This window comes from Paenibacillus sp. GCM10027628 (genome assembly GCF_042676385.1).
GTDB lineage: Bacteria > Bacillota > Bacilli > Paenibacillales > NBRC-103111 > Paenibacillus_E.
In genome coordinates this window covers 1-57,671 of the sequence record NZ_JBHTHA010000043.1, presented here as the reverse complement: position 1 = coordinate 57,671, position 57,671 = coordinate 1, and the positions used below count along the sequence as shown (strand labels likewise).

Annotated in this window: 59 protein-coding genes, 2 pseudogenes, 1 riboswitch and 1 other annotated feature (1 of these 63 running past the window's edge); of the genes and pseudogenes, 12 read left to right on the top strand and 49 right to left on the bottom strand. The window is 45.5% G+C overall.

The genetic code is table 11. The features are described 5' to 3' along the window. On the bottom strand, positions 1-881 hold the 5' portion of the coding sequence (locus ACFQZT_RS27095) for an EAL domain-containing protein (RefSeq protein ID WP_379305105.1). Its footprint begins 355 nt before the window's first position; only the first 881 of its 1,236 coding nucleotides appear in the window; its start codon is at positions 879-881; its stop codon lies off the left edge, out of view. 300 nt (positions 882-1,181) lie between these two features. Between ACFQZT_RS27095 and ACFQZT_RS27090 the strand changes: the two genes are divergently transcribed. Continuing rightward, positions 1,182-1,889: a response regulator transcription factor gene (locus tag ACFQZT_RS27090; RefSeq protein ID WP_379305103.1), complete on the top strand. Its 708-nt coding sequence runs from the start codon at positions 1,182-1,184 to the stop codon at positions 1,887-1,889. 110 nt (positions 1,890-1,999) lie between these two features. Beyond that, on the top strand, positions 2,000-4,141 hold the full coding sequence (locus tag ACFQZT_RS27085; protein ID WP_379305101.1) for an ATP-binding cassette domain-containing protein: 2,142 nt from the start codon (positions 2,000-2,002) through the stop codon (positions 4,139-4,141). On the opposite strand, the gene ACFQZT_RS27080 is transcribed toward ACFQZT_RS27085, so the two are convergent. Then, entirely contained in the window at positions 4,105-4,713 is a 609-nt protein-coding gene (locus ACFQZT_RS27080) for an SET domain-containing protein (protein WP_379305099.1), read from the bottom strand. The two genes, ACFQZT_RS27085 and ACFQZT_RS27080, sit on opposite strands and share 37 nt — an antisense overlap. Positions 4,714-5,142: 429 nt before the next feature. Further along, positions 5,143-5,278, top strand: a riboswitch (cyclic di-AMP (ydaO/yuaA leader). 8 nt (positions 5,279-5,286) lie between these two features. Between ACFQZT_RS27080 and ACFQZT_RS27075 the strand changes: the two genes are divergently transcribed. Further along, complete coding sequence (locus tag ACFQZT_RS27075) at positions 5,287-5,928, top strand: CAP domain-containing protein (RefSeq protein WP_379305097.1); 642 nt, start codon at positions 5,287-5,289, stop codon at positions 5,926-5,928. A gap of 77 nt (positions 5,929-6,005) precedes the next feature. Here the strand turns inward: ACFQZT_RS27075 and ACFQZT_RS27070 are convergent, their stop codons facing one another. Then, positions 6,006-7,112, bottom strand: a complete 1,107-nt coding sequence (locus ACFQZT_RS27070; RefSeq protein ID WP_379305095.1) for an alpha/beta hydrolase — start codon at positions 7,110-7,112, stop codon at positions 6,006-6,008. A 162-nt stretch (positions 7,113-7,274) separates the two neighbouring features. On the opposite strand from ACFQZT_RS27070, the gene ACFQZT_RS27065 reads away from it, so the two are divergent. Beyond that, positions 7,275-8,048 carry an IclR family transcriptional regulator gene (locus tag ACFQZT_RS27065; RefSeq protein WP_379305093.1) on the top strand — a complete coding sequence of 258 codons (774 nt, stop codon included), beginning with the start codon at positions 7,275-7,277 and terminating at the stop codon, positions 8,046-8,048. Positions 8,049-8,118: 70 nt separating this feature from the next. On the opposite strand, the gene ACFQZT_RS27060 is transcribed toward ACFQZT_RS27065, so the two are convergent. The 6 genes from ACFQZT_RS27060 to ACFQZT_RS27035 all read right to left on the bottom strand — a co-directional run bounded on the left by ACFQZT_RS27060 (position 8,119) and on the right by ACFQZT_RS27035 (position 16,221). After that, positions 8,119-11,016: a bifunctional diguanylate cyclase/phosphodiesterase gene (locus tag ACFQZT_RS27060; protein ID WP_379305091.1), complete on the bottom strand. Its 2,898-nt coding sequence runs from the start codon at positions 11,014-11,016 to the stop codon at positions 8,119-8,121. 154 nt (positions 11,017-11,170) lie between these two features. Continuing rightward, positions 11,171-12,313: a M20 family metallopeptidase gene (locus ACFQZT_RS27055; protein ID WP_379305089.1), complete on the bottom strand. Its 1,143-nt coding sequence runs from the start codon at positions 12,311-12,313 to the stop codon at positions 11,171-11,173. Positions 12,314-12,329: 16 nt separating this feature from the next. Beyond that, a complete protein-coding gene (locus ACFQZT_RS27050) occupies positions 12,330-13,133 on the bottom strand; it encodes an ABC transporter permease (RefSeq protein ID WP_379305087.1) in 804 nt (267 codons plus the stop codon). Then, positions 13,130-13,987 (bottom strand): ABC transporter permease, encoded by an 858-nt coding sequence (locus ACFQZT_RS27045; protein WP_379305085.1) that lies wholly within the window; start codon positions 13,985-13,987, stop codon positions 13,130-13,132. The genes ACFQZT_RS27050 and ACFQZT_RS27045 overlap by 4 nt, the downstream gene beginning before the upstream one ends. Beyond that, positions 13,984-15,087 carry an ABC transporter ATP-binding protein gene (locus tag ACFQZT_RS27040; RefSeq protein ID WP_379305083.1) on the bottom strand — a complete coding sequence of 368 codons (1,104 nt, stop codon included), beginning with the start codon at positions 15,085-15,087 and terminating at the stop codon, positions 13,984-13,986. The genes ACFQZT_RS27045 and ACFQZT_RS27040 overlap by 4 nt, the downstream gene beginning before the upstream one ends. A 9-nt stretch (positions 15,088-15,096) precedes the next feature. Further along, positions 15,097-16,221: an ABC transporter substrate-binding protein gene (locus tag ACFQZT_RS27035; protein ID WP_379305081.1), complete on the bottom strand. Its 1,125-nt coding sequence runs from the start codon at positions 16,219-16,221 to the stop codon at positions 15,097-15,099. Positions 16,222-16,508: 287 nt separating this feature from the next. Here ACFQZT_RS27035 and ACFQZT_RS27030 point away from each other — a divergent pair, with 287 nt between their 5' ends. Then, a complete protein-coding gene (locus ACFQZT_RS27030) occupies positions 16,509-17,270 on the top strand; it encodes an IclR family transcriptional regulator (RefSeq protein ID WP_379305079.1) in 762 nt (253 codons plus the stop codon). A 159-nt stretch (positions 17,271-17,429) separates the two neighbouring features. Next, positions 17,430-19,175, top strand: coding sequence for a methyl-accepting chemotaxis protein (locus ACFQZT_RS27025; RefSeq protein WP_379305077.1), 1,746 nt, complete (start codon positions 17,430-17,432; stop codon positions 19,173-19,175). Between the two features lie 77 nt (positions 19,176-19,252). On the opposite strand, the gene ACFQZT_RS27020 is transcribed toward ACFQZT_RS27025, so the two are convergent. The 4 genes from ACFQZT_RS27020 to ACFQZT_RS27005 all read right to left on the bottom strand — a co-directional run bounded on the left by ACFQZT_RS27020 (position 19,253) and on the right by ACFQZT_RS27005 (position 23,208). Next, positions 19,253-19,777, bottom strand: coding sequence for a DinB family protein (locus ACFQZT_RS27020; protein WP_379305076.1), 525 nt, complete (start codon positions 19,775-19,777; stop codon positions 19,253-19,255). 188 nt (positions 19,778-19,965) lie between these two features. Next, complete coding sequence (gene asd / locus ACFQZT_RS27015) at positions 19,966-21,051, bottom strand: aspartate-semialdehyde dehydrogenase (RefSeq protein WP_379305074.1); 1,086 nt, start codon at positions 21,049-21,051, stop codon at positions 19,966-19,968. A 152-nt stretch (positions 21,052-21,203) separates the two neighbouring features. Continuing rightward, positions 21,204-21,468 (bottom strand) — a binding site (T-box leader). A gap of 70 nt (positions 21,469-21,538) precedes the next feature. Then, on the bottom strand, positions 21,539-22,159 hold the full coding sequence (locus tag ACFQZT_RS27010) for an S-layer homology domain-containing protein (protein ID WP_379305072.1): 621 nt from the start codon (positions 22,157-22,159) through the stop codon (positions 21,539-21,541). Between the two features lie 125 nt (positions 22,160-22,284). After that, positions 22,285-23,208, bottom strand: a complete 924-nt coding sequence (locus ACFQZT_RS27005; protein WP_379305070.1) for an alpha/beta fold hydrolase — start codon at positions 23,206-23,208, stop codon at positions 22,285-22,287. Positions 23,209-23,402: 194 nt separating this feature from the next. On the opposite strand from ACFQZT_RS27005, the gene ACFQZT_RS27000 reads away from it, so the two are divergent. Then, on the top strand, positions 23,403-23,984 hold the full coding sequence (locus tag ACFQZT_RS27000; RefSeq protein ID WP_379305068.1) for a TetR/AcrR family transcriptional regulator: 582 nt from the start codon (positions 23,403-23,405) through the stop codon (positions 23,982-23,984). Between the two features lie 102 nt (positions 23,985-24,086). After that, the gene (locus ACFQZT_RS26995; protein WP_379305066.1) at positions 24,087-24,557 is read left to right on the top strand and encodes a DinB family protein; all 471 of its coding nucleotides are present in this window, start codon (positions 24,087-24,089) and stop codon (positions 24,555-24,557) included. Positions 24,558-24,591: 34 nt separating this feature from the next. Here ACFQZT_RS26995 and ACFQZT_RS26990 read toward each other — a convergent pair whose 3' ends face one another. From ACFQZT_RS26990 to ACFQZT_RS26925, 15 genes and pseudogenes are all read right to left on the bottom strand, one after another. Further along, positions 24,592-25,794 carry an MFS transporter gene (locus ACFQZT_RS26990; RefSeq protein ID WP_379305064.1) on the bottom strand — a complete coding sequence of 401 codons (1,203 nt, stop codon included), beginning with the start codon at positions 25,792-25,794 and terminating at the stop codon, positions 24,592-24,594. Between the two features lie 75 nt (positions 25,795-25,869). Continuing rightward, a complete protein-coding gene (locus tag ACFQZT_RS26985; RefSeq protein ID WP_379305062.1) occupies positions 25,870-26,454 on the bottom strand; it encodes a TetR/AcrR family transcriptional regulator in 585 nt (194 codons plus the stop codon). Positions 26,455-26,608: 154 nt separating this feature from the next. Continuing rightward, positions 26,609-27,499, bottom strand: coding sequence for a class I SAM-dependent methyltransferase (locus tag ACFQZT_RS26980; protein ID WP_379305060.1), 891 nt, complete (start codon positions 27,497-27,499; stop codon positions 26,609-26,611). A gap of 2 nt (positions 27,500-27,501) precedes the next feature. Then, entirely contained in the window at positions 27,502-28,422 is a 921-nt protein-coding gene (locus ACFQZT_RS26975; protein ID WP_379305124.1) for an NAD(P)/FAD-dependent oxidoreductase, read from the bottom strand. 57 nt (positions 28,423-28,479) lie between these two features. Then, positions 28,480-28,965, bottom strand: coding sequence for an RrF2 family transcriptional regulator (locus ACFQZT_RS26970; RefSeq protein ID WP_379305058.1), 486 nt, complete (start codon positions 28,963-28,965; stop codon positions 28,480-28,482). A 97-nt stretch (positions 28,966-29,062) separates the two neighbouring features. Continuing rightward, positions 29,063-30,262 (bottom strand): Ger(x)C family spore germination protein, encoded by a 1,200-nt coding sequence (locus ACFQZT_RS26965; protein WP_379305056.1) that lies wholly within the window; start codon positions 30,260-30,262, stop codon positions 29,063-29,065. A 13-nt stretch (positions 30,263-30,275) separates the two neighbouring features. Continuing rightward, positions 30,276-31,808, bottom strand: coding sequence for a spore germination protein (locus ACFQZT_RS26960; RefSeq protein WP_379305054.1), 1,533 nt, complete (start codon positions 31,806-31,808; stop codon positions 30,276-30,278). A 14-nt stretch (positions 31,809-31,822) separates the two neighbouring features. Then, positions 31,823-32,938 (bottom strand): GerAB/ArcD/ProY family transporter, encoded by a 1,116-nt coding sequence (locus ACFQZT_RS26955; protein ID WP_379305052.1) that lies wholly within the window; start codon positions 32,936-32,938, stop codon positions 31,823-31,825. Positions 32,939-33,330: 392 nt separating this feature from the next. Next, complete coding sequence (gene hpaB / locus ACFQZT_RS26950) at positions 33,331-34,779, bottom strand: 4-hydroxyphenylacetate 3-monooxygenase, oxygenase component (protein ID WP_379305050.1); 1,449 nt, start codon at positions 34,777-34,779, stop codon at positions 33,331-33,333. A 243-nt stretch (positions 34,780-35,022) separates the two neighbouring features. Then, positions 35,023-35,613, bottom strand: coding sequence for a TetR/AcrR family transcriptional regulator (locus ACFQZT_RS26945; protein ID WP_379305048.1), 591 nt, complete (start codon positions 35,611-35,613; stop codon positions 35,023-35,025). 59 nt (positions 35,614-35,672) lie between these two features. Then, positions 35,673-36,725 carry an alpha/beta fold hydrolase gene (locus ACFQZT_RS26940; protein ID WP_379305046.1) on the bottom strand — a complete coding sequence of 351 codons (1,053 nt, stop codon included), beginning with the start codon at positions 36,723-36,725 and terminating at the stop codon, positions 35,673-35,675. A 231-nt stretch (positions 36,726-36,956) separates the two neighbouring features. After that, a complete protein-coding gene (locus ACFQZT_RS26935) occupies positions 36,957-37,664 on the bottom strand; it encodes a helix-turn-helix transcriptional regulator (RefSeq protein WP_460872447.1) in 708 nt (235 codons plus the stop codon). Between the two features lie 69 nt (positions 37,665-37,733). Next, positions 37,734-37,904, bottom strand: a pseudogene (locus tag ACFQZT_RS34035) (helix-turn-helix transcriptional regulator); the annotation flags it as partial. A 248-nt stretch (positions 37,905-38,152) separates the two neighbouring features. After that, positions 38,153-39,166 (bottom strand): zinc-dependent alcohol dehydrogenase family protein, encoded by a 1,014-nt coding sequence (locus tag ACFQZT_RS26930; protein ID WP_379305042.1) that lies wholly within the window; start codon positions 39,164-39,166, stop codon positions 38,153-38,155. Further along, the gene (locus ACFQZT_RS26925) at positions 39,166-39,555 is read right to left on the bottom strand and encodes a nuclear transport factor 2 family protein (RefSeq protein WP_379305040.1); all 390 of its coding nucleotides are present in this window, start codon (positions 39,553-39,555) and stop codon (positions 39,166-39,168) included. The genes ACFQZT_RS26930 and ACFQZT_RS26925 overlap by 1 nt, the downstream gene beginning before the upstream one ends. 944 nt (positions 39,556-40,499) lie before the next feature. Here ACFQZT_RS26925 and ACFQZT_RS26920 point away from each other — a divergent pair. Further along, positions 40,500-40,862 carry a hypothetical protein gene (locus ACFQZT_RS26920; protein WP_379305038.1) on the top strand — a complete coding sequence of 121 codons (363 nt, stop codon included), beginning with the start codon at positions 40,500-40,502 and terminating at the stop codon, positions 40,860-40,862. 34 nt (positions 40,863-40,896) lie between these two features. Beyond that, entirely contained in the window at positions 40,897-41,259 is a 363-nt protein-coding gene (locus ACFQZT_RS26915; protein ID WP_379305036.1) for a hypothetical protein, read from the top strand. Between the two features lie 249 nt (positions 41,260-41,508). Here the strand turns inward: ACFQZT_RS26915 and ACFQZT_RS26910 are convergent, their stop codons facing one another. The 14 genes and pseudogenes from ACFQZT_RS26910 to ACFQZT_RS26845 form a co-directional block, all read right to left on the bottom strand. Beyond that, positions 41,509-42,045 (bottom strand): hypothetical protein, encoded by a 537-nt coding sequence (locus tag ACFQZT_RS26910; RefSeq protein ID WP_379305034.1) that lies wholly within the window; start codon positions 42,043-42,045, stop codon positions 41,509-41,511. Then, positions 42,000-42,413: an alpha/beta fold hydrolase gene (locus ACFQZT_RS26905; RefSeq protein ID WP_379305032.1), complete on the bottom strand. Its 414-nt coding sequence runs from the start codon at positions 42,411-42,413 to the stop codon at positions 42,000-42,002. Before ACFQZT_RS26905 ends, ACFQZT_RS26910 begins: the two co-directional genes overlap by 46 nt. A 26-nt stretch (positions 42,414-42,439) precedes the next feature. Further along, positions 42,440-42,733 carry a hypothetical protein gene (locus ACFQZT_RS26900; RefSeq protein WP_379305030.1) on the bottom strand — a complete coding sequence of 98 codons (294 nt, stop codon included), beginning with the start codon at positions 42,731-42,733 and terminating at the stop codon, positions 42,440-42,442. Positions 42,734-43,148: 415 nt separating this feature from the next. Next, entirely contained in the window at positions 43,149-43,601 is a 453-nt protein-coding gene (locus tag ACFQZT_RS26895) for a hypothetical protein (protein ID WP_379305028.1), read from the bottom strand. A gap of 235 nt (positions 43,602-43,836) precedes the next feature. Continuing rightward, positions 43,837-44,280, bottom strand: coding sequence for a cell wall hydrolase (locus tag ACFQZT_RS26890; RefSeq protein ID WP_379305026.1), 444 nt, complete (start codon positions 44,278-44,280; stop codon positions 43,837-43,839). A 215-nt stretch (positions 44,281-44,495) separates the two neighbouring features. After that, positions 44,496-45,536, bottom strand: coding sequence for an NADH:flavin oxidoreductase (locus ACFQZT_RS26885; protein WP_379305024.1), 1,041 nt, complete (start codon positions 45,534-45,536; stop codon positions 44,496-44,498). A 277-nt stretch (positions 45,537-45,813) separates the two neighbouring features. Next, complete coding sequence (locus tag ACFQZT_RS26880; RefSeq protein WP_379305122.1) at positions 45,814-46,275, bottom strand: phage tail protein; 462 nt, start codon at positions 46,273-46,275, stop codon at positions 45,814-45,816. Positions 46,276-46,281: 6 nt separating this feature from the next. After that, positions 46,282-46,389 (bottom strand): annotated as a pseudogene (locus ACFQZT_RS26875) (transcriptional regulator); the annotation flags it as partial. 80 nt (positions 46,390-46,469) lie between these two features. Next, complete coding sequence (sigJ, locus tag ACFQZT_RS26870; RefSeq protein ID WP_379305022.1) at positions 46,470-47,333, bottom strand: RNA polymerase sigma factor SigJ; 864 nt, start codon at positions 47,331-47,333, stop codon at positions 46,470-46,472. Between the two features lie 267 nt (positions 47,334-47,600). After that, positions 47,601-47,768: a thioredoxin domain-containing protein gene (locus tag ACFQZT_RS26865; RefSeq protein WP_379305020.1), complete on the bottom strand. Its 168-nt coding sequence runs from the start codon at positions 47,766-47,768 to the stop codon at positions 47,601-47,603. Next, positions 47,746-48,411, bottom strand: coding sequence for an NAD(P)H-dependent oxidoreductase (locus tag ACFQZT_RS26860; RefSeq protein ID WP_379305018.1), 666 nt, complete (start codon positions 48,409-48,411; stop codon positions 47,746-47,748). Before ACFQZT_RS26860 ends, ACFQZT_RS26865 begins: the two co-directional genes overlap by 23 nt. Positions 48,412-48,906: 495 nt before the next feature. Then, positions 48,907-49,278, bottom strand: coding sequence for a hypothetical protein (locus ACFQZT_RS26855; RefSeq protein ID WP_379305016.1), 372 nt, complete (start codon positions 49,276-49,278; stop codon positions 48,907-48,909). 491 nt (positions 49,279-49,769) lie between these two features. Continuing rightward, a complete protein-coding gene (locus ACFQZT_RS26850; RefSeq protein WP_379305014.1) occupies positions 49,770-50,081 on the bottom strand; it encodes an HU family DNA-binding protein in 312 nt (103 codons plus the stop codon). 112 nt (positions 50,082-50,193) lie between these two features. After that, positions 50,194-50,397: a cold-shock protein gene (locus ACFQZT_RS26845; protein WP_379305012.1), complete on the bottom strand. Its 204-nt coding sequence runs from the start codon at positions 50,395-50,397 to the stop codon at positions 50,194-50,196. Positions 50,398-50,625: 228 nt separating this feature from the next. Between ACFQZT_RS26845 and ACFQZT_RS26840 the strand changes: the two genes are divergently transcribed. Next, on the top strand, positions 50,626-51,030 hold the full coding sequence (locus ACFQZT_RS26840) for a hypothetical protein (RefSeq protein ID WP_379305010.1): 405 nt from the start codon (positions 50,626-50,628) through the stop codon (positions 51,028-51,030). A 27-nt stretch (positions 51,031-51,057) separates the two neighbouring features. Here the strand turns inward: ACFQZT_RS26840 and ACFQZT_RS26835 are convergent, their stop codons facing one another. After that, positions 51,058-52,236: an MFS transporter gene (locus ACFQZT_RS26835; protein ID WP_379305008.1), complete on the bottom strand. Its 1,179-nt coding sequence runs from the start codon at positions 52,234-52,236 to the stop codon at positions 51,058-51,060. Between the two features lie 124 nt (positions 52,237-52,360). Then, on the bottom strand, positions 52,361-52,828 hold the full coding sequence (locus ACFQZT_RS26830) for a DinB family protein (protein ID WP_379305006.1): 468 nt from the start codon (positions 52,826-52,828) through the stop codon (positions 52,361-52,363). Positions 52,829-53,027: 199 nt separating this feature from the next. On the opposite strand from ACFQZT_RS26830, the gene ACFQZT_RS26825 reads away from it, so the two are divergent. Next, positions 53,028-53,939, top strand: coding sequence for a LysR family transcriptional regulator (locus ACFQZT_RS26825; RefSeq protein WP_379305004.1), 912 nt, complete (start codon positions 53,028-53,030; stop codon positions 53,937-53,939). A 106-nt stretch (positions 53,940-54,045) separates the two neighbouring features. On the opposite strand, the gene ACFQZT_RS26820 is transcribed toward ACFQZT_RS26825, so the two are convergent. The 5 genes from ACFQZT_RS26820 to ACFQZT_RS26800 form a co-directional block, all read right to left on the bottom strand. Beyond that, the gene (locus tag ACFQZT_RS26820) at positions 54,046-54,363 is read right to left on the bottom strand and encodes a hypothetical protein (protein WP_379305002.1); all 318 of its coding nucleotides are present in this window, start codon (positions 54,361-54,363) and stop codon (positions 54,046-54,048) included. 638 nt (positions 54,364-55,001) lie between these two features. Beyond that, positions 55,002-55,436 (bottom strand): SMI1/KNR4 family protein, encoded by a 435-nt coding sequence (locus ACFQZT_RS26815; RefSeq protein WP_379305000.1) that lies wholly within the window; start codon positions 55,434-55,436, stop codon positions 55,002-55,004. Positions 55,437-55,681: 245 nt separating this feature from the next. Next, positions 55,682-56,116 (bottom strand): hypothetical protein, encoded by a 435-nt coding sequence (locus ACFQZT_RS26810; protein ID WP_379304998.1) that lies wholly within the window; start codon positions 56,114-56,116, stop codon positions 55,682-55,684. Between the two features lie 127 nt (positions 56,117-56,243). Then, complete coding sequence (locus ACFQZT_RS26805) at positions 56,244-56,675, bottom strand: GNAT family N-acetyltransferase (RefSeq protein WP_379304996.1); 432 nt, start codon at positions 56,673-56,675, stop codon at positions 56,244-56,246. Positions 56,676-56,750: 75 nt separating this feature from the next. Continuing rightward, positions 56,751-57,107, bottom strand: a complete 357-nt coding sequence (locus tag ACFQZT_RS26800) for a VOC family protein (RefSeq protein WP_379304994.1) — start codon at positions 57,105-57,107, stop codon at positions 56,751-56,753. Positions 57,108-57,671 lie beyond the last annotated feature (564 nt).

The window sequence follows — 57,671 nt, the reverse complement described above, 5'->3', positions numbered from 1 at the left end:
GCACCCGATGCGGCTTTGACATCCATACTCATGCTCTCGGTAATTTCCAGTTCCAAGTATTGGGGCGGCAGTCCCGTTTCCTCCAGAATTTTTTGAACCCTCTTGCTAAGCCGCGAGTCTTTGAACTGGCGGCTGGATAAATTGACAGCGACCGACAATTTAGGCAATCCGGCATTTTGCCAAAGGTAATTTTGCCGGCACGCTTCCTTCAGCACCCATTCCCCAATCTCATGGATGAGACCGGTTTCCTCAGCAATGGGAATAAAGTCTGCAGGGGAGACATAGCCAAGCTGCGGGTGCAGCCAACGGATCAGACATTCCAGACCTACAATGTGCCCCGTATGGGAATCGACAATGGGTTGATAGACCAGATGGAACTCCTGTTGATGGATCGCTCTTCGCAAGCTAGCTTCAAGCTCCATTCGTTTTAGAATCTGTTGATTCGCAATTGGCACATATACGCCGTGTAAACCGTTCTGAATCGCGATCACACACCGCTGCAAGAAGTACGCCGATATTTCGGAAGAAGCCGGTTCATGAAACAGGATATCTTTGTGAAAATAATCTACAGCGCCAATCCGCATGGCTTGAATCGTGTGCATGGAACTTTCGGCCGTATTCGCGCTTAACGTAACGACAGGAATAGGGCAATGACTAATGATCGCATGAATGGTGTCCAAGCTTCCCATCTCCGCCATGTCTAGATCAACGATGACCACATCCGGCCTACATGCTGCGATACATGCCAATGCTTCTTCCCCATTGGCGGCCAGTCCGGTAACGACAAACTGTGAATCCCGCTCGAATAATGATTTCGCCATCTCATTATCGCGGCCTGAGAGACCCACAAGAAGAACTCCATATTGATGTATCGATCCCATTAGCACATTGTCCCTCCTAACACGCAGTTTCATCTGTCCACGATCTTCGCCCTGTTGATCATACTAATGCAATCATACTTTCCAATTATTAGGTTCTTACCAGATTATCTATTAATTCTTCTAAGTCAACCGGCTAATAAATTGCTAATACTTGGCGTGTAAATGTGAAAAAATACACATTTTAAGCGATTTACTCTTAAAATTCGACCCAGTATAATAGAATTATGAGCAAAATGTTAGCGTTTACCGTTTAAATAGAACTAATAGTTTGTGAGAAAGAACGATTCTGGGGGAATCTAAATGGTAAAAGTTCTATTAATCGAGGACGATGATATCATCGGTGAAATGATTTGCATGTATCTGTCCGAAGAGGGCTTCCATGTACAGCGTACACATAACGGGCAAGATGGTATTGCTGCGATGAAGGCATTCGAACCGGAAGTCATCTTACTCGACCTCATGCTCCCCGATTTTGAAGGAACGGATCTATGCAATTCTCTTCGTCAAATAACGGAAGTTCCGATCATCATCATTTCCAGCAACGCTAAGGTAAGCGAAAAGGTTGAAGCTTTCACTGTAGGCGCCGATGATTATTTGTGCAAGCCGTTTAGTATGCATGAAATGAAGGCTCGCATTTTGGCCGTATTGCGCCGATCCAAGCAGGCTGCCGCTGTTGCCGCTGCTGTCGGAGCCGCCCCACTGCCCGTACAACCAACTTACAAGAATGACTTGGAAATGAATCTGGAGACAAGGATGCTGTATAAACAAGGCGAAGCCGTTGAGATGACATTCTCCGAATTTGAACTCATGCGGTTATTGTACGAGCATCCACAGCGTGTATTTCGCCGAGAAGAACTCATCAACGCGCTCCGAGGCTACGATTCCTTTATCAATGACCGATCCATCGACGTACATATTACGAATTTGCGAAGAAAAATTGAAGAAAACCCCAAAGAACCCCAATTTATTAAAACCGTATGGGGTGTGGGGTATAAATTCGTTAAATGATAGCGCTTCGCAGCGCGAAAATACAGCCCTCTCTTTTGGAGCAGGGCTGTATTTTTGTGTTAAGATAGAGAAATCCCAATCTTTGGATTCATTTCAACAGGAGGTATTCTATGTTTTCCTTTGTTCGTTACGTAATCTCCTCTTTTTTACAATACAAATTAAAGACTTTCCTGCTATTCATAGCGATACTCGTAGAGTTGGCTTACGAAACCTTCATGCCGCTTAGCTTCAAATTTATTATTGATTTTGCAATTGTTCCGCATCATTACACGCTGCTTATTGCTATACTCTGCGCGTTGGTTGCCTGCGCGATGGCTTCAGTGATAATCGGCATCAACCGAGATCGCATGTTTGCACGTCTAGGCTCCCGCATCGTTACTGATTACTATAAGAAGCTTTTCGAAAAGTTACAAAGTTTAGCCACTGATTTTTATCATCGCATCAACGGAGGCGATATCGTTTCCAGGTTTAATAACGATCTCATTTCCGTGGATACCTTTATTATGCTAATCCCCTATGCATTGTTGTCCATTTTTGGTCTAATAATGAATGTTGCTGTGCTATTTATCCTGCAATGGCAACTTGCGCTGCTCGCCGTCATTGGATTGCCGCTTTGTCTGATTGGACCCAAATGGTTTGGCCAAAAAGCATACGATGCCAGCTATCAACTAAAAGAAGAACAAGCGAACATCGCCACAACCGTCCAGGAAAATGTAAGCGCTCAGCCGGTCATTAAGGCATTTGGCCTTCAGCCTTTATTCATACAACGTTTTCATGCGCGAATGAACAATTATAGCGATTTATCTGCCCGCTCCAGTTTTTTAAATTTCCTCATCGATCGTACCACAAATATGGGTACCATGATTCTTAACCTCATGACCATTTGCGCGGGATCGATTCTCGCTTTCTTTGGCATCCTCTCCATCGGTTCTTTACTTGCTTTCAGCACCATTCTAATTAGCTTGAGCTATCTGGTTGCAGCCATTACCTGGCTTGCTCCTCAGTTTATTCAAGCTACGTCCGGTATGCAAAGAATCCGCGAGATTTGGGATGAGCAACCAACCGTATCCAGCAACGAGCTTGCCGATCCTTCCGTATTTTTTGAGCGTGAGATTGAATTCCGGGAAGTCACCTTTGCTTATACACCGGAACAACGAAGTTTGAATGAGATTAGTATACGAATTCCTAAGGGAACCTATGCCGCTTTTGTGGGAGCCAGCGGATCGGGAAAAAGTACGATTATTAATCTGCTGATGCGTTTTTACGATCCAGAGCAAGGGGCTGTATGCTTGGATGGGACAGACATACGCAAATTTAATCTGCAGTCCTTCCGATCGCAAATCGGCATTGTCTTTCAGGAAAGTCTTCTTTTCCGAGCTTCCATTAAGGAAAACATTCGTCTTGGCAAACCCGGGGCAAGCGACGAAGAAGTCACTCAAGCTGCACGTTTGGCTGAAATACATGATTTCATCATGACGCTTCCGGATGGATACGAGACGGACGTCGGCGAGCGAGGGGGGCGACTTTCAGGGGGGCAACGACAGCGAGTTGCGATCGCCCGTGCCATCATACGCAATCCGGCCATACTTATACTCGATGAAGCGACTTCTGCACTAGATCCGGCTACAGAAGCGGCGATTAACCAAACTTTACAACGCATTTCAGCCGCGCGGACTGTCATCTCCGTTACTCACCGGCTCGCTTCGGCCGAACATGCGGATTGCATCTATGTTCTTCATCAGGGTCAAATTGCGGAACAAGGCACACACAAACAATTGCTGAAGCGCCCGGAAGGGCGTTATAAGCAATCTTGGCAAAAACAAACCGGTTTTGAGATCAGTGAAGACGGGTTCCATGTCGAAGTTAGTGCCGAACGGCTTCAGTTATTTCCGATTTTCTCCGATATGGATCTTTCGTTTTTAGAGGAGATTTCTCATTTTTTTGCAACCGAATCCTATGCTAAAGAGCGGACAATTATTCATGAGGGAGATTTGGGCGATAAATTCTATATCATCGTGCGCGGTAAAGTTGAGGTTTTGAAAAAAGATCGTAGCGGCGACAATCATCGGGTAGCCCAACTGTCTGACGGTGATTTTTTCGGGGAAATGGCTTTGCTTCACAATATTCCCCGCACCGCTACGATTTGTACGCTGACTCCGGTCGTTTTCGTTACCTTGCAGCAAGAATTTTTTCAAGCCTTACTTAAGAAAGCGCCTCATCTAGCCGCTTTACTGGATGCGCGGTCGAAATAAATGTTACGGATGGAATCAACCAGAATATGTTCCTGCGCTGCGATTCTCACCTTTTCCCTGAATTCCGGCCGAATCAGGTGGGCAAGCGGCTGCTCCACTTGTTGATAATAGCGAAAAGCCTCCAATGCCTGAGCATCCCAGACATCTGCATATTCAAGCAAGTCGCCCGGATTGACTCTCGTTCGATCAGTCCCTTCCTCCCGGAAGCATTCGAACGGTTCGTCCACGTTCAGCGACCCGTAATCATCCGTCAGCTGTTCTCCGGGAAATATATCTCGGATGGCAATCTCGACTTCGTAAGCAGTCCCAATACAATTCGCATGGAAACTGTGATTGACGTATCGGCCATTGTCCCAGCAAAGGATATATTTCCCGTCCTGATTCCGGTAAGAATATTTCAGAACCAGCTTTTTTCGATCCTGATCGAGCGACTCAACAACCTCCGGCTCCAATATCTGATCCAAATCATCCAAAGCCCATGTTAATGTGCCTTTGGGTATGAACTGTGTCGCGAAAACCCCGAAACCGATCTTGTCATCGATGTAACGCAGCTCCGTATGCGGATGCATCATGATCGTACACTCCCTGTCGAATAATGGTTATATTTGTAGATATATTATGGATTGGCATGTAAATTCCTGCTTTTGCTGGAAAGTTTATCGTTTCAAAAGATGATTCCCCAGGAAAAACCGTCAGGTTCTTAGGAGGAAAGTAGGTATCGCATCTGCCCAGTTCAAATCAATAACGATGGAAAACATCGCTATTCATTCGGTTTCATTTTACTTTTACGTTTGTAACGCTGAATAACATCATTCCAGATTCGATCAGAAGAATATCCTCCGAGAAGCACCGTATCGGCAGATTAGTTTAAAATCCGTCTTGTCCTTTATTTTCAACGGATCCTTCAGTATGGAAATAATTGAGGGACGAACCGGTCTAATTCTTATGTTAGAATAGAACTCACCTCAGAAGGGCAGTAGGTCCTGCCGCTTATCTGAGCAACCAATAATCGGCCGAAGCTTCTTCTTGAGAAGCGCGGGGGAACCATTCCTTGGGGTGAAGCCAATAAATTGGCAGGGTGATTACTCTTTGACCCGAACCCGACAGCTAACCTCGCAGGCCATAAAAAAGGGAGGATTTTTCACATGCATTTCAAGAAAATTGTACTACCAGGTCTACTTACACTAGGGTTAATCGCAGGTTCTGGAGCAGCATCAGCAGCCTCCGCCGCCACGTATACAGTAAAAAGCCAAGATACGATGTGGACTATTTCACAAAAACAGGGGATTTCGCTGAGCTCCTTAATCGCACAGAATCCACAAGTTGCCAACCCGAATATCATCTGGCCTGGCATGATTCTGAACGTTCCTGGCCATACTTCTAATGGAACACCGCCTACGAACAACGTAAACAGTCAGTCGTCTTACGCCGATCAAGTGGTTTCCTTAGTGAACCAGGAACGCGCCAAGGCTGGGCTGAACCCGCTAACTATGGACAAATCTTTATCTGTTATGGCGCTGGATAAGGCCAAAGATATGTACAACAACCATTACTTCGATCATACTTCGCCAACTTACGGATCTCCATTTGACATGATGACCTCGTATGGCATCCAGTACGGCTACGCGGGTGAAAACATTGCCATGGGACAAAAAACGCCACAAGAAGTCATGCAGGCGTGGATGAACAGCACTGGACATCGAGAAAACATTTTAAGCCCGAACTACACGAAGATCGGTGTCAGCTTCTACAATAACGAATGGGTGCAAGAATTCATTAGCAATTAATAGATTTATCACAATACAAAAACAGCGGTCACTTCCCGATTTACTCAGGGTTGTGGCCGCTTCTTATATTTATGGATTTATGAGAATATACGTTTCATTTCTTTGGCGATTTCATTCACGCAATCTTCCGCCTGCGGATATAACCCGGTCTTATCCAGAAACGCATGATCCATGCCGTTGTACTGAATCAGCTTCGTTGAGACGCCAGAGCGTGAGAGCTTACGGGCGTAAGATTCACATTCCAGCCTTAAGTAATCATATTCCGCCGTTACGATCAACGTTTCCGGCATACCGCTTAAATGTTCCGCCAATAATGGAGCGACATAAGGGTCCGTCGGCTCCGCATTATTTTGCAAGTACAGATCGAGAATCAGATTGCCCATTCCACCCAACCCTTTAACTCCCGCGACAATAAGCTCATGGTGATTGCGAATATCGTATTCATCCAGGCTCCATTTGAAATCTTCCGTTTCGACGCCGACCATATTCACAGTCGGGTAGATAAGGGCCTGATATTGAATCATGCCCGTTCCTTTGTCTCGGTCCATCAAGGCGCAAACTGTGGCCAAATTGCCGCCCGCACTGTCACCGGATACTGCGATTTGCTGCGGATTCACACCGATTTCCCCGGCATGTTCGTATACCCATTGAACGGACTCAAAGCAATCCGTAAGACCGGCAGGAAACGCATGCTCGGGCGCAAGCCGATAATCGACTGAGACCACGACGGCCCCCGCCTTTTCGGCCAAAGCTTTGCATGGATTCTCGACCACACCGACAGTTCCCGCAAGAAAGCCTCCGCCATGAAAGAACACAACCGCCGGCATTCTTCCTTCCCGAGCAGGCGTATATATCCGCAGCGGAATCGGGCCGTTCGTTCCATCTATGGTCTTATAAACGGTTGCAATTTCGGACCGGGTAACGTCGTCGTTCTTCCATCCAAATACAGCCCTCATCGTTTTTACAAAGTTCGGTATATCGGAAGGATCGAAGATCGGCCTATCCGCAGATGCCATAGCTTCGGCCTGTTGTTGCTGGACACGGTGCACCCGCGGGTCTAATTGCCCCTCGGCGTCCGAATCGGGAATCGGTTTGACCACGTAATCGTAGTTGTTCCTCTTGACGACGACGGCATTTTCTTCAAGGAGCGAAACTAATGTTGCATACGGTTCTTTATTATCCATGATTCACTTCTCCCGTCTCTCTGTTTTTTACCGAAACTTGATTGGATAAGAGCTCTTATGTATGTATAATAATAGGCAATTGTCGACTCCAACAATACAATTGTTCCTGTATACGGAACACCAAAATATGAAAATAATCACCTGAGAGAGGGTTATCCACTCGTGCCGAATACGAACCCGCAAATCCTTTTTTCCGTTAAAAACGCCTTGCGTTTGTTAAAATTATTTACCGTGAAAACACCCGAAAAAAGGCTGAGCGAGCTGGCGAGTGAATTGGGCCTCGGCAAAAGTACAACCAGTCGGCTGCTGTCCACATTACTGAGCGAAGGATTTGTTTTTCAAGATCCAGTCACACATAAATACAGGCTCGGCCAACGAATCGTATCGCTTTACAACGTTATGGTCATGACCTATATGGACTTATCGGAAGCGGCAAGTCCCATTATTGAACGTCTCGCACGTGAAACTTCGGAAACGCTTCTAGTCGCTGTATTAGAAGAAAACGAAGTCGCGTACATTCATCAAGAAGGCGGCTCCAAAAAAGAAAATACCGCGGCTTTCGTAGGAGGCAGAAATCCTGTCCATTGTACGAGTTCCGGAAAAATGCTCTTGGCCTTTCAAAATGAACCCGAACTGAGCAAAATACTGAACCGTCCACTGATTAAATACACATCGCAGACTCTTACAGACCCGTCCGAGTTGAAAGAGCAGCTTAAACTTATCCGGGAACAAGATTATTGCGTCTCTATCGGGGAATTCATCGATAATACCGTTTCCATTTCATCTCCCATCAGGGACTCTTCCGGTCAGGTCATCTCCGCACTTACTTTAATGGGTCCGACGCAACGTCTGGATGAGAACCGAATCGTCTCCTATACTCATAAGGTCGTAAAGACGGCCAGAGAGATATCGCGTCAGTTCGGTTTCATTAAATGATGAGCAAAAAGAAAACCCCGACGCTCTAATTGAGAATCGGGGTCTTCCTTTATCATCCATGCTATGCACGCTATGCCGGAGCCAGAAAACGCTCCTCAAACTTAACCGACGACAACGGCGGGCTGAATAAATAGCCTTGAATTTCATCACATTCATACTCGGCTAATTTATCAAGCTGTTCTTTCCTTTCAACGCCTTCCGCGAGCACCTTCATGTTCAGATTTCGCGATAAAGCTATGATGGTTTTAACAATAGCCGCGTCCCGCTCGTCCGTCGAAATATTCGTTATAAAAGACCGATCAATCTTCAATTTGTCGATCGATAAATCTTTGACACAACTCAGCGAGGAATATCCTGTTCCGAAGTCGTCCATGGAGATGGAAACGCCTAGTTGCTGCAATCTTCGAAGGATGAGCCGCGTATGCTCTAAATTAACGAGCGCGGTGCTCTCCGTAATTTCCAAATGCAACCGTTCCGGATTCAGTCCGGTATCCTGCAGCACTTCATTTACAACGTCAACAAAATCGTAGCGCTGAAACTGTTGGTAAGACACATTTACAGAAATAATGAGCGGCACGTCGTACTTATCTTTCCAGCGCACATTTTGCAAGCAGGCTGTTTTCAACACCCAGTAGCCCAAAACATCAATCAGCCCGTATTCCTCAGCGATCGGGATGAAAACAGTGGGCGACACGTACCCCTGTTCCTTATGCGGCCAGCGAACCAACGCTTCGGAGCCGATCACTCGCTGTGTCTTCAAATCGATCAGAGGCTGATAATAGACCTCCAACTCATCTTCCGATATGGCCTTCCTTAGATCGCTGACCATAATACGCTTCTCACGCAGTTCATCGCTGATTTCATTCGCAAAGAACAGATAGCGGTTTTTCCCCGACTGCTTCGCCTTATACATCGCCAGATCCGCGTTTCTGAGCAGCTTTTCCGGCGTATTACCGTCATTCGGGTACAGGCTTATCCCAATGCTTGTCGTAACAAATTGTTCCGTCCCCTCCAGAATTAGAGGCTGCTGCTTGAAATAATCAACCACTTGAACCGCCAAATCTTCGATCTCATGGATTCGATCCATGTCCAGAATGACAGCAAATTCGTCACCGCCAAAACGGGCTGCCTGTCCCTTCTCTGTGATAAGCTGCCGCAGCTTCCGGGCAAACCGTTTTAAAATATCATCGCCAACGAAATGACCGAACGAATCATTAATGTCCTTGAAATTGTCCAAGTCGATAAACATAATGGCAAACATTTGCCGATTTCTTGAGCGTTCCTCAAGCAAATCGTTCAGTTGTTTGTATAAGAGCGTGCGGTTGGGCAGTTCCGTCAACACATCGTGATAAGCCATAAAAGTGATGCGTGCTTCGGCTTCTTTGCGCTCAGTCATATTTTTGGCAATGCCGTAGACGCCGACGATTTCTTGATCAACCACGATCGGAATAGGGGTCAGCATAAACGGGATCACCGTTCGGTCTTTCCTCATCAGCGATAATTCAAAGGTTTGAGAATTGCCTTGAAACGCACTCTCAATGGACTCTTGAATGCACGAGCTGTCAGCAAGATCAACAACCTCGAATATGGAATCCACTTCGTCTTTCTCGTAGCCTAACAATTCATAAAAGGTCGGATTCAGTGACAAAAATGTCCCCTTCGCATCGATCGAAAAGACAACATCCGGATTATATTGGACAAGCGATCTGTACTTCTGCTCCGAGGCTTTGAGCGATACATTCAGCTTCATTAATTCATCAGTAGATACCTGGGCCAAATGCGACATCGCCCGCAAGGCATCCAGTTCGCCCCACTGGTTCTGCTTCTCTTCTTGCTCCACACATGTGTTAACCTTACCTCTGGCCTGCGGATTCTCAGACAGAACCAATAATGTCATGGAATGATTAATCATCATATTTTTTTGCCTATGATGATAAAACTCACCATTGGTAAAGAAGCCGATAGTAGGTCCCACCTGCTGTAAAGGGGAAAGCTCGTAGCCGATCGCATTAAACATGAAGCGGCGCCTTCCTTCGCAAGAATAAATAAGGATGGCTTCTGTGGGCATCTCTTGCAGACTATCAATGAGCTGCTTGGAGCCATCCACGATTAGTTCGGGGTCGCCGAACCCAAAACGAACGATCTCACCGTCATGCAAATGACCCGACACGGTCACTGACCCATCATCGTGGACAGCAAGGACGTCCCGGCAAATATCAATGCCATTCCGCTTCAAAATGAGCGGGAATTGGTTGCTTTTCTCCGTGATCTGCGTAGCGATTTTTTCACCCAAATACTTTTTGTATAAATCAACCACACTCATATGGTCAATGGAATAAATGCGATTGCCTTCAGCATGGGTAACATTGAAGTTCTTCCCTATCAACTTCCAATTCAGACTATATGGATTGTTGACCAGCAAATCTTGTCCGGATAACGAAACGCCGACGGCTCCCTCGGCGATAAGCCCTTCTTTGGAGAATAGCGCCGTTTGGCCAAGTTGACCTATGGAAACCCCGCCGGCCAGGATGACATCCGGAGCCTCGCTTTCGATCCCTTTAATGAAATCTTCAGGACTGGTCATGGCGTCCGTAAAGACGATAACCGCTTTCGTATCGGCCATGATCAATTGTTTCGCAAAGGCCCTTCCATTCTCAAAGCAATCCGTATCCCTTGTAAATGCACAAAGTGAAGAATGCAGCGTCGTGTGCTCGAATTCGATGAAAGAAAGGACCGTGCTATGCTCGCACACTTGTCCTTCCAGAATCTGCCCTTCGGAGGTACAGCCAATGAATGTCGCTTGTGGCAGCTCGCTATGTAAAAGAGAAATTAATTGCCCGATATAATCGTTATGTACGAAATAGGTATACACTTGAACGAGTAGATGCTTGGAATCTCTAATTTCTCTTTCTTCCATCCAATCGATCAAATGGTCACGATCTCGATATTGAAGTTGATGAACTCGCAATGTTCCTCCCCCTCGCTCCGTTAATAAATCCATCCTCCCTAAATAATTCTCTTTATCTTCCTCCGATCCCTGCAAAATTTGTCGAAATTACGCTGTAAATGAAAATAGGCGACCCGTATTGCAGGATTCACCTGCTCTAGGGCCGCCTATTCCATTAACACTTCTCAATTAACCTCGCCAAAAGCGCCGTTCGATATGGGATTTCATCAATTAGAACGTACTCAAGCGGAGAATGCGCATGGTCGCCCCGTGCGCCTAGACCGTCAAGGGTCGGTGTGCCCACAGCCGCCGTGAAGTTGCCGTCGCTGACGCCGCCGGTCGCGGTTTCTTCGAGTGCCGTGGCAAATTCGGTATGAGCCAGATCGCGGGCAAGCTCAAATAATGATCCAATGGACGCCGTCCGTTCCATGGGAGGTCGGGTCATGCCGCCGGTAACCGTTAGTTCCGCTTCGGGGTGATTCGCCTTAAGTGTAGCAAATTCAGCTTCAAGCCTGCGTGCTTCCTCTAATGTCGCAACGCGAACATCGATTTCCGCCTCCGCATGCTCCGCCACGACATTGCTGCCGATTCCTCCTTGAACAAGGCCGACATTCACGGTCGTACCGAGCGAATAGTCCGTCCATCCATGCAGCCGCTGAATTTGGAATGCCAGTTCCTCTATCGCGGAAACTCCCTTTTGCGGATTAACGCCGGCATGGGCGGATATTCCTTTTACTGTCAGTTTATAACGACCGCTTCCTTTGCGGGATGTTTTGAGCGCTCCGCTCGGTTCCATGGGCGGCTCGAGAATGAAAGCGGCGGCGGATTGCCGGGCAACCTCTTCGATGAGTTCCCTGGAAGTCGGACTGCCGATCTCCTCATCGCTGTTAAACAACAGAACTACCCGCTTATCCTCCGGCAAACGTCCCATATCCTGCAATACTTTGATAGCAAACATAGCTTGTAGCAAGCCTGCTTTCATATCATAGACGCCAGGCCCGTAAGCCTTGCCATTTTCGATGCGAAATGGCCGTCGCCCGGCCTCACCAAGCGGCCAAACCGTATCATAGTGGCCCAGGAGTAAGAGCTGTTTAGAGCCATTGCCCACATGACACAGAAGTCGATCTCCTGCTGTGGGATGTGAAATACGTTCTACCGTCCCTCCGGTAAGACGGGCAAATTGATGCGCATACCAGTCCGCCATTCTGTCGTTGGGCACTTTGCTGCGGGAGGGTGAATCCATATCCACGCTTTCTTGAAGCAGCTTCAACAGTTCCGGCAGATAGGATTGTATTCGTTCTGTGATAGATAATAACATGATTGTAAGGCTCCAGTTAGTGGGAATGCGAATTGGATCCGAACAAGCGGTCCAAACCATATACGCGTTCCAAAATAATGATAAATACAAGACTTAGCAAAATAACGACCGATGAAATTGAAGCAACCAAAGGATCCAAAGAATCCTGCATATGATTAAAAATAGCCAGTGGCAGTGTCATCGTCGAAGGGGACACCAAGAACAGGGACACCGTCACATTATCGAATGAAGTCAGAAAAGCAAAGATCATGCCTGACATAATCGCCGGCTTCAATAAGGGCAGCGTAATGTCCCGAAACACATGGAACGGTTTGGCCCCCATGATGTAAGCAGCCCGCTCCAGGGTATAATCGAAGGAGCTGAGCCCTGTAAGCACAAGCCTTACCACATAAGGAATGGAGATCAGTACGTGCGCCAGCAAAAGTCCAAGAAAGGTGCCGGCAATCCCGATCCGTGTAAAAAACAACAAAACGGCAATCCCGATAATAAGGGCCGGGACCGTCAAGGGCGACAGCAGCAGCCCATTCATAATACCGCTGCCACGAAACTTGTACTTGTGCAGAGCCAGTCCGGCCAATGTACCGATCAGCGTAGAAATGACCGCAGTCAAAGCAGCGAGTTCGAGGCTGAAGACGAACGAATCCACGAACTCGGGACGGTCAAATATTTTCGTATACCATTGAAAAGAAAAACCGACCGGCGGAAACGAAAGATATTTTACCGATGTGAAGGATGTCGGAATGACCACCAAGAGAGGTGAGATGACAAAGAGCACAACGATAAACGTAACAATACCCAGAGGCGAAATTTTTCGGGTCATGAGGAGAACACCTCTTTATAACGTTTGGTTTCGACCAACCGGGTAAACAAGGTCACCAGAACGACTGTCGAGACAAGCAAAAGAAACGATATGGCTGCGCCTAGCTGCCAATTCAGCTGCGTCATAATTTTCTCATAGGCAATAACCGGAAGCACCTTCACGGATGTTCCGCCCATTAAAGCCGGCGTAACGAAGGAGCTCATCGATAAGCTGAACACGAGCGTTGATCCGGCAAGCATACCCGGTAAAGTCAAAGGCATAACAACGCTGAAGAAAGTCCGGACCCTGCTTGCGCCAAGAATACCCGCCGCTTTGTACAGGGAGCCGTCAATTTGATACAGGCTTGTCGCAATGGCAAGGATCATATAGACGATTAAAGAATCCGTTAAACCGATAACGACGCCAAGTTCGTTATACATAAGCTTAAGCGGCTTGTCGATCAGGCCTATTTTGAGCAAAGTGTTGTTAATAAGCCCCTTTTCGCCCAGCATAATCACCCAACCGAAGTTTCGGATAACGACGCTGACAAGATGCGGAGCAATGATTAAGAACGTAATGATCCCGCGCATTCTGCTTGTTGCCTGGGCCATATACATCGCCACGGGATAGCCCAACACGAAGCAAGTTATGACGGTCAGCAAACTTAGCTTGATCGTTCGCCACAGGATTTGCACATAATATGGGTCCTGCACGAACAACAAATAATTTTCAAAAGAGAACTGCTCGTTGCTGTTTTGAAAGCTTATCAGCAAAATGTAAAGCATAGGCAGCAAAAAAACGCCTAGCAATACAGCGATGGCAGGTGTGAGCAGCAAGACAGCGGTTCGCAACTTACGGCTACGATCCTCGCTCATCGGACGCTCCCCTTTCCGGAAAAGACAAACACATCCTCCGGTTTCCATTCCAGGAAAACCGTCTGTCCCGGCAAAAGCTGCTCCTGCTGCTGAACGCTCTGGATGCGCACCGTCACGGTAACTTGATTAATTTCAACCTCGCATTCCGTGTAGGCCCCCAAGAAAGAAGTCAATTTCACAACGCCTTGCACGACGTTGGTTAAGGCCGCATCTTTTTCCTGAACATGAAGATTGATTTTCTCAGGGCGGACATAAATGGAAACCTGCTCCCCCTCTGTGAAAACTTGATCCCGATGTATGCCAGTCAACGAAAATCCGGCATCAGCCCTAAGCAAAAGGCCTTGCTCCTGTATTTGAGCCACAACGCCCGTCATCCGGTTCGATTTCCCGATAAACGTATGCACGAACTCGGATGTGGGTCGATTGTAAATGTCCCACGGTTTCCCGATTTGTTCCACTTTACCGTGATCAAGAACGACGATGCGGTTGGATAAATAAAGCGCTTCCTCTTGATCGTGAGTTACAAAGATCGTGGTAACCCCAATCTCCTGCTGAAGACGTTTCATTTCATCCCGCAGTTCTTCCCTAAGTTTGGCATCCAGATTGCTAAGCGGCTCGTCTAGCAGCAATAAGGTAGGCTCCGTTACGAGCGCCCTGGCGATAGCAATTCGCTGTCTTTGTCCCCCCGACAACTGCTTGGGGTAGCGGTCCGCGACATGCGGCAGTTTCACAAGGTCGAGCACCTTGCTCACCCGCTGCCGGATCTCGTCTCTAGGCACTTTCCGCAGCTTCAAACCATATGCAACGTTCTCGAATATCGTCATATGCGGAAAAAGCGAATACGTTTGAAAAACCATGCCCAAATCGCGTTTGTTGGAAGGCACGCCGTTCATCCGCTTGCCTTTAATGATCAAATCCCCTTGATCCGGCTCCAAAAAGCCGGCAATCATATTTAGTGTCGTCGTCTTGCCGCACCCGGAAGGGCCGAGGAAGGAGACGCACTCTCCTTGCTCGATTTGCAAATTAAAATTGTCCACAACTACGTTAGGACCAAACTTTTTTTGGATGTTAATCAGTTCTACATCATAACTTTTCGTCACGAGCCTCACCTATTTTCCGACTTTAGGAGCTACTTCTTTGTTGAAACGGTCCAGCCACTGCGATGTGTTTTTGCCAACGGCTTCCAGGTCCAATTTTACGACCTTGCTGCGGTCAAAGTTCAACTTGTCGGCAATATCTTTTGGAAGCGTAACCGGTACGGCAGGATTGTAGTACAGCTTTTGACCATATAGCGTCTGGACTTCATCCGTCAAGAGGAAATCGATGAACAGCTTCGCTGCGTTAGGGTCTTTGGCACCCTTCACAATCGTAGCAACGTTAGGCACAAGGTTCGTACCTTCCTTCGGAACTACGAATTCGAGATTCAGTCCGGCATCCTTTTGAACCAAACTTCTTGCTTGCGTCCACGTGGTATAAGCTGCCGTCTTGTTTTGCAGATCCTGCTGCAGTTGAGCGGAGCTTTTCGCGAAAGTAGGCATATAACCTGCGATCGTTTTCAATTTTTCAAAACCGGCGTCCATACTATTCTCCGAACCACCGTTTGCATATGCGAGCATGATGAGCGCAGAACGACCGAAGTTGCTGGAAATCTCAGCCATCGTAAGATTGCCCTTCATCTCAGGCTTCGCCAAGTCATTCCATGACTGTGGAACCGGCAGTCCTTTTGCCTTAACTATCTCAGCGTTATAGGAAATACCCATTGGCGTATAGTTCACAGCTACGCCGCTGTTGTCTTTTACTTTCAGATCTGCATTCACTTTCTTCATATTAGGAATCGACTGCTCGGATAGAGGCTCCCAAAGTCCTTCAACACGGCCTCCCTCCTGCTCGCCGCCCTCAATAACAGTTACATCGATCTGCGGCGATGCTTTCTGAGCTTTCACCTTGGCTACGATTTCAGTGGAAACCCCGGAAACGTAAGTCAGCTTCACATCGGGATATTTCTGGTTAAACTTTTTGAAAATTTCATCTTTCATTAACGTTTCTACTGTAGAACCGTTACCGGCAACGACCAGTTGTTTCTCCGGCGCCAACGCTGCTGCCGCTGTAGTGGCAGGCGCTTTTTCTGCAGGTGATGCGGCCCCACCGGCCGGCTTATCGGAGCTGGAAGCGCACCCTGAGAGCAGAGTGCCTGATAATGCTGCAATAGATAAAGCTGTTCCCCATTTTTTCATATAAATCCTCCCATTAGCGTTTAAATCGTTCACTATATGTGAACATCGTTTACTATATGTGAATATTATAAAAATTTTAACATGATTTTGCCGAATTATGCAATTATTTATTTTACAGAAATATATAAACCTCATGCCAATAGAAATCGCCAATATAAAAAGCCCCAAATATCGGGGCATAAGCATTTAATCCGTTTTCACTACATCTAGGAAAAAATACGCGTTTATGGTAAACTATCATCCAAATCTGTCACTTGGCCTCGTCCAATAAGGAGCATGAAACTAAAATGGACAATCATCTTTCATCCGTTAAGAACAGCAGCAGACTGTTAAAATCGTTTCTGGATTCCGATAAGGAAATGGGCGTTAGCGAGTTGAGCCGACTGCTCGGGCTTTCTAAGGGCGCCGTACACAAACTGCTTATGACGCTCGAGAGCGAAGGCTTTATTAAGCAAAATCCGGCGAACAAACAGTATTCTTTAGGATACACCCTTTTGGAGTTAGGAAACAAGGTTCTTCGAAATCATAATTTGACGGACTTCTCCAAACCCTTTCTGCAAAAGCTGGCCAAGACGACCGAGGAACTTGTATGTCTGTGTGTTCGAGATGCCAACGATGCTATTTATGTAGATAAAATAGAAGACTCTCAGCACCCCATTCGCTTTAACGTTGAAGCTTACCGGAGATTTCCCCTTTATGCGACATCGGCTTCCAGAGCGATTCTTGCCTTTCAGGATGATGCTTTCATCGATGATATTTTGTCAGGTGAACTACGAACTTACACACCTTATTCCTTAAATGAGCCTGAGGAAATCAAAGAGCTGCTTAATTCCATTCGGCAGCTCGGATATGAGGTCAGCTCTAACCGGCGGAACGTGGGGGTAACCGGCATCGCAGCGCCGATTTTTGAAGCCGGCGGGTTGGTGAATGCCTCCATCAGCATTATCGGTCCGACTGATCGCGTCCTTCCTGTACAGGACACATTGATCCAGCATGCCGTGGCCACCACGAGAGAAATATCCGCACAGCTGGGCTACCGGGGAAAATAAAAATCACATAAAAAGCGGCATTCCGAAAGCTTTCGGAATGCCGCTTTTTATTGCATTATCAGGAAATCAATGCTAAAATCCCAGTAAATTCATATATAGGAAACGTTGTTCACTTATAGTGAACAATCGAGTACTCAAAAGTAAAGGAGCTACCTTTCTATGAAGAAGCGGATTCCATCCATTTCTGTGACTGTCGGAAGAAAATTGTATGCAAGCTTTGCCGTTGTCTTGATTATGATGTGTGTTCTTGCCTTGTTTACGACTTCTCAGTTAAGAACCATCAATCAAAAAACAAAGAGCATCACAGACAACTGGATGAGCGGCGTTGAGACCATCAATCATATCAATTATTTGACCGAACACGTATTAGCTCTTGAATTTCAAAACATGATTGTAGCAGATACTTCCGCATCTGACTCCATCAATGAAGAAATCAGTCAAACGGTTAAAGAAATCGATCAAGAATTCGAGTCCTACGAAAAAAAGAGCACCTCCCCTGAAGAATTAGACCTCTTAGTGAAGGTCAAGACGGCCTGGAGCGATTATATCTCCCTTCACACCCAAATGGTACAGTACTCAACAAAGGCAGATATCATCAAAGGCGCCGGCAAAGACGGTCCTCAAATTATTACACTGATTCAAGAATCCCAACGACTATTCACAAGTATGAAGCTAGATATGGACAAACTGGTGACATTAAATCATGAGGGTGCTCAGAATGCCAGCAAAGAAGCAGGTAAGCTTTATACAAGCAACGTCATTGCTTCTATCGTGTACGTGTCAATAGCAGCATTGGTAGCCATGGGCCTTGCCTTCCTTCTTTCCATCCATCTTTCCAAACCGGTTCGATTGGTTTCCAAAGCCATGGAACAAGTTGCTGCCGGCGACTTGAGCATCCAAGTACCGAATATTAAAAATCGGGATGAAATCGGAGATCTGGTCCGTTCTCTTCACACCATGATCCGAAATTTCGGAGAAATCGTACGTCATATTCAGGATGCTTCCGGCCAAGTAGCTGCTTCTTCCCAGCAATTGTCCGCAGGATCTGCAGAAACCTCGCTTGCGGCCAATCAAGTTTCCGTTACGATGCAGGAAGCCGCAGCCCGCGCAGAACATCAAATGCAAAGTTCCGAACAAACAAGCAGAGCCATGGAAGATATGTCGCATGGCATTCAGCGTATTGCGGAGACATCGGGACAAGTATCGGAACTTGCGTTCGAAACGACACGTCAGGCAGAGCAAGGTAACGATAAGATTCAGCAAGCTATCCATAAAATGAACTTTTTAAATCAATCGGTTGAACAGAGCGCTTTACAGCTAAACCGCTTGAACGAGCGATCGATTGAAATCGGCGAGATTGTGACTATAATTCGGGACATCGCCTCTCAAACCAGTCTACTTGCGCTTAACGCTTCAATCGAAGCCGCGAGGGCCGGCGAACACGGAAAAGGCTTTTCGGTCGTAGCGAACGAAGTCAAGAAATTAGCCGAGCAGTCCAATCAATCCGCTTCCCAAATTGCTGAACTCATTCAAGCGATTCAAACAGATTCCGGACAAGCTGTAAGTACCATGAATTTAGGCATCAAAGAAATCCAGGAGGGAAGCCGCTCCATTCAAGAAGCAGGAACCAACTTCGGACAAATCGTTCTGGCGGCAGAGCATTTGTCCGGACAGATTCAAGAGGTAGCCGCGGCTTCTGAACAAATGCATGCCAGCGGCGAAGAAGTGTCCGCTTCTGTTATGGAAATGGCGGAGCTTGCCAAACAATCATTCACAAGCACACAGCAGGTGGCATCCATATCTACGGACCAGCTCACCGCGATGCAAGAAATGAGTGCATCCACGACTTCTCTGTCCCGAATTTCCATTCAATTGCAACAAGTGATAGCCAGGTTTAAGTTGTAAAATGTACGGAATGGCAAAAAGGCTTCTCCAAGGATCTTATCCTTGTGAAGCCTTTTTTTCTTGCCAAGTACGCGATATTATTTCTTCAATATACCCAAATATTCTTTCCATGGTCCAACGTCCGCCCTGTATCTCTCGGCCATTACCCGTACGATTTGAGCAATGTGCGTCAAATCATGAACAACCCAAGTTGAAAGCATTTCTCTTAACTTCACTACACCAAATGCGGGGTGTGAACCCGTCAATTCAAGATGCAATTCAGGTTCAATAAGCGCCTTAAGTTTGGTTGTATTTTGGATTCTAATCGCTTTAAATTCAAGCAACTTTTGTTCAATCGATCTTTCAGACCTCTCATTCAAGTGAGAATAGCGATCAAATGGAGGAAATGGTTTCCTTTCACCTTCTTGTAGGATAAATTCTAACCTCGGTATCCAATTATTGTTCTCTCCCTCAATGAGGTGCCCAATCACTTCAGAGACATTCCAGGTTCCTTCGCCTTCATTGCATTGCAACCACCCGTCGGATAAACCTGATAAAAAATACTCCAATGTTTGTGGCGTACGCTCCAGAACCTCAATAGCTTCTTTCATATTAAAATTCATACTATTGCTCCTTTCTGCGATTAGTTAAGGTATAAGATGCTCACTCCTTCATGAAAACAGGGTATTGTATATACCCTACGGTCATTATACATTGCTACCGTTTCCTTGAGCCAACAGAAAAAAAGCAAGCCTCCGAAAGTATCGGAAAGTTTGCTTTTTGGTCTGTCTATTCGAATCATTCTGCGCCTTTACTTCGCCTGAATGTACCCTTCCGCTTTAAGCAGTTCGGCGATCAGAACAGCACCGCCTGCTGCTCCGCGTAATGTATTATGCGATAGTCCTACAAATTTATAATCGTATATGGAATCCTCGCGCAATCTTCCCGCTGAAACCCCCATACCGCGCTCAATGTCACGGTCAAGTTTCGTCTGAGGTCTGTTCTCTTCTTCAAAATAGGTTATGAACTGCTTGGGTGCGCTTGGAAGTCCAAGTTCTTGCGGTCTTCCTTTGAATCGCAGCCAGCGATCAAGAATATCTTCCTTCGAAGGTTTGTTCTCGAACGATGCGAATACCGTAGCCAGATGTCCATCCGTTACCGGAACGCGAATACACTGCGTTGTTATTAAAGGTGAACTTGCTTTAATAATTTCATCATTTACGATGCTGCCCCAAATGCGCAGCGGCTCCTGCTCGCTTTTTTCTTCCTCGCCGCCAATATAAGGAATGACATTATCTAACATATCGGGCCAATCAGTGAAGTTTTTGCCAGCTCCGGAAATGGCCTGATACGTCGATGCAACCACTTTGGTTGGTTTGTAATCAAGCAGCGCATGAAGTGCCGGCACATAGCTCTGAATGGAACAGTTGGGCTTAACGGCAATAAATCCGGTCGAGGTTCCGAGCCGCTTTCTCTGTGCAGCTATTACTTCAATGTGCCCGGGATTAACTTCCGGAATGACCATCGGGATGTCAGGCGTCCAGCGGTGAGCCGAATTATTGGAAATAACAGGCGTGCCCGTTTTTGCGTACGCTTCTTCCAACGCTTGAATTTCATTTTTTTTCATATCAACCGCACAAAAAATAAAATCGACCCGAGCGGCAACTTCCTCCACTTTCGATGCATCCTGGACGACAATATTTTTCACATTTTCAGGTATCGGACCAGACAACTTCCATCTGCCTTGCACAGATTCCTCATATGTTTTACCTGCAGAACCGCTGCTTGCTGCAATGGCCGTTACCTCAAACCAAGGATGGTGATCCAGCAACTGAACAAACCGCTGGCCAACCATTCCCGTTCCACCGACAATACCAACTTTAAGTTTTTCTGACATCTGTTATTCAAATCCTTTCAAAAAGTCTGGAAACGCAATAATCTTCCTCTAAATAACTATTCAAAACTTCTAATTTGGTGTGTACCGTATGTTACTTGTATGCTGATCTGTCCTTTGCAACAATAAAAAAATCCCACCCCCAAGACATTAGTCTTAGGGACGAGATTTGCATACTCGTGGTACCACCCCAGATTCGCTAATACGTCGCCATATTAGCCTCTTCAAGTACGGCATTACAATGTAAAATGCTTATACTTTAGCTCTGTAACAGGAGCTCCTGACACACCATCCCCTTTTATGAGGTTCCGATGGGCTGCTCTGAGGCTTTTTTCAATAAAAAACTCTATGCTCCTTTTCAGCTGACGGAGCTCTCTGTGAAAGAATGTTTTTATTTACTCTTCTCTTCATCGCATTTGATATTGCGATTATATTATCAAATAACCACGGAGAGGTAAATATAATTTTTTAAAATTTTAAAACATTAAAATTATTGACGCGCTTTTAAGGCCATATCCAAAGCAACCACCGCTTCAGCACGAGTTATTGACTGAGTAGGACGGAACATGTGATCATCATACCCTTCCATTATACCTTTTTCCGTTACAGCCCTGATTGCGTTTTTACTCCAAGACGGCAAGCTTCCCGTATCCAACAAATCAATCTTCCCAACCGTTGATGCGGCATTAATTCCTAATAACCGCGCGATAATAATGGCAGCCTCTTGTCTGCTAACAGGCTCATGAACATGTACGGTATGATCCGGATAACCGGTTATGTACCCCGCTTTTACCGCTTTTTGTGCCTCTTCATACTCCCACTCATCTTGTTTCAAATCATTGAAAGTAATCGGCGTTGTCTGTGTAAATTGAAACGAACGATTAATCAAAGAAATAAATTCTCCTCGGCTCACGGGTTGATCCGGTCGAACCGTTTTATCATCGTAGCCATGCAACCACCCAGAATCCAACCATTGGTCTAACGTAGCTTCTGCCCAAAACCCATGGATATCCGTTATCAGCTTAGACTTAGCCGTCTCGGCAAACACCGGAGATTGGATGCATAAAGCAGAGCTAAGCAGACTGACAACTATAATCGAAACCATTTTCATTGAACCCACTCGCCCACCCGCTTCATCAATATTCGAAATTAAATAAAGCATAAATCATGATTATGAAAAAAACATGAAGATTTTGTAGAAACTTGTATGAGGCAACGAATCCGGATTGCGTCTATTCAGTTCCGCCGGATGAAGTCCGCGACGATGCGTCCAATTTCGTCCGGCGCGTCCTCCAGGCAATAATGACCCACGCCTGCGAGCCGATGGACGGGAGCAGTTGGAAATAGTTCGGTGAAAAGCGGCAGAAAATGCTCGGCTTGGAGCGTGCGGTCGGCCTCACCCCAGATCGCTAGCGCGGGTTTCTCGCGGATGGCGCGCACGGTTGCGGCATCGGGTGTCTCAAACTGGTGCGCTCCGGTGGCGTACCCCTTCGCCCAGCCGATAGCGCCGAGACAGTCGGCAGGGCTGACAAAGCGTGAGCCGTAAGCGGCGAGCCAGGTTTCGGTAATTAGTGCATTGTTCTCGAAGCCGTTCAACTTGAGTGTGCTGAGGATGTTAAAGCCGAGCTGGCTCAGGACGGTCTCGAGACTCCCTTCCTTCTCGGCTCTCAAGATCCATTGGAACCAAGGTGAGACACCGACATTGGCGGTCAACTTCTCGACGAGGTCCGGCTGGCCGAACGGAGTCGGCCCGTTGGTCGAGATCAACCTACGAATACGATTCGGATGGCGCGCTGCTAACCCCATGCCTACCGGCCCGCCGAAATCATGCATAACAAGGGTGATGTCTTGAAGGTTGAGAGCCAGAACAAACCGTTCGAGATTATCGATATGGTCCTGCAGCCAATAGCTGCGGTCCTGCGGCGTCGCGCTTTTACCGAAGCCCATATGGTCGGGGACGACGACACGGTAATCTTTGCTCAAAATCGGGATCAGATGCCGGAACAGATAACCCCAGGTCGGTTCGCCATGAAGGCAAAGGACGGTTTCATCTCCGTGCGGCCCCTCGTCGACATAGTGCATGGCAAAGCCGGGAGCGTCTGTGAAGTGCGGCTCGAAAGGAAAGGTGCTCCCAAAATTCGTGTTCAGATAAAGAGTCATGGAAAGTCTCCTTTAAATACGTTTTATTTTAGGAATGCACTTGATTATATTATACCAATCGGTACATAACAAACATGAGTAAAATATACTTCTAATTTCTTATAGTGTCAAGAAAACAGAAATTAAATTTGACTATATCCCCCGCAAATAATATGATTATTTTATACTAACCGATATGAAAAGAGGAGTTGTTTATGGTACGTCCTCGGGCATTCGATGAAGAAAAGGCATTACATGCAGCTATGGAACTATTTTGGGAAAAAGGTTATGAAGCAACTTCATTAAGCGATTTAACGACTCGAATGGGGATTCAACGTCCAAGCATTTACTCGGCGTTCGGAGACAAAAAGGAGCTTTTTGAAACTGCGCTTCGCAAATACAACCAAATCCATTCTTCTTATGTTCGCGCTCGACTTCAAAGCGTTTCATCCGTTAAAGAAGCATTTCGCTCCTTCTTTGAGGGGATTGTAGCGGAAGTATACGAGGAAGGACCCAACCGGGGGTGTTTTTGTCTCAATGTGATGGTAGAACTTGCTCCACATGATGCAAAATTTGAAGTGCTTACTAGAGAACATCAGACGTATCTTGCTGCGCTTTTTCAGGAAACCATTGAACGAGGCATGCGATCTGGCGAACTTGGGAACCATGTGAACTCAAAAATGTTAGCACAGACACTCGTCGTTTCAATGATCGGACTTACTGTATTAATGAAATCTCGCCCTGATCGGACATTTGCAGATAATGCTGTAGCGACGATACTTGCTATGCTCAAGTAACCACAGGTTCTGCACGCAAGTGCGTTGGCAAAATCGCACCAGTACGTGATACGATCAAATGGACGAGGAAAGATTTCAAGATACGATGGAGGTCGAAACGTCATGAAAACGATTCGATGTTTGTTCGCACACATGGATTGGGCGAACCGCCGTCTGTTGGAGGCGCTGCAAGCCACGCCAGCGGACGAAGCCGGCAAGGCAGCGACTCTGTTCCTGCACGTGCTCCAAGCGGAACGCATCTGGCTGACCCGGCTGCGAGGAGAGAGCAGCGAAGGTATCGTACTATGGCCGGATGACGCAGATCCCGGTGCCTGCGCCGCTTTGGTCGAGGAGAACGGAAATGGCTTCCGGGTGTGGCTCGACGCCCTGCCCGAAGATCGGCTGGACAAGCCGTTTGCGTATCGCAGCCAGACCGGAGCACCGTTCGAGTCGTCCTTGAGGGACATTTTGACGCATGTCGCCCTGCACGGCCAGTACCATCGTGGTCAGATCAACGCTGCACTCCGCGCGGGTGGGTTCGAGCCAGCCGTCGTCGATTATATCCTATATGCGCGACTCGGCGGGAACGTTTGATCCGTCAATGTTGATATTGAGCTAACTTTTTCCGTTAGCTCAATTCCTTTTTCTCTGTCGCATAATAAATCATCGCAATGGTCGGTAAAGCTATGCCTATCAACAATGCTGCCTTCCATCCGCCCAAGGCGTATGCCCACCCTCCAGTTGCAGAGCCTATTGCACCGCCAGCAAAAAAGATTGCCATGTATAAACCATTCAGCCGGCTTCGAAACTCTGCTCCCAATGAAAAAATAGCACGTTGCCCGAGAACCAGATTCGCCGATACTCCCATGTCTAAGAGAATGGCCGCAACGACCAAGGTTACTAATGCGAATGTTGAGCCGCCTTGGATCACAAGCGGTAAAATTGCAGCAATGATAACAGAAGCCAATGCTAATCCTGTGGCTGGTCGGACCCAACCTCTGTCAGCAAGACGGCCTGCTACAGGTGCAGCAATCGCCCCGGATACCCCTACCAATGCAAACAGCGCAACTCCTTTTTGGGAAAAATGGAAAGTCGGACTGGTCAATAACAAAGGTACAGTTGTCCAGAACAAACTGAAAGTTCCGAATACACAAGCGTGATAGATGGATCTGCGTCGCAGGATCGGCGTCGTTTTGAGTAAATGCATCATAGAACCCAGAAGTTTTGGGTATTGTGTGTTTATCGTCGGTTGCCTTACAGGAAGCAATTTTGCTAAAACAAGAGCCAGAACAAAAATCATTGCGGCGGATACGACGAATATAGCGCGCCAGCCCATAAACTCCGCTACAAGACTTGATACAGGACGAGCGAGCATGATGCCGAGTAACAAACCACTCATGACATTACCCACATTTCGGCCGCGCGTGGCATCTGGGGAAAGATGAGCTGCGTACGGTACCAGCACTTGAGCTGCTACTGATCCTAGGCCAATAAAAAGTGAAACTGCAAGAAATAGCAAAGCACTTTTGACTGCTGCAGCGATCGTCAAAACGATTGTAGTAAGGAGCAATAACGTAACAACAAGTTTTCGGTTTTCAAGTATATCCCCTAAGGGTACGATAAATAATAATCCTATTCCGTAACCAATTTGAGTCAGCGTCACGATCAGGCCAGCTGCACCAGATGACAATCCGATTGCTGAACTGATTGGGCCCACTAAAGGCTGCGCATAATAGAGATTCGCTGCGATTACTCCACAAGCAATAGCCAGAATAAGTATAATCCACGCCGAAATAGGTTTATCCATTTTTTGATTTGCAATTGAACTCATAGTTAGCGCCCCTTTACTTGTCGAAGAAAATCATTTTCAGGAACAATCGTTCCAATAAAGTCAAAAAAAATATGTTTATAGCATCTCAATTACTGTGTCTATCATGTCATACATCATTTGTTTATTACTTTTCACCTTGGATACTACATTTATACTATGATTCAGGTTAAGCAATAGGTGTGCTAGAACCTTAGCATCTTTCCTCGGATCGATTTCTCCCATCTGTTGTCCTTTACTTAAAAGATCATAAAATAACTGTTCCAATTCCTCAAATCTGTCACGTATCAATTTACGCAGTTGTTCATCCGGTGAATCCATACCGATAGCTGCGTTTGTAATCAAGCATCCTTTCGGCAAATCCTCATTCAATGCGAATGTAATATGCTGATCAAAATATTGTCGTATTCCTGCTCTCGCAGACGACGCATTTACCAAGAGAATTCTTTTATTTTGCCCTACTTTTTTGTAATGGTGTATGGCCTCAACATAAAGCGTCTGTTTATCCACAAATGTTTCGTACATACTTGATCTGCTTATTTCCATTGCTTCTAACAAATCCGGTATGCTCGCTGCTTCGTAACCTTTTTCCCAAAAAACTAACATTGCCTTATGAAGTACGAGCTCCTTGTCAAACTCCTTTGTACGACCGATGGTTAACACCTCCTTCTCCGTAAAAACAGTATAATCTTTCCGGAACAAACAGTCCAGTATTTTTTTGAAAATTTTCACGTTGTTTTCATTTAACTGCCTGTTACTTCAATAAACGAAAAGAGGAGCTGCTGTAAAGCAAACTCCTCCACTAAGCTATTTAGACTCAAATTTCTCTCATGTACATGTTCTGATCGTGCAATCGAATTAGTACCTTGCCAAAACGGCCGCTCTGCCGGATGACCACTTTGCCAGAGGGGTATGTTTGCTCCAAGTAGTCTGCTACCTTTTTCCGATTCTGATCATCTGCGGGCAGACCGCGATTGCGAATCCAGGTCATCGCTTCTTGCAAAGCATCTTCTCTGGAGACTTCCATCGTCTTCGTTTCTCGCGATATAAGCGACTCATAGGAGAAGCCTTTGAGATACAGCAGATGGAGTAGATATCCCATTTCTTTGTTATTCGTTTTGAAGGGCTGATCGGTGATGAGCGGCCAAATTTCATTCACCAGACTATGCTCTGTGGAACCGGCCGGCATACTGATATAACAAAACTTCCGGGCGCAACGGAGCACCTTTTCAACACTTTCCCAATTGAGAATGACCGGGCACATCGAGACAAAGACGAGATCGAAGGCATGGCTCCAGCCTCTGGCCTCTACATCAATATCTTCAAAAGGTTCAGCTATTATCTTCACCTTATCTTCGCCGAGCTTTGCGATGTTTTCTTCCAGCAGTTCGACCAAAGGAAGATTGGGCTCTACGGCGGTTACTCGGGCTCCTCGCTCCGCAAACGGCACCGAAAATCCTCCCGAGGCGGCGCCAATATCCAAAATGGAGGCGTTTTCGAATCGAACTCCTTGTCCTTCAATCCAGTTTAGGATACGTTTGGTCCGTTTTCTTCCCTCTTCATTAAACGATTGCTCGTTGAAAGACCTGGCTTTATTATCAAAGGCTCTTGCCGGTTCGATTCCGGCCTTTTTCATCTTGTTCACGGCGGTATCGGAATCGTCTTTCCATTCTTTTTCCCAAATGACTTCATTAAACAAATCGTTCATGCTCATTCCTCATTTCGCATCCAAAGCTCCGTATTCAATTCATTGTTTATGGCCGCGGCGGCAATTGCGCCCATAGAGGCAGCGGCAATGGCCTGATGCATTCGCGATGCCGCATCCCCGGCGCTATAGACGCCCGGAACGTTCGTTTTTCCGAAAGAATCGACGACAACCATTCCTGCTTCCGTGGTTTGGCATCCAATGGCACGCGGCAAGTCCGATCCCGTAACCAGCTCCGGTTTAAAAAAGATCCCCCTGCACGGAATGGACGTCCCGTCTTCAAGAACGACTTGCCGCACGATCCCGCCGCTTGAGTCGATGTGCCGAATCCGCGAGTCGAACATAGGTACTTGATGTCGCCGGAGCTCCTCACGCTGAGCATCCGTCAATTCATCAGGACCATTCGTGCAGATTGTAAAACGGTTCGTCCATCCGGATATCAATGGCGCGAAGTGCATGAGCTCAACTCCCTTGTTAATGACAACAAGCGGCTCGTCTCTTAATTCCCAGCCATCGCAATACGGGCATACAAAGGCGCTTTTCCCATAAATCTCCGCCAGCCCCGGAATGTCCAGCGGCCGATCCTTCATGCCGACTGCAAACAGTACCTTTTTGCTTTCAAAGACTTTTCCTTGTCCAGTCGTAATTTGAAAATGACCATCTGTTCCCCTAATCGACTCGGCCGTATCCGCCACGAAAAACACGGAGGGATAGGCGCTGATCTCTTCCTTTGCAATTCGCCGAAATTCACCAGGACTTATTCCGTCGCGGGTTAGAAACCCGTGGGCCTCGTGCGTCACGGCATTGCGGGGACGGCCTTCATCGATCACCGCTACATTTTTCCTCGCCCGCCCCAGCACAAGAGCGGCATTCAATCCTGCCGGGCCGCCGCCAATAATCGCCACATCGAGAAACTGTTTTTTCACCGTCATAATATACCTCCATAGATCTATGATATCCATAATTAAAACGCAAGAAGTGCATTACTTCTTGTTTAGTTCATGGTCGCAACGCTTGAAAGCCTCATCGAGTACTGATTGAATCGTGTGCTCTCGCAAGTATTGGTGAAGCTGCCGTTCCGCGCCGTCCATCACCTTCGCAACCAAACATTCGCAATTTCCTGAACGTTCCTGATCCCGCTGCGCAGCCCCCTCATCAGTTAACAACCGATGCTGCCGCGAATTCAAATTCGAGCATTCGAACAGCTGCTGTCTTCCTTCAATCACTTGTATGACATCAAAAAAAGTAATCTGATCGGCCGGCCGTGCAAGCTCGTAACCGCCATTCACCCCCGGGACAGCACGTACGATTCCATCCTGCCTCAGCTTGGACATGATTTTGGATAAATAGCTTTCGGAAACGCCAAGTGTCACAGATAATTCCTTAATTCCGACGTTGTTGCTACGTTCCGAGTGTCCCAAATGAATTAAGGCGTGCAGGGCGTAATCTGTACTTTTGGAGAACTGCATTTTTCTCTCCTCCCTTCCCAATATTATTATGGATCTACGAAGTCCATAATAAACGATTCGACTGCAATTTGCAATGACATGAAAATGCTTCGAAGTTTCACTTAAATTCATCTGTGTAGCTTTTCAATTTTAGTCCGGTTCTTCTTATATGGATGGAGACATCGGCCTTAAGCTCTGCGCGCTTAAACTCTTCGTTCCAGTTTTGACGAACCTTTTTGAACGCGGCCTTATCCTGCCTGTACATATCTTCGCCAAAACCAAAAATATCCGATCCGAATTCAGCCTGCACCTTCTTCATGGTATTCTCTATGGATGCATTTAATTTACGTTCCGCTAATTGTTCCAATTCTAGAAAGGTTTGAGGTTTCGATAAATCAGCGCCTTTGCAGGACAGACCATCAACTATGCCGTTGATAAACACTTTAACGATTACGGTAGGGGTGCCGGTGTTGTAGAACGCTTTTATTTTTGTTCCTGAATCATATACACTGACGTCAAAATGACCGTTGTCTTTACAAGGTACCGTCAGTACTGTGCTTTTAATCATGTTCTGTGTCCATAAGTAGTTGCGAGTATCATCCAAGTTAAGGAATCCGACAAGTTTCTGTTTGTTAAACACCCCAAGTCCAGATAAGGTTACATTGTTGCGAATGAGATCCGATTTTAAATTTTTATCGTTTGAGCCGGTTTCCGCATTCCCTTGGACGGTAACCGTTTCGATGACAGGGTCCCTGCCTTTAGAGGTGAACGCTGCGATCAGGTCTTTCATTTTAACTTGCGGATCTCCCCCCCATTCATTATTAAAATTACTGCTTTGCCGAAATAATTTGGTCGAGGGTATAAACCCTCCCGGTATTATCGTTGAGATGACTTCCAATGCAGTGCCGCGAGTAACTAACACCATGTTGAAATCGTCCCGAAGTTCCCAATCTCTTTCCAAAAAGTCCAGGAAATCCAGATCTCCCTCACGGGCCACTTCCTCGTTAAGTGCAAATATTCGAACATGTGAATAAAGTAATTTTCGAGGAAGCCCGGCATTCATTTTGCGGCGTACCTCCTCCACCGAATTCCCTTCCTGACTATAAACGATAGCAGGCATAGTTCCCACCGCCGTTTTTTTGCCCACTTCTGTCGGATTGATAACTTGTACGGAAAGCTTCCATTTCATTTTTTCGCCTTTATCGAGCGCCATGCCGAATACAACAAACAAATTGTTCATTTCAGTTGTCTCGGTGCATCCCGACAAAAGGATCAGCATTGCTATTCCCGTTAAAATAAATCGTTTGATCGCTTTCATTGTTGGAGGTCTCTCAATCTCTTGTTTCTTTGTTTGTTTTACGAAGCGGCGATTTTGTTTTCAAAAAGAAGTTTCTTTGGAACATTTTCGGATAAGGCAGTCGAATCAATACTCCGATAATATCCCGCCGGGAGAAAGGCGCAAATGGTGTCAAATAAGGGATTCCCAACGTATTCAGCTTTACTAAATGAATCATGATGAGAATTAGACCGAAACCGATACCGTATAAGCCCATTAGTGCACCCAATAGGATTAACAGGAAACGAAGCAAACGGATGGTAAGTGCCATGGAGTATACCGGCACAACGAAGCTGGCAATTCCGGTAAGCGAAACGATAATTACCATAATGCTCGAAACGATACCAGCTTCGACGGCAGCTTGTCCAATAACGAGAGTACCGACGATGGACACCGCATTGCCGACAGCTCTCGGCATTCGTATGCCAGCCTCCCTTATAATTTCGAAGGTGGTTTCCATGAGCAACACTTCGATAACGGTTGGAAAGGGAACCACTTCCCGCTGTGAAATAATCGTTATTAACAATAAAGACGGGATCAGTTCTTGATGATAGGTTGTGATCGACAAATAGAACGCTGGCAATACCATGGTAAGAAAAAGCGAAATGTATCGAATCATGCGGATAAACATCGACATGAGATATGGTTGATAATAATCTTCCTGACTTCGGAAAAAATCGTCGAACACCGCCGGAGCTATGATGGCAAACGGACTTCCGTCCACGATGACCGCCATTTTTCCTTGAATGAGGCTGCCGGCTAACGTATCAGGCCTTTCCGTATTTAGAAACATTGGAAAAGGCGAATACATATTGTCGCTTAACGATTCTTCGAGAACGGACGAATCCATCAGTGTACTAATTTTCAGCCGCTGCAGGCGAAGGCGTAATTCAGCCAAGATGTTCTCGTTTGCAATATTTTGCATGTAAGCCATAACCACTGAGGTTTGAGTATCTTTTCCTAGCTGAAAAGATTCGAAACGAAGCGCAGTATGTTTGATCCGGCGCCGAACAAGGGAAATATTGGTCTGCAAATTTTCCGTAAACGAATCTTTGGGACCGCGGATGATCGTTTGCGTGGTAGGCTCTTGAATGCTTCTAGACTTAAGATTAACGATAGAAAGCGCTAGAGCCTTATCGATTTGATCGAAGAACAATAAAGCATATCCGTCCAATAAACATGATAAAGCTTTCTCCAGTTCGGTAACGATAACGTAAGAATACCCCGGATACAGCTGCATCCTGAAATGTTCCAAATCGTTGAAATATTGGGATGCGTGTGCTGGGGTCAATAAAGGTTGTCTTATGGTATCGATTTCCTGCGCGTTTGTCATACTATCGAGAAAGCATAATAACGCGCATTGCCCGTCAACAAGCATCCGGTCAAAGTGAATGTCGAGTGTGCTGCCGAATGCCGCTTTGAGATTATCCAGATTCGTTTCCAATATGGCGGATACCAGAGCATCATCCATACCTTCGGGAAGCAGCGAGTTTCTTGTCGTTGCTCGGTCAGCATTTAAGAAATTCATCAGAAAATCCCACCTTACGGTTTATTGCCTTCAGCTGCCCTTTTTCTCGTTTTCCATATGACGATTCCGCATAATACGCATGGAAATGCGATTTGAAATGGAATATGAAGGATAAATGGAACGAGCTTAATACCTTCATAGACGTGTTCGGCAAAATTATGGGAAACAATGACTGACAAGACGGAAAGCATCAGCCCCATCGGAATGACAAACAATTGATAACGGACGTTCGTCAAATGCTCCAATCCCTTAAGTCCGCCATAAAAGAATACGGAAACCTTGATCACGATGCCCAGCATCATGATGAATGCCGCAAGCGCATCGATACGCTCGATAAAATTTCCTATGGTCAAAATGCGTGTAGCGCTAAGCAGCGGAAAGGTTGCTCTTGATCTTCCGTCAATGCCAATCGTACCGATTTGGATGATGCAGGAGAATACTAGACCTAATGAACTAACGATGATGGCAAACACTCCGACGCTCCGAACTTTGTTGAGATGTGTGGTGAATGGAATGATCAATGTGAATGCGATCAGTTCACCGAATGGAAAAGTAACCAAGCTCGGAAACGCAGCTTTAATAATCGGTCCGAATCCCTCGCCAATGACGGGCAGCAGATTTTTAAACATGACAACCCCGTCAAGAATTAAAAGAATGCCGATCAGAATTAAAAAGCTGATCAAAAGCGGGGCGAATAATTCTCCGATCCGACCAATAACTTGAAGCCCCGAGCCTGTAAGGTATATGCAAAGTAAATAAAGGGCAAGATGCAGCATCTCAATTGGCGTTTGGGTCAAGAGTAAGGTTTTTATCAATTCGACTAAGTCGCGGCCCACTCGTGCGCAAATGTAGAAAAAATAGATCACATAAAGGTAAATGAATACGGCCGCAATTGGTTTACCCATGGCGAATTCCATAATTTCAAATAAATGCCGCCCAGGCAGTCGAAGCATGAATGAGAAGTATACCAGCAGGAGAGCGACTCCCGTGGCAGATGCCAGTAAAATCGAAATCCACGCGTCCTGTTTAGCATCACTGCCGATGCCGAAAATGATAGCGCTGCCTGTTTCAAATGCTACAATCAGCAAAAATATTTGGGATAGAGAAATTTGCTCATTGCTTTGATTCATTGCGTTTTACCGACCGTGACTTTTTGATGTCCAGATATAAACATACGGCTAATGCAACCGCTAATTGCAGTAGCAGGATGAACGTGCCGAAGCTCGTATGGATACTTGCCAAATTTAGGTAGGATTGATACAAAGATCTATTGTAGATGAATGTGTCAAAAAGAGCCAAAAGCGTAACGAGGCTTGTGAACATAAAGATAAACATCAAAGAAATCAAGTGGGATACGACTCCTTGTGGTTAATTTTTGATTATGTTGCCCATTTTGGAAAATTTTATTCTTCCAAAGGAGGATGGAGATGATGGGCCACCACAGTATCCTGCCCAATGAGAAAACGGCAGCAGATCAACAAGGGCTGCTACCGTTTCCTGGTGATTTAAATAAGTTGTAGCTTTATTCAGACAAAAAATCTGTTACCCTTTTTTTAAAAATCTCCCTCCCGCCATATCCATGATACAAACGGTTGTTCACAGTGTTGGGGTTACCAAAGAAGAAACGCTCATACACCGACTCCCTTCCTCCAAACGTACTGACGCTCAGCTCCCACGCCAGCCTCGATAGCTGCACATTTTTTTTGGCATCCAGATCAATGCCTTTCAAATATAAATGTAGAAGAGGACTGATTTCACTATTAAAATCGGCCTCGTCCGGAATCATGATTAGTCCACTGGCCCCTATCAATTGAATGATCTCAATCATTCGAGGGTATATTTTGGGGTAATAAGCATTGGCAGCTAAAAGCGGCTTCCGATCAGGAAGCATACTCCCCCAACGGTCGCGAGCAGCCCGCTGCTCTGCGGCGATCTGCAACGCCTTAAGCATTTCCAAAGCGACGATAACCTCCGTCACCTTCTCGATCACTTGCTCATAGCAACTCAGCCCTGCCGCATCAATCATATTTTCAATTGTTCCTAGCAGAAACTCCGTTTTTGCAATGTTTTTGCACATAATTTGTGTGCCGGCATGAATATAAAAATGGCTTTCGTCAAACAATCGTTTCGCCATCGTCTCATCTCCACATATAAACACCCGGTCCCAAGGGACCAACGCGTCGTTGAAAATGACCAACGTATCCATCTCCTCAAATCGCGAGCTTAGCGGATAATTGTATGACGAATCACCTCCTACGAAGCTTTCCCTGCAAATAAATTTGACTCCGGCAAGATTGCTCGGCACAGCAAATGCAAATGCGTGAGGGTTATCATCAGCATCGGAAGGGGCCGGTGTTGGGAACACAAGAATTTCATCCGAGGTAGCCCCTTGAGTATCTAACAAGAAAGCTCCGCGAACCACGATGCCGTCCTTATTCTTATCCACCACACGCGCTGCCGCTGGAAAATTAAATACTCTGAAGATGTCTGGAAATCTGCTCGCCTTCGGCTGAATAAACACGTGCGATAGGGTAATGTCATGTTCACGGCAGTATGCATAATAATTTCGTAAATTGGATGCAAACTGCGGACTTCCTTCTTCCAGAATACCGGCTGCTGCAAAATACGCCATTAAAGCTGTATTCATGTAATCGGGAGCGCGTCCCAGAAATCCGTGATGCCGATAAGCCCATGCCTGCATCATACCTCGGCGTGCGGCCAAATCTTTCTTCGTCTTTGGCTGCATGAAGGAAAGTCCGACGGGATCGCCTGTGAGCGGAGATGGGTATGACATTTTTGCTTTCCATTCATCGGAGTGCTGCATATCGTACATGGATCGCTGAGTTGCCATAAGTCCTTTGAAAGCTCTATGATCGGAGATCGGTCCTGTCACCTTCTCACCCGCGAGCCAGATGTCCGGCAAGTTTATATTGATCCGCTCCATGTATTGACATCCATTTTTCATTGGCATGTTCAAACGCCTCCTGTCGCCTCCTCCTACTGTAAGTTACTTTATTCGATGTAGGACGGCTTTGCTTGAACGGATACCTATGAGGAAGGTTTTGATTCATTTTTGATCATTCCATATTTTTATTATGACATGTGGCCCGTAATCCTGGGGGTAAGATATCAATGCAACGAAAACTGTTAATAACGATATTAACGAGAATCAAAAAGGAGCTATCCTCGCGGCAGCCCCCCACTATCATGAAAGTTATTTTATTAATAACCGCAGTAAGAACTCTACGCTCGGCGGCCCATGCTCTTCCTGACCCACTTCCTCCATAATGAGCGAATTGATGGTATAGATATACCAGGCTATCAGCTTTAGCGGTTCCCCCTCGATGAACTGTCCGGCTTGCTGACCTTTGATAAAGATCGGGACCAGCCGATTCAGCAATTCATCGACCGGATTTTGTTCAAGAATCCTCGCGGCTTCCTCTGGGATAACTTCTGCCTTACGCGCCCTATGCATGAACATAAACGCGTACTTGTTGTTCTCGTCGAGCATATCTTCGGTAAATGCTTTGATTTGTTCCAAAGGTGATCCGGGCAAGTGCTTGGCGTCTCGGAGCTCTTTCGTCGCTTCTGACATTAACTCCTCAACGAGAGAGGTAAACAATTCGTCTTTGGTTTTGAAATAACGGAAAATCAGGCCTTCACTGATGCCGGCTTCCGCAGCGATCACGCTCGTCTTCGTTCCTGCAAATCCGCGACGGGCAAAGATTTTGAGCGCAGCTTGTTTGATCTGCTCTCTGCGTTCGTCGCGGATCTGATTCAGTTGCTGTTTGTTTAGGGGCGACAATGGGTCTCATTCTCCGTTCTTAACGTTATATTCCTCATTGTAACATGAAAACTCCGCGTTTATCTCTTTTGCGTCTTGTTATTCGTGTCGGCTATGAGCGGACGTACACGATTAAGAAGCTCTTCCAGAAATTGCTCAGCCCGGGCAAAACAAGCAAGGTGGCCGGCATTACGTATCAAAGTAAATTCTTTATGAGGAGCTTCAATGCCGTCAAAGAACGATTTTGCGAGTGCTGTCGGCGTTACGATGTCTTTGTCCCCATGAAAAATAAAGACGGGCAGCTCAAAACTGAAGCCAACCTTGCTGAAGTCAAATGTCACTAGTGCGTCAAACAAATGATGGAGAGAGAAGCTCATCCCTTTGAAGTAGTCGATGATATCGCTTATTCGATGTTCAGGAGAGGAGAGCATACACGGCAATATGAGATCCATAACCATATTAGGGACGTCTTGGCTGGCTTTAACGAGATATTGATTTCGTTTATCGAAATCTTTTCGATTCCATTTGGAGCGGTCAGGTCCCATTTTCTCTACTAATTGGGCTCCCTTGCTATGGCCGGCCGCCCGGAGGGCGTCTAACGTCAGCCGGTAAGCTAGATTCCCGGAATCCGGGGCGTTTTGGTCCGTGCCGACATAGGCATAAAAAAGGTCCGGACGCTGTTTGGCCATCATAATCCCAGTCAAGCTGCCTACAGAACTGCCTAGGAGAATCACTTGTGGCTGATGGAGTTTATTAATTAGATATTCCGCCAATTCTATTCCGTCTTGAGCGAGAAGGTCAAAGCTGATAGTTCCGCATCCGTCTTCTCCGTTCCTGGTAAACGTCTTGCCGGCGCCTCTCTGATCCCATTGAACAATGGTAAAATACTTCTCCCACGAACGTAATAATGGGCTGAAAATTGAATAAGTTGAAGCAGGCCCGCCATGAATCACCAATAACACGGGATTATTTCTGTCCTCCCCTCGAATCGTTACCCATTGATCGATACCTCCGATTTTCACATAACGACTTTCAACGATGCTGTTAGGTGATTGGATCTGTAAGAGCCTTGCGTTTTGGCGTTGATTTCGACTGCGCAGCATCAAATCCATGAGAAGGTTAGTTTTTTTCATGTATTTCATCTCCTTTTGGATGGTCGAAAATTAATGAGTGAGTTACTCACTCATTAATAATGTAAAACTACTCCAGAGCTTTGTCAATGGCGCTAAGATTTTTTCCATTTTACTGCCATTTAGCATAATAAAAATAAGGAGCAGTTGCCGAGGCAATCCGCTCCTATTTCATTGAACTATAGTTCCCGTGTAATAATTTAAATAGTCCATTTTAAAAAAGTATTGATGACTTCAGCCGTACATCGCTCGCATCTTCTCGACTCTACACCTCAGGTAAACTACGGCCTCCTCCGGTTCCACAATCTGGGCGTCCTCGCCCAATTCCCATATCATATCGGCGTAGAAATTCAGCCTCTCTCTAGGTACCTCCATGCGGATCGATGCGCTACCGTCATCGTTTCGCTCGATTGCCCCAGCAAACCAGCCATTTGTTTCCAACTTGCGCAGACCTCCTGGATTCAAACGTACGCCCAACACGATTTTCTCCATTTGCTGCAGCTCCGGTTCGTTCCAATTCTTCACGGTTCTCCGATCGACTTCCTCTAGACATGCAATGTCTGGGTTTAGGCTGGCGGAGAGTACGCGGTCCCCGCGAAACAGCCTGTACGCTTCGTGCTGGAAGCAGTAGGCCGGGCAATACCAGAACCCATGGCTTGCATAGAGACCTACGGGCTGGATATCCCGGGTTGTGACACCATGGCTGGATTGGTAGGCAATCGTCACGACGCTTTGCACCATGATCGCCTGCATCAACGTTTGCAGAGCGGGTGCGGACATGTCGCGCTGTGGACTCCAAATCACCACTTTGTCGCGCAACCGATCGATTTGCGATTTGACGTCGGTCGGTAGGTAGTAGTAGAACTTGTGCAGCGCAGCCGCTGCTCCCTCGTCGAACGGAAGCGAACCGAAATACTGCAGAGACTGGCAGGCAAAGAACATCGCGACCGCCTCGCTTTCGGAAAACGAGATAGGCGGAAGTGAACGCTCGCGCAGCAGGCGGTAGCCGCCTCCCTTACCCTGCACCGAGTAAATGGGAACCCCGAGCGTACTTAGCTCCTCCAGATCGCGGGTGATCGTGCGGGTGGAGAGACCAAATTCGGCCGCGAGCTCCGGCACTGTAAAAGACTTCTTGGCGTTGATCATCATGATGAGCTGGATGAGCCGCTGTGATTTTAACATTTTTATTCCGTTCCTTTGCGGAGGGATGCATTCCTTCTAAAGCAAGCGAAGAAAGGTCTTATGTATAAGATACCTGATTCTGGTACAACAAGATATGGGAGTTGAATGAAAGCATCGCCGCTCTCTTAAGTGGATCCGAATTCTCCTATTCGGGATATGCGAAGCGTCTCTCTTCCGTCGCCGGATGGCAAAAGCCTTGCGGCCCGGGAAACAGGGCCGCAAGGCGGAGAAGACGAATAATTGTATGTTCAGTCGAGGCGAATCACGACTTTGCCCATATGAGACTGATCCTTGTAGTAAGCAATTGCCGCTTCGAACTCGTGGAAAGAAAAGCTCCGGTCAATCACTGGCTTCAGTCCTTGATCTGACATAAAACGGTTCATTGCTTCGAATTGCACGCGGCTGCCCACGGCGATCGAGTGAAGCGAGTACACATTGGAAACGAGTGCGTTGAAATCGATCGTCTTCGTGCTCTCGGCGAGGCTGCCGATCAAGATGATCTGTCCTTCGAACGCTGTCGACATGATGGATTGCGCCAGCGTTCCTGCGCCGCCAACCTCCACGACGCGATCGACGCCACGGCCGTCCGTCAACTCCCGCACGGCCGAGTGCCAGTCCGGAGTTTCCGTGTAGTCGATAACTTCGTCCGCGCCGAGTTGCTTGAGTCTCTTCGCTTTCGCTGCTGATGAAGTGGTCGAGATGACACGGGCACCGAGCCGGTTCGCAAATTGAAGGGCGAAGAGGGACACGCCGCCCGTGCCGAGCGTTAGGACGGTACTTCCCGCTTCGACCGGCACGCCGCAAGTGAGCGCATGCCACGCGGTTACGCCCGCACATGGCAGTGCTGCGGCTTCCTCAAAGGATAGATGGCCGGGAATATGAACGAGTGCTTGCTCGTTCAGTACGACATATTCCGAGAGCATGCCGTTAAGCGAGCCGCCTATTTGATCCGCGGATTCTAAACGGAAAGGGCCGTCAGTCCATTTCGGGAATATGGACGCCGCCACCCGATCGCCCGGCTTGACCCGCGTTGTTCCTTCTCCCACCTCCACGACTTCACCCGCCCCATCGGACAGCGGCACGACGTCCGACCGGACCGGCAACGGGTAGCGCCCTTGGAAAAGGATCATGAGTTCCCGATAATTGAGCGAACAAGCACGCACGCGAACGAGTGCCTCTCCCGGACCCGGTTCCGGCATATCATGCTCTATGAGGGAAATCCCCTCAAAGCCGTGTCCCATCTGAACATGATAGCTTTTCATTAGGATCTCTCCTTCGCCTGAATCTCATCGGTAAATTGATAGTCGCAAATGATTCTGCCGTCCACCCCTAACAAGACGAAAACAGTTCCTGCAGCTGTTGCTTCGCCGCCTTTTTGCGGCACCATAATCCAGCTGAGCCTCACTGCATTGTGATGAGAGCTGACGTTATCCAATAGCCTGAACGCGTACGCCCCATGCTCGACAAACTTGTGATAGGCCTCGGCAACTCGCGCTTCGATTGCATCGTGGCCCTGCAGTTCATGGGTATCCGTGTAATGCTTTGCCTCTTCCGACCAAAGTTGGGCAATTGCCTCTCTCCGCCGGCCAGCGTCCGGCTCATTCCAAATCGCGTTGTACGCAACAACAAAATCAAGTATCTTTTGTTCCATCCTGATCATCATTCCTTCCGTTTTTTTCGAGGTGCTCATTGGTTAATGTACCATCATAACAAGACAAATCCTGTCTTGTTTTAGCTTTCGTGGACAATAAACAATTAGTCCCATGCGCAAATGCATGGGACTATAACAGTAATAGTACGCGAGTGTTTCCACGGCATGTTTCTTTCAACATCAAACACCTTATTTTTATCGGAAATCAACAGTCGTTCAGATAGAGAGTATTGTTGAGCAAATAGCGGTTGATAACTTTTACGAAACGTCGCCAATACCGATGAGGGAAGAAGCGACGGTCCCCTTGGGGATCTTGTCATGGAATAATCCATTCAAGATTTTTGCTCCATACTACGATAATTTAGTAGCACACAAACTTGTCTCAATAGACTGCATATAATAGATAAGCTTCGACAAAAAGGAGGTGTATATTAATGACAAGGTTACTAGATGCAAGAACATCGCAACATGCCAGTTTTGAACAATCGATCAGTACTTCGACCCCCACCACTCCCACATTATTTGGACAGGTAGGGCTAGACTGCTTGAATCCAGGCGGAACCATACGTGTACAATTTACCGCAACTTTGACCATTTCGTTTCCAGGTAACGCAACAGATTTAACTATCCTTATCCAAGTTGTAAGAGGAACACAGATAACAGATCCAATTGTGTACTCCGCTAACCTAACCCTACCAGCTACAGCACCAGTAGAGGCTTCTCTTATCTTTCCTTATACCGTGACGGGATCAGATTACGACGTCCCAGCTCCTCCCAGCAACCAGCTTATTTATTCCGCATTCATAAGTTCAAATAGCACTCTACCGACTCGAGTTGGTCCGGAAAGCTTTAATGCCGCAGCTTATTCGGACTTTTAACGAATCGCTTGCATCGGAATTGAGTGAATCGTTGCACAAAAATTTAATAGAAAGATGGTGGAATAAATGGCACAAACAACCAGCCTTATTCAGAATAATGGACCAAATCCTGCTACTATGGTACATGTCTTGCTAAGTAATGATGATCTTAGCACTACAAGTGTTGTTGAACTTGAGGTATTTCTAAGTATCGGAGGTATATTGACTCCAATTGCACACGAACTTTTTTCTATTCTTCCTCTTGTTACTGATATCAAGACTTTTAATGTTGGTGGAGCTGTAGCGTTTGAAGTTCAATATAATGTCTCGGGCACTATTGACATAGCAATAAATATTTTCTCTACAGGTGCAAATGGGCATATCAGTGGAGCCCAAGGAGTTCTCGGAAGTGAAACCCAAATGATATCTCAGTTAACTCCTGTTCCTTAATTCATAGATTTAAAGATTGATGGAGGTGAGTCAATTGCCAAGGACAACTGGACCTATTCTTAATAATGGTTTGGCTACCACATTAAATATAGATATAAGTAATGCTAGTGCTGTACAAACCGTTATATTTGAACTTGAAGTGTTCGTTATTACTGGAAGAAAGGTTGCAAAGACACCAATTGCACATGAACTTTTTGCGATACCTCCGCTTGCTAATATATTTAAGACCTATAATATTGCTGGAGCTCAAGCTTTTGAAATACAAGGTGATGGTACCTCAGGTGGTGATTTTACAGCTAACCTTTTCTCGAAAGACGCAAATGGAAACCTTACTGTAGCTCAACGAGTTCTCGGTTCAGAAACAGTGAAAATTACAGCTTTAACTCCTGTTCCGTAATGGGGATCAGGCCTTTTTTTGTCTATGACAACATGAACTCGCAGTTCATATAAGTGGAGCTAACAGTTAAAAATAATAATCCACTTTTCCCTTAAAAGATACCGCCAATCAAATAACTTAAAAACCCACGCTAAGACAGTTTTTACCTAAAGAAAAGTCGGTTTTCCTGCGCTAAGGATTACCGACTTTTTGGGATTTTGTATTCGTAACCGCGATACTGCGGCCCAGAAGAGATTTGTACATTTGCGCTTAGGCAAAGAACCGCCGTAATTCCTTCGCCACCACTTCCGGCTTGCCGCCTCTATTGGTATTGCTTATATCGCACGCTCCGCCATGATCAAGTCCGGGCAATTCCATTCGTTTGGCCTGAGGGAGCACTTTCTCTAAAGCGTCGAGCGTAGGCTTCAGGTATGACAACCCTTTACTACCGCCGAGTAACAGCGTTTCGGTGCTCAAAGCCCTAAATCGATCCAGCTTCCCAGTCATCTCAACGAGCAACCGCCCGTCATAATGAAGTGTAGGAGCCAGCATTCTCATGGTTACGTTGTTCTTCTTCGCATTCTTGTCCTCGCTATCCATCATCTTGTTCGTCATGGACTCGAGCAACCAGCGTGGGATGGCACTAAGTACCGCTCCTCCCAGTTGCAGCCCTTTCAAACAAGTGACGAGAGCGGCGGCCGTCTTACCTTGAGCGATCTCCTGGTCATAACGAGCCAACCATTCCGTCCGTGCCGAGTTCATCAATAGTGCGGGTTCGTAGAGGGCGACCTTGCGAATAGCGGGCAATGCGAGCGCTGCTTCAAGTGCAATGAGCCCCCCGAGCTAATCCCGAAGACATAGTGGGCGCCTGTTTGAGTAAGGAGCGTCTCCAAATCTTCGACTTCCTTCCGGATGCCGTAATCTTCGCCGAAGGGTCCTCTGAGGCCGCGACCTCGGCGGTCGGGAACGTAGACCGTGAACGCATCGGCTAACCGCTGCGCGAGCTGCATGAGGTTTTGCGAAGATAAATTGGCGCCATGTACCACCACTATGCCCGGTCCTTGACCAAATTGGCGATAACCGATCGCGGTGCCGTCTCTGGAGATTACGGAGCTGGTTGTATAGGGTGGCTCCGTCGTCGGTGCACTGGATTGAATAGGGGATGCACTCATCATTCATAACGCCTCCTTAGAATTTGCCATTAAATCGAACCGCATAAATTCGTATGCTTATATCGCGACGATGCCGTGCGGAAATCTTCGATGATGTCGCGCAACCATTCAAGTTCAGCCCACAAAACGGCACGGCTATGCTCTACCTCCAGCATGAACAATCGGGGAACGATCTCCTTCTTCTCGAATTGCCGCTGAACGTCTTCCGGTACCAGAAGGGTGAGAAAAGAGACGGCTACTGGAAAATCCGGATATTCCTGAGATCGGACCGAGAGCATCTCCCGAAGCCAATTTTTCGATACTTCCCTTCCTTCCTCAGTCAATTCGTAAACTGTTCGATCGATCTTTATAGTTATAATATTACTATTATGTATATGACTATTTCAATGGTTTCCCATAAGAATTTCTGGATTATCATGCATCGTTAGAAAAATCGTTTTAGGCAAACTTCTTTATTGAACTATGCTGCCAGTTCCGCGAAGCAAGCCCCTCAAATATAGTTANCAAATTCCATAATTCTGTGTGAAAATTCATACAGATTAGTGCTTTTTTAAGAAAAGAGTTTAATTCTGTTCGATAATTCATACAGATTCGTTCTTGTTTCGATAACTTTACCTTACTTATTCCGTTCAACTATACTTCCCGTTACTTGAATGAACAAAAAAAAAAGGAACTTCCACGAGGTAAGCTCCTTCACTATCGTACTCTGTTTAGTTTAGCGAGCACTTGTCCTAACGATCATGCCACTGCTCGATAATATTTATTAGCAGCGGGTCGAAACATGAGAATCAATGCAAATATAACCGAGGCTAAATGGACAATTCGACTTAATCCGAACAGAGTGGAGTATAAAGTCATGCCAGCAAATGCTTGCACAAGGGAATTCCCTTCCATAATCCACTTGATTGGGTCGATAACTAAGGAGAGAGTTCCAATTCCACCAAGAAGTATTGCCAATGCTATACGTGCCCAGTTTCTTCCACGGTACATCTTAAAAATTATGTAAATAAGTGCGGCAAAGATTAATGTCCTGATTCCTACTGCGATGAATATACTGTTTCCTGGCCCCGAGTCTCTAGATAGTATTTCAGTTACAGCGATGATCATTTCAAACACTCCTGCTGCGATTGCAATGAGCCAAAACAGAAATGACCTTTTTACCTCTTGGGGAACTTTCGTGCTATTTTCCATAAAACCATCCCTTTCCTGTTACCTTTTTATATATCTCATTATACTTTATTGAAAAAATGTCCAAAATCGACCCGAGACTGAATTTTAACTCGACTATAGTCGAGGGAACTGCCATTCCACTAAATCCAAAAAAGCCGCGATTTACGCGGCACTTAATGAGATAAAGTTCTTGTCAACCGATACATGGCTGTGACAAGTCAGGTTAAGAGATCCCGAGCTCTTTTCGTTTATAAACTTAAAACGTATTATATACATTTTCACATTCTTTCGCGGTCGGTTCATAAAAACAGTGCTTCTTCCATCGTCCTACGAGCGGCTGATTATACCAAGTTGGCGGACATGGTCCGGGATTTTCGAACGTTCCTGGACGGAAATACCATAGGGAGAATTTGGCTGGCCAATTCCGATCCCCATTCACAGCCCGTTGCGCCAGACGGCGTTCCCTATCTCTTGCGTTTTGATAGTACAAACCATGTTGCAACGCTTCGAACGCATGCGGCTGGTTGATCATTTGGGGAATTGTCCGGATTCCTTTAAAATCGGAGCAATTCGCTCTTATTCGGTTGATGCCAACATTTCCAACAAGGAGCATGCCCATTTCGCCTTCGGTCTCAGCTTCAGCTCGAAGCAACCTTGCCAACATATCAATATCCTGTTTCCTGGCTCTTACGACTGCCATTGGCTCACCTCTTTAGATTTCTAGACTCATTCATTATATTGTAGGTGAAGCGGATGTGTTACTCTGGCAAAATAGAGTGCGATAACACCACGCTAGTATGAAAAAAAACCTTCCGGCTTGCCGCATGCCGTGAAGGTTTTTTAATATATCTATTTTTAATGTACTGCCATTTTTTAGTTCAAAAAGTGTCCCATTTATTCTAATCAAGCAGAATCTTATTGAAGTGTTTTTATAGCCTCAGTCGTAAACGGGATCAGTTCGGCTGTTCGGTCGTCGCGAATTTTGTTTGCCCAAGCAGGGTCGACCAATAATGCCCGGCCTACGGCTACCAGATCAAATTCTTCTCGTTCGAGCATCTCGATCAACCTGTCGATCGTGGCATTACCGGCTCCCTTTCCTTCGGTAAAGAGGCTCATAAAATCACTATCGAGACCAACCGATCCGACCGTAATCGTCGGTTTGCCAGTCAACTTTTTTGTCCATCCGGCAAGATTCAGATCAGATCCCGGAAACTCAGGCTCCCAGAAGCGGCGAGTTGAGCAGTGGAACATATCAACGCCCGCATCAACTAATGGCGCCAAAAACTGTTCCAGCAGTGCCGGGGTTTCAGCTAATTTTGCTGTGTAATCAGTTGCCTTCCATTGCGAGAAACGCAGTACGATCGGAAACTCTGGCCCGACAGCCTGGCGGCAAGCCTCGATGACCTCCACTGCAAAACGGGTGCGCGCAACCATGTCGCCGCCATATCTGTCAGTGCGCGGGTTTGTTTTCTCCCAGAAGAATTGGTCGATCAAGTATCCATGCGCACCATGGAGCTCGATTCCGTCAAATCCAAGCCGTTTGGCTTCTAATGCCGCCTGTGCAAAAGCTTGGACGATTGTGGCGATTTCCGATTCCGAATAATCGCCAACATGGCCTCGTGCACCCATATGCCAAATCTGCGGAATAATTCGTCCGCCTGCTTCGTGTACTTCAGCCACTACCTTTGCCCAACCCGCTAAAGCTGCCTCCCCAAAGAAGTGTGGTACATTGCCTTGATTTGAGGAATCCGGGTGATTAATGATTGTACCCTCAGTAACTATTAGGCCAACACCGTTCTCAGCCCTGCGACGGTAATAAGAAGCCACATCCAAACCCGGTACCCCATCTGGGGAAAATTGCCGGGTCATCGGTGCCATCACGATACGATTAGATAGATCCATATTCTTGAATGAGAATGATTTGAACAGGGATTGAACAGAATGAGTGTTATTCATAACAACCTCCAAAATTAATTATTTAGAATATCTAGAAATATTTTCGCAGCCATGTTAACCAATTTTTCTATAACTGTTACAAAAATGATAACTGTTTCGGAATTAGTTACAGTATAAAAATAAATTTGCCCTCTGTCAACGAGAAATTGTTAAAGCTTATTAGCTGCACGCATACTCACCTTTCAATATATCCCATATTTCGGAATTTAACCGCTCGTTTGCTGAACAGGCTGCTGAATAATTCCAGCAGCCTGTTGTAATAGTGTGTTATCTTACTTTAATATTCTCCTTTAATTACAAAAAACGAGCCCCGAATGGTTCCAGCTAGTTTAGACTTCTGCCTAGCAAACTTAAACTTCTCTTCTAACTCCTTTGGTACCTCCATCCCTTCAGAAAGTTTAAAACCAACGGCCCGCTTCTTAGGGTCATCAACCGTATACATGACATTGACTCCAAGACCATCCTCATAAAAGACGTAAGCAAATTTAATATTTTCCACTTGAAAACGCGACGTCTCTAAGGGTTTGGCTGCAAACTCAATATCACGCTCTTTCAAAATTCGGTTCACATAATCAAGGGTCTCCTGGCTTTCGCTGGCTGGTACAACCGTAAATTCATGCTCATATTTGTTCATAAAGTAACGGGCTTCATTAGCACGCAATCCAGCAAGCGCTTCTACTACAGGTGAAGATTCTAATCCAACCGTAGACACATTTTTAAAATCAACGATATAGGACATTTCCAAGTCTCCTTTTATCTCTTTATTTACTAATTGGATAACTCTGACTTCTTCTGGTGTCGATGCCTCTGTCATAACGCCTGCATAATGCATCATTTTGTTATTCACCGCTTCGATCTCCTTACGAGCCCTAAAACTACTGTATCATAAAACACTGGCATTCTCACTAACCTGCCCTTTCGTAACGATCATGCTCATAAGATATGCCCCAGCTTGTCGGGGTTCCTAACGATATATAGATTGTGGATCTTCCCTTTATCGATGTGAAAGAGCATCACCGTATGGACTGCGCTATCTTCCGAACGAAGAAGTATGGCAGGTTGTCCATTGACTTGACCCATTTCGACGACCACTTCTTCTCCGTTCATAGCTGCTTTACGCAAACCACCAAGAAGGAAACGACCAACCCGTTCACTCGAAGCAATCGGATTGACCGTAGCAAGCACTTTACCACCACCATCGACAACGAGAACGACATCCTGATCCAGCAACGATAATAGTTGATTCATGTTCCCTTTCTTAAGCGCTCCCATAAATCCTTGAACCCATTCCTGGCTCTCAGTATGGATATGAATTGGTTCATCTGATATCCGTCCCATCTTTGCACTCGCGCGGCTGAGCAGTTTGCGGCAGCTCACTTCGCTTTTTTCCATGAGCTGGGCTATCTCGTTGTAATCGAAGCCTAGCGCCTCGCGGAGGACGAACACGACCCGCTCGGAGGTCGTCAGTCTCTCGAGCAGTACAAGCATTCCATAAGATAGGAGATCATCCCTTTCAAATGTTTCCATTAAATCGTCGTTGGGCGTGAGAAACGGCTCTGGAAGCCATTCCCCGAAATATTCCTCCCTTTTTTTTCGTGCTGATTTCATCATATCCTTACAGCGATTGGTGACCATTTTACAAAGATAAGCCTTCGGCTCCTCCAATCGCTCTAGCGGAACACTATGTGCTTTAACGAAAACATCTTGTACTGCGTCTTCTGCATCTGAAACTGATCCTGTCAATTGATAAGCAAGCTTGAACAACAGCTTCTTGTACTGCTTGTAAAGATCCTGCATCGGACTTGCTCCTTCCGTAACTTCTTTTCTATCTTGGACCGACTTACCAGCTTCTTCATTTTCCAAAAAAAACCACATTCACGTCAAGGGTAAAGGTGGTTTTCATGTTTTTCTTTAGCACGCTTATTGTTCTCCATCGGCGATCACCGAACATCTTGTCCGGTCAATAAAAAGGGGCGGCCCCTTTGTCATTTATGATGACTTTTGGGACTGCCCCTTCTCTCATAATCCGAAATTGCATGATGCTACCTATCTTTCATACTACTCTTAGAGCTTCTTCAATTGATCGATGATTTCCTGAGGCTCCATCCGTTTCATGAAGTCCGGATTGACGTACGCGCGGCGGATTATCCCTTCTTTATCTATAATAAACGTCGCCGTAACCGTTCCTCTGATGCTGAGAACTATCCGTTTATCGCCACTCAACAATCTCATCGAGATTTTGTCTTGCTTTTGGACGTTTGGGATCCTCTTGCCGATATCCGAAAGCGACCATACAGGCTACACCGAAATCGTTGGCGTTAATGATGCCCTCATTTTGTAAAATAGAGGTTACCTGTTTTTTATCAAAACCTTCGATCGGACTGGAATCAATGCCAATTTGTGCCGCGGCTGTCATCATGTTTCCCAATGCTATATATGTTTGTTTGACTGCCCATTCAAAAATGAGACGATCATTATCTTCGAGATCTGTTTCGACGAAGGATTTATAGAAACCGGAAACATGCTGCACAACTTCTTCAGGCATATGATGAATGTCTTTCAACATTTTGATCACGTGAGCCGAATCATGCCTCAAGCCTTGTCTGGCCAATATAACTACAAAATGGCTGGCAGTAGGCAGTTGTCCTTGGGCACCGCCAGTTACAGGTTTTAATTTTTCGCGAAGCGCTGCATCCTGGATCACGACAAACTTCCAAGGCTCGAGGCCAACTGAACTTGGTGACAATCTTCCTGTCTCCAAAATAAAGTGAAAATCTTCATCTGAAATCTTTTTGTTGGTGTCAAATGCCTTGCAAGAATGTCTGAACTGGTAAGCTTTTAAAATTTCTTGTTTCTTACTCTCGGTTCCTATCATGTGGAATCAACCTTCCTTTGCTGTTTTTTTGTAATCAAATTTTTCGGGAAAACTGCGGAATATCAAGCCCCCATTTACGTGCCCACAGCAACCCGCGGTTTTGCCCCAGGCCGATGCCGAAGACACCCATCATCGATCATCTTTCCTCAGCTCCTTTTACGTTTTGCATATATAACGATGTAAGGTTCTGATTTGTGACATCGGAAACGAACGAATGAGAAGTAGCTAAGTCGTGATCAATATCCCATCCAGTCCTTTACTTCTATCCATGGACTTTTTTTATCTTTTCTTTCGAAGGCAGCTCCAAACACGCCTCTTAGGGCCGATATATTTTTTACTAAATAACTTCTTTTCGGCAATTTCCACCCACATTTTTTCCGCACGAGGACTACTCTCTGATGGGTTATTTAAGATAAATTGTAACCTTACTAAGTCACATCGTGGCAAGCTCCTCGATTATCGTTCTCAGTTACTTGAACTGACACTTATAATAACTTACTTCTTTACTGGAAAAATTATTTCTTCATGTCGATTGAACACGACTCTGTAAGCCTCTATTATTGGAATCATTTTTCGAATCTCTTCCTCAGATAACCCACTGGTATTTACGTTGAATTTTCCATTAAACTGGACTTGTTCGCCAGGTTTCACAATTTTGGTCTCTTCAAGAGGTATAACTTTATCTACCAATACATCATGACCTCTTACCTCACCATTCCCCCCGATGTAAAAAAGTGTAGGGCTCTCCCCTACATTATCTGCACTATCCGACAGGAATTTAATAAGAAATATTAATATACCTAAAATTAAAAACAAAAAACCTATAGATTTTTGTTTAATGGAGATCGTACTGTATGTTTGATGCATTTAATAACCTCCTTTAACAACATCATTATGCCACATATTGGAACCAACCTCCGTTACTTCAATGAAAGCAAAAAGAAGCTGCTTCATTGCAGCTCCTGAACTGTAATTTCTCGTAACGGTACCGAGGTCTTATCAAGAAACTCTTTGAATTTCTGCAACATACCCAATGTTATTCGCATCAATCTTGATTCCTCATATCAAAACGAATTCGTTTTGATATAGCCAAGTAAACGAGACAGGAGAGCAAAAGGACTCCGCCCCAAATTGTATAGATAAATGAAGAAAAAACGCAGGAAGTCATTATCAACCACGAACTCTTCTTAATTGCCTTTACAGGACGGTCGGAAAGAATCATTTCTCCAATTATGATATCCCCTCCCTTTCCTTGCTTGCGTGATTCTTTAAATTGTTCAAATCGTCCACTTTGCTCTGCAAATCCTGTTTGTAATCATGTGTATTTATATTGATAAAAAGCCGCTTTTCAGGTGTGGTCACATCTTTATTTTATAAAGCTTTTGGTGGCGTGAAGCTTCATTTAAAGCTTCTTTGAGAGTGATTCCCGCCGTGAATACTGGAACTTTACCCGCCGGAATTTCTACCTCTTTACCAGTTTTGCGACTTATTCCCATGCGTGCTTCACGACTACGGACAGCAAATTTTCCGAAACCAACTAGTTGAACTTCTTTGCCTTGTTTTAAAGCTTCAAAAATCGAGTCCAATACATACGTTACAGCTTTTTCAGCATTCTTTTTTGAAAATCCACTAGATTTCGCCACATCTTCGATCAATTGTTCTTTGTTCATTTACGATACCTCGCTTTTATTAGATTAATTACGACACAGACAACTTTCGTTTATGGATAGAAGCAGGAAGAAAGAAAAAGCTGCCCCATCACATTTAGGGCAGCTTGAAAGATTAATAAACTTTCGTAACGTTCTCAGCCTGCGGTCCGCGATTTCCTTGGGCTACATTGAACTGGACGCGTTGACCTTCATCCAACGACTTGTAACCATCACCTTCAATCGCGCTGAAATGCACGAATACGTCGTTACCGTTTTCAATTTCGATAAAGCCGAAACCTTTTTCAGCGTTAAACCATTTAACTGTACCTGTTTGCATAGGGATTCCTCCAAATATTAATTTATTTAAATGATCATTCCCAGAAAAAAAAATTCACATATCGAAAAAAGTTTCATCATAAAAATGTGACCCTTTTCGATATGTGAATTGGTTTCAATTTGAATAATAAGTCAATCATAGCACAAAAGGTTAATAAAGTAAAACGGAACCGACATCCTGTTTGCTTCTACGTAGGTTAATTGGCGTGACTCTCAACGGGCAGAATATTTGGCAGATCAATTCGCGGCCAAAATGGCAGGAAAAGAAGCAATTCTTTCGCTACTAGATAAGCTACATTTCCACGACTTATTTGAATTCACAATACTTAAAGTTCTGAACACAAAGAGGGAAGGGCATTTTTTTCAAGATTTTGTTGAGCAAATCTTAATGGTACCTGCAAAAGAACTAGAAAGGATAAAAAGAGTAGAGCTTTTAGATAACTCACGACTAGATGCTACTCACCCACCTACTGGTAATCGGATTATTTATATTAACTCTTTGGATCTAGCACAACCTAACCAGATAATTAAAGATGAAACATATCAGCTCATAATGAATGAATTATCAAAATTACATTTATCAATAGAAAAAAGTATACTGGATGATTATAAACGAAGATACATTCAATATTAGATTGGCGAGGAGCGGCCATAAGCGCTTTTAGCTTCTTTGCAGTCCCTTGGCCCAATTTGCCTTGCTTCTCCCTACCACCAAAGTGCATATCGCCGCAAGCAGCCCGAAGATGACGGTGAGCCCTCCAATCCAGCCTACATGATTGACGGACCAATGGCTAACGACCATTCCTCCTGCGGCTCCGCCCAAAGCGATGCCGATGTGGAGCACCGACGTATTGACGCTAATTGCCATTTCCGCCGATTCGGGCACGAGCGAAATCAAATAAAACATCGTGGTTGGAACTGTTGCCCAGGCGGATATGCCCCATATGATGATCATTGCGACAGCGCCAGCCGCCGACTGAGCCAACAGCGGAGAGAGCAGCAAAGACACGGCGTGGACGGCCAAAAGCGTGAACAATGTTCTGGATACGCCATATTTGTCGGTTGCATAACCGCCTATGCGCGAGCCGACCGTCGCGCATATTCCCATAAGCAGCAACATTAGGCCGATCGATGCGTGCGTAAAATGCGCCATGCTTTGCAAAAACGGCGTTATAAAAGTGTAGCAGACGGAGTATCCGACGACGTTCAATAAATTTATCAGCAATGCGGCGATGACGCGAGGTCTCTTCATACCGTTCATCGTGTTTCCCAGCGGTGCCGCTTGGCCGGGGATGCCGGGCAATTTTTGCAGGATCACGAGCAGGATGATGACGGTAGCCGCCGCAAGTACGCCGAATATAGCATGCCAGCCGATATGTTCGGCAATGACAATTCCAAGAGGGACTCCGACGACAAGCGAAGCGCTGGATCCGACCTGGATGCTGCCGATGGCGCTACCGCGTTTGTCGGGGGCGACGAGGTTGGCCGCTAAAGCGAAAGCCACCACGTTAAATACACCAGAGCAAACTCCAAGAATGGCGCGAGAAAGCACCATAGCGGCGTAGCTATCGGCGAGCATCGCAACCATGCAGCCGACTAAAGAGCACGCAAGCGTGATCAGCAGCAATTTTTTGCGATTCATTCTAGCCGTCAGAGCGATCACGAACGGGGTTCCGATGGCAAAAGACAAGGAGAAAACGGTAACGAGCTGACCGGCGAGCGCTACGGATACGTGCAAATCCGATGCGATCAAATCAATAATGCCTGCGATAATCAATTCTCCGGTTCCGGCAACGAATGCGCCGATCGCAAGCAACAGTACCACCAAGCGGTTTGACATGTGAAATCCTCCTATATAATGAACTTTGGAGGAGATTCTGATGTCTCCATAAGAATCCCCCCACTTTTCCATATACTTGTAGATCATCCGACCGCACAGGGTCGTATCGGTGACAGGCGACTTTTTATTGATTTAATTTCATCTGGCTTGAAAGGATTCCAAGGTGAATGGCTTCGTGCATCAAAGCGAAGTTGAATAACTCACCGGAGGTATTGAATTGGAACGGGCCCATTTCAAACGGCAATTGCAGATTTGTGTCTAGCCTTTCGGGCGTCAGCTCGGAGAGACGGGAAAGCTGTGCCACTAACAATTCTGTCAGCTCTTCCTTCGATGGAGGAGCTATCGTCCAATCCGAGGGCTTCGTTCCTGAGCAAAACAGTGCTTCAAAATGAGCCGGAATCGCGGATGGGGATCCGAAAGATAAGGTGGAGTATTTATCCATCCAATAAATCATGTGGCCAACATTCCAGCGAATTGTATTATTGAAGCCTTCCGGTTGCATGTCGAGTTGATCCTCCGAAACACCCTGAAGCTGCCCGATAACGATTTGACGCAAAATTTTACCCGTATTTATGATCGATTGTACACCCATTGAAACGCCTCCCAATCAATTGTTGTATGTGTTTCGCTTTCACATCCAAAGTGTACCTTTTTCCCCATAATGCAACAATCACGAGATTCCGATGCAATTGATCAGTTTTAGTAATGATTGAATAGAAATTTGTTGGGATAAATTCGATAGGCCGTTATAATAATGAATGGAGATCGTTTATTGGAAGGAGCACTGAGGAATGGAACTTAGACAGCTTGAATATTTTGCTGCTGTATGTAAGGAGATGCATTTCTCAAGGGCGGCCGCAAACCTCTGCACGACACAGTCGAATCTGAGTCAACAGATTAAGTTTTTGGAGAACGAGCTCGGGCTACCTCTATTCGATCGCATTGGCAAACGGATCGCGCTAACGGATGCGGGTAAGATCTTGTTGGAGCAATGTCATATCATCTTCGAACGCGTCGACTATATTAAAGGGGCAATAACGGATCTTAAGCGAATGGAAGGCGGCAGGCTGGACATTGGAATTCTCCCAGGCGATGGGGACTTGCTGTTTGATGCACTGTTGATCGACTTCCACCTTGCATATCCAAAGCTTTCAATAAGTGTTACGGAGACGATGGATGTATATGAACAGGTTGTTGACGGCATAAGAGATCTTGGAGTTACCACTGTGCCTTCAAATCCGGATGACCGAATCTCTATCATTCCTTTGTTTCACGAGGAGTTTGCTTTGGCTATTCATTCGGATCACCCCGTTGCGAAGTCAAAGGCGATCCCCTTCGAACAGTTACAGCAGCTAAAAATGGTGATGTTCGGTCCCGAGCACCAGATTACGAAGGTCATCCATTCTTGTTGCCAAGAAAAAGGAATTTCAATAGATACTCCGATTTTAACCTCTTCGTTATCGACGCTGCTATCATTAGTCGAACAAGGGATAGGAGCTTCAATTCTTCCACGACTACTGCTTGATTATTTAGACCGCGATAAAATTTCAGCGGTTACTTTGCTTAATCCTACCCCTAGTCAGGATATCTGCATCATACATCGGACGGACAAGTTTATGGGGCAAGCAGCAAAGTTATTCATAGACGAATTGCAATGTTTCATTCAACGCGTAATGGAGCGTACCATTCATTCGTTGGGATAATAAAGGGATTTTCTTGCATGAATAACAGCCGATCACAATGACCGGCTGTTTTTTTCTTTTTGATTGAGATTTTCGTTAGCTTAGCCGATAGCCAAAACGCGTACCGTTACCGAATTAATTCATCCAAACCGAGCCGATCTACCAGAATGCCTCCATCTTGGAGTTTGAGCACAGCGCGTTCAGATTTATAGTCCCAGCCACTGCTAATGGCGTAATGAATTAACTTAGCACAAACCATTGGTTGGCAAAGATTCGTTGCCCAATTGATTTTCCAAGAGAAGAAAATCAAGAAATATGATGTTTTCGTATTGGATGGATAAATCTTAAAACTAATGCGCTCGTTTTCAGACCTTTGGTCGATTACACAAAGAAATGGATAATCGTCGACTACAATTTTCTTGAATTCCTTTGTAAAAAGCTTCAATAGTATTAATTCTCCTCATTAAAAGTTACATATCCAATTCAGTTGGACTAAGCTGACTGGTCTGCTGCCGTTATCTCGTTTTGGAACTATCCTCTCCCATTATTTCAACGATAACAGCTTGTTTTCTGAATGTTTGAAACTTAATAACGCACCTTTCTCCCTAGGTTTCCAACCTTGTATGATTGCCTCCGAAATAATTAAAGCTATTTCAGCAGGCATCACGATTTTATTATTGAGTGATTCAACATTCGGAAACTCCACCAAGAATTCGTTGATGTCTGACTCTATATCAACTCGGAGCAATTGCCCTTTCATTTCATCATGCTGAACGGTTAACGTAATAATACCTCTTGCTGATGGAGTGATTACCTATCTGAATGGCTCTTGCCCGACAATAATCTTTCTTGACCCTTTTTTGCTAATTGTCATTACTTCAACTCCAAATTTTAGTCCCACTCATTTTAACACATATTGGAACTAAACTGCCCGATACTTCAAAGAAAAAAGGAACAGCCGCCGGCCGCGGCGATCTGCTCCCTGGTTATACGACTATCGTACTCGTTAGCTCATCAAAAAATGCTAATAGAAAATGTAGGCAACCAATTTTCATAGTATGTTCCCAACGTTCTTGACGGGGGTTATACACTGATTGCACCGCTAAGCCATCCATTTATAAAACTATTTAATGAACCACTTATCCATGATCTACTGTCATCTTCATGGTTCCAAACATAAATATCATTCTTAGTGATTTTCCCATTTAGAATTGCAAATGCAAATTGGTCTCCATTCCCTGCATCTGAAAAAAAGAGAAGATGATCAAATGGCATATAGAGATCTTTAAAATCAGGATTAACTCTAAATGCAATATTATCCTTTTCTATCCGTTCGAGACTCCATATTATGTCACATCCATATTGATCTTGAACTCCATCGCTCTCAAGTAATAGATCTGAAAGTTCCATAGGAAATTCAACATTGAGAGTCTTCTCAACATTAAGCAACTGGTCTTCCGTGCAAGGCTCAATAAATCTATACATGTCGTTATATCTTTTTATCAATTCCATCCACATGTAATCCACTACCTTTCTTTCGATTCAAAATTAAAGGAGACTATTACCATTCTTTTTCTCCGATCCGAGACCTTTAACTGAATGAGGCTCCCAATGGGTTGATATGCGGCAGCTTCGTGGTGTAACTGAGCATTCGTCTCCGTAAGACTACATACCATTATTACAAAATAAGCAACCATGGCAAGATAGAATAACTTTATGCTTAGAACATTGAGGGAAACCAATAGGAATTGTAGGTTCCTCATCTAACTCGTCTGTGGTCGACCAGTAAATGAATGACTCTCATCTACTAATTCTTCTTTAAAATTGGTTATTAACAAGCGTAAATGATTTAAATTCCTTACTACTCCGTCCTCATTATGGGTGTAATTTAAATCTCCCCATCTCTGTTTATTAATTGCACCATCAATAACAGACAACAAAAATCTCCTTTCCTCGTTAAAATCTCTTTTCGTCCAACGCATCTCACTAATGCTAAATCCCACAGTTCCAATACCTACAACTGATTGATCCCTTTGATTCAACCAAACGATAAACTCTTTCTCTCTGTCTGTTACTGCTAAGTCTGACCCACTTAGTGCCAGTACCTCTAGAAGCACAATAGTGGCTTTATTGGATATAGAGAGTGACTCAACAATTTTTTCATCGCAATTGTCACATAACCATATTGTGTTTCCCATATAAACGATCACCCCGTCCCTATTCCGTACAAATTATACCACGTTAAACTCCCATTACTTCAACAGGCTACCGAGTAAGCCGGCAGCCTGTTGTTATCGTGCTATCGTTTTCCGTTAGCTTTATCCCCTAGACCCTCTTTGTAAACCGCAAACCAGAAACAGTAAAACCTAAGTGCTTATAGAATTCATGTGCTTCTTCCCGCTCTGGTCTACTACCGCTAGTAAGAACAATAACATTTGCACCATGCTCCTTAGCCCATGTTTCCGCCTGCTTTATAAGTGCCTTTCCTACTCCTTTACCTCTATACTCTGCTTTTGTGACGAGTACAGAGATCTGGCCTGCTACATTGTCTCCTTCATAAGTGTACAATTGACGAAGACCAACCATTCCAACCACATTTCCTTCAATCTCAGCTACAAAAGTACAATACATTGGATTAGAGCTTATGACCTCCATTCTTTTAAGCATCAGCTCCTTTGTTGTAGGATGACCTAAATCACCCATCAACTCGGTTATCACATCAAGATCCTGAAAAGAAAACTGTCTAATAACAAGCATTTAGGTCATCCCTTTTCCCCATAAAAGATTGTACATTCGGTGAAGTTCAAAGATAACTCCCGTTAGTGCAACACTCTAACATTTACAAATCATCAATATGTTCCCATCTGGATCTTTAAAATTAAACCAATGACCATTCTCTATATCGGTGATAATTTCAATTTTACGATCTTTCATGAACTGGTAAGCCTTATGTATATCGTTAGTGTTAAAATGGAAGGCAGGTTTTCTAAAGTATGAATCCCCACTGTAAATATTGCTATCTAAAACGAGATTTAAACCATTATTATCCAATGGTATACAACAAAGATGTCCAGCGATAATATCAAACGTAGGTTCCAGACCAAGAATGGAACAATACCATTCCCTTGCTTCTCTAATGTTACTCACTGGGACAAAAATGGCTCCAACTTTACTTAAAATAATACTCACATTTTCACACTCCTTAATTATCGTAATACCAAGATTTTAGATGTATTGAACCATACATTTGGTAAAAAAAGGGAGTCATTTATTCCTTTAAACTGCCCGTCCCTCGGTTTTAAGGGTTTATCTTACGTTTACTCACTCATTCGCAGGATTTCATCACCTTGAATAATAACGATTGCCTGGAAAACAAACTCATTTGGATAAGTGGTCACTTATTTAAGCGGGCGGGAACAGAGGAACCGTAAAAGCCTTTCCTCTAAATCTTACTCTACTGCACGCATATTCCACGAATACCCTGGAAGTTTACCATCCCATGGCTCTACGGGTCTAAGCCCTTACATTCCATCGTCATACCTATCCAAGGTGTGGAGACCGATTGCGTTTAGCGGACGGGTCTAGGCCCTTTTCGGGCAGTAACTCGGTTCTCCGTGCTTTCTTTTTAAATCCTGCGAATGAGTCAATCTACGTGGTATTCAAAGTTTTTTATGCTGCTTGATTAAAAATACAACTTGCCTTCTCGGGCAAAAATGTTTCTCCTTTTTGGACGATGCCGATCAGGATTCGGGC

What these genes read in the sequence shown, in the direction of transcription:
- ACFQZT_RS27090 (WP_379305103.1), top strand. Translation starts at nt 1,182, where the DNA reads ATGGTAAAAGTTCTATTAATCGAGGACGATGATATCATCGGTGAAATG.
- ACFQZT_RS27085 (WP_379305101.1), top strand. Translation starts at nt 2,000, where the DNA reads ATGTTTTCCTTTGTTCGTTACGTAATCTCCTCTTTTTTACAATACAAA.
- ACFQZT_RS27080 (WP_379305099.1), bottom strand. Translation starts at nt 4,713, where the DNA reads ATGATGCATCCGCATACGGAGCTGCGTTACATCGATGACAAGATCGGT.
- ACFQZT_RS27075 (WP_379305097.1), top strand. Translation starts at nt 5,287, where the DNA reads ATGCATTTCAAGAAAATTGTACTACCAGGTCTACTTACACTAGGGTTA.
- ACFQZT_RS27070 (WP_379305095.1), bottom strand. Translation starts at nt 7,112, where the DNA reads ATGGATAATAAAGAACCGTATGCAACATTAGTTTCGCTCCTTGAAGAA.
- ACFQZT_RS27055 (WP_379305089.1), bottom strand. Translation starts at nt 12,313, where the DNA reads ATGTTATTATCTATCACAGAACGAATACAATCCTATCTGCCGGAACTG.
- ACFQZT_RS27050 (WP_379305087.1), bottom strand. Translation starts at nt 13,133, where the DNA reads ATGACCCGAAAAATTTCGCCTCTGGGTATTGTTACGTTTATCGTTGTG.
- ACFQZT_RS27045 (WP_379305085.1), bottom strand. Translation starts at nt 13,987, where the DNA reads ATGAGCGAGGATCGTAGCCGTAAGTTGCGAACCGCTGTCTTGCTGCTC.
- ACFQZT_RS27035 (WP_379305081.1), bottom strand. Translation starts at nt 16,221, where the DNA reads ATGAAAAAATGGGGAACAGCTTTATCTATTGCAGCATTATCAGGCACT.
- ACFQZT_RS27030 (WP_379305079.1), top strand. Translation starts at nt 16,509, where the DNA reads ATGGACAATCATCTTTCATCCGTTAAGAACAGCAGCAGACTGTTAAAA.
- ACFQZT_RS27025 (WP_379305077.1), top strand. Translation starts at nt 17,430, where the DNA reads ATGAAGAAGCGGATTCCATCCATTTCTGTGACTGTCGGAAGAAAATTG.
- ACFQZT_RS27020 (WP_379305076.1), bottom strand. Translation starts at nt 19,777, where the DNA reads ATGAATTTTAATATGAAAGAAGCTATTGAGGTTCTGGAGCGTACGCCA.
- asd (WP_379305074.1), bottom strand. Translation starts at nt 21,051, where the DNA reads ATGTCAGAAAAACTTAAAGTTGGTATTGTCGGTGGAACGGGAATGGTT.
- ACFQZT_RS27010 (WP_379305072.1), bottom strand. Translation starts at nt 22,159, where the DNA reads ATGAAAATGGTTTCGATTATAGTTGTCAGTCTGCTTAGCTCTGCTTTA.
- ACFQZT_RS27005 (WP_379305070.1), bottom strand. Translation starts at nt 23,208, where the DNA reads ATGACTCTTTATCTGAACACGAATTTTGGGAGCACCTTTCCTTTCGAG.
- ACFQZT_RS27000 (WP_379305068.1), top strand. Translation starts at nt 23,403, where the DNA reads ATGGTACGTCCTCGGGCATTCGATGAAGAAAAGGCATTACATGCAGCT.
- ACFQZT_RS26995 (WP_379305066.1), top strand. Translation starts at nt 24,087, where the DNA reads ATGAAAACGATTCGATGTTTGTTCGCACACATGGATTGGGCGAACCGC.
- ACFQZT_RS26990 (WP_379305064.1), bottom strand. Translation starts at nt 25,794, where the DNA reads ATGAGTTCAATTGCAAATCAAAAAATGGATAAACCTATTTCGGCGTGG.
- ACFQZT_RS26980 (WP_379305060.1), bottom strand. Translation starts at nt 27,499, where the DNA reads ATGAACGATTTGTTTAATGAAGTCATTTGGGAAAAAGAATGGAAAGAC.
- ACFQZT_RS26970 (WP_379305058.1), bottom strand. Translation starts at nt 28,965, where the DNA reads ATGCAGTTCTCCAAAAGTACAGATTACGCCCTGCACGCCTTAATTCAT.
- ACFQZT_RS26965 (WP_379305056.1), bottom strand. Translation starts at nt 30,262, where the DNA reads ATGAAAGCGATCAAACGATTTATTTTAACGGGAATAGCAATGCTGATC.
- ACFQZT_RS26960 (WP_379305054.1), bottom strand. Translation starts at nt 31,808, where the DNA reads ATGAATTTCTTAAATGCTGACCGAGCAACGACAAGAAACTCGCTGCTT.
- ACFQZT_RS26955 (WP_379305052.1), bottom strand. Translation starts at nt 32,938, where the DNA reads ATGAATCAAAGCAATGAGCAAATTTCTCTATCCCAAATATTTTTGCTG.
- hpaB (WP_379305050.1), bottom strand. Translation starts at nt 34,779, where the DNA reads ATGCCAATGAAAAATGGATGTCAATACATGGAGCGGATCAATATAAAC.
- ACFQZT_RS26940 (WP_379305046.1), bottom strand. Translation starts at nt 36,725, where the DNA reads ATGAAAAAAACTAACCTTCTCATGGATTTGATGCTGCGCAGTCGAAAT.
- ACFQZT_RS26935 (WP_460872447.1), bottom strand. Translation starts at nt 37,664, where the DNA reads ATGTTCTTTGCCTGCCAGTCTCTGCAGTATTTCGGTTCGCTTCCGTTC.
- ACFQZT_RS26930 (WP_379305042.1), bottom strand. Translation starts at nt 39,166, where the DNA reads ATGAAAAGCTATCATGTTCAGATGGGACACGGCTTTGAGGGGATTTCC.
- ACFQZT_RS26925 (WP_379305040.1), bottom strand. Translation starts at nt 39,555, where the DNA reads ATGGAACAAAAGATACTTGATTTTGTTGTTGCGTACAACGCGATTTGG.
- ACFQZT_RS26920 (WP_379305038.1), top strand. Translation starts at nt 40,500, where the DNA reads ATGGCACAAACAACCAGCCTTATTCAGAATAATGGACCAAATCCTGCT.
- ACFQZT_RS26905 (WP_379305032.1), bottom strand. Translation starts at nt 42,413, where the DNA reads ATGATGAGTGCATCCCCTATTCAATCCAGTGCACCGACGACGGAGCCA.
- ACFQZT_RS26895 (WP_379305028.1), bottom strand. Translation starts at nt 43,601, where the DNA reads ATGGAAAATAGCACGAAAGTTCCCCAAGAGGTAAAAAGGTCATTTCTG.
- ACFQZT_RS26890 (WP_379305026.1), bottom strand. Translation starts at nt 44,280, where the DNA reads ATGGCAGTCGTAAGAGCCAGGAAACAGGATATTGATATGTTGGCAAGG.
- ACFQZT_RS26885 (WP_379305024.1), bottom strand. Translation starts at nt 45,536, where the DNA reads ATGAATAACACTCATTCTGTTCAATCCCTGTTCAAATCATTCTCATTC.
- ACFQZT_RS26880 (WP_379305122.1), bottom strand. Translation starts at nt 46,275, where the DNA reads ATGTCCTATATCGTTGATTTTAAAAATGTGTCTACGGTTGGATTAGAA.
- sigJ (WP_379305022.1), bottom strand. Translation starts at nt 47,333, where the DNA reads ATGCAGGATCTTTACAAGCAGTACAAGAAGCTGTTGTTCAAGCTTGCT.
- ACFQZT_RS26865 (WP_379305020.1), bottom strand. Translation starts at nt 47,768, where the DNA reads ATGAGATTGTTGAGTGGCGATAAACGGATAGTTCTCAGCATCAGAGGA.
- ACFQZT_RS26860 (WP_379305018.1), bottom strand. Translation starts at nt 48,411, where the DNA reads ATGATAGGAACCGAGAGTAAGAAACAAGAAATTTTAAAAGCTTACCAG.
- ACFQZT_RS26855 (WP_379305016.1), bottom strand. Translation starts at nt 49,278, where the DNA reads ATGCATCAAACATACAGTACGATCTCCATTAAACAAAAATCTATAGGT.
- ACFQZT_RS26850 (WP_379305014.1), bottom strand. Translation starts at nt 50,081, where the DNA reads ATGAACAAAGAACAATTGATCGAAGATGTGGCGAAATCTAGTGGATTT.
- ACFQZT_RS26845 (WP_379305012.1), bottom strand. Translation starts at nt 50,397, where the DNA reads ATGCAAACAGGTACAGTTAAATGGTTTAACGCTGAAAAAGGTTTCGGC.
- ACFQZT_RS26835 (WP_379305008.1), bottom strand. Translation starts at nt 52,236, where the DNA reads ATGTCAAACCGCTTGGTGGTACTGTTGCTTGCGATCGGCGCATTCGTT.
- ACFQZT_RS26830 (WP_379305006.1), bottom strand. Translation starts at nt 52,828, where the DNA reads ATGGGTGTACAATCGATCATAAATACGGGTAAAATTTTGCGTCAAATC.
- ACFQZT_RS26825 (WP_379305004.1), top strand. Translation starts at nt 53,028, where the DNA reads ATGGAACTTAGACAGCTTGAATATTTTGCTGCTGTATGTAAGGAGATG.
- ACFQZT_RS26815 (WP_379305000.1), bottom strand. Translation starts at nt 55,436, where the DNA reads ATGTGGATGGAATTGATAAAAAGATATAACGACATGTATAGATTTATT.
- ACFQZT_RS26810 (WP_379304998.1), bottom strand. Translation starts at nt 56,116, where the DNA reads ATGGGAAACACAATATGGTTATGTGACAATTGCGATGAAAAAATTGTT.
- ACFQZT_RS26805 (WP_379304996.1), bottom strand. Translation starts at nt 56,675, where the DNA reads ATGCTTGTTATTAGACAGTTTTCTTTTCAGGATCTTGATGTGATAACC.